We start from the raw sequence: 57,671 nt of genomic DNA, 5'->3' as shown, positions 1-57,671 counted from the left end.
TAGGCTCGGTCCGTGATCACTCAACGACCGCCGCTCCGCGGCGACATCCAGGCGCTCCGCGCGGTCGCGGTGCTCTTCGTGATCCTCAACCACCTGTGGCCGGAGCACGCTCCCGGAGGATACGTCGGGGTCGACGTCTTCTTCGTCGTCTCGGGCTTCCTCATCACGTCGCATCTCCTGCGCGAACAGGACCAGTCAGGACGTATCGCACTCGGACGCTTCTGGGCGAGACGTGCCAGGCGGCTCCTGCCGGCGGCGTTGCTCGTGCTGCTCGTCAGCGCGGCGTTGGCATTCTTCGTCCTCCCCTCAGCCGTGCGGCAGGACGACCTCGCTCAGATCGGCTGGGCTGCGCTGTATGTGCTCAACTGGGCGCTCGCGGGTCAGTCGCTCGACTATTTCGCGCAGGAGGCCGGGCAGACGCTCGTCGTGCACTACTGGTCGCTTTCCGTGGAGGAGCAGTTCTACCTGCTCTGGCCGGTGATCCTCGTCGCGGTGTTCTTTCTCTCCCGCAAGCTTGCAGCACGGACCCAACGGAGGGTGCTCGTCATAGCCCTCTCGCTCATCCTGCTCGCCTCGCTCCTGTGGGCGCAGCACGCGGTGGGCGCCGAACCTGAGGCGGCGTACTTCCAGACGACTGCTCGGGCATGGGAGTTCGCAGCGGGAGGACTCCTGGCTCTGATGCCGGCAGTAACCGACAGATGGCGTCTCCGGCTCCTGCCCCTCGTGTGGATCGGATGGGCGGCGCTCGCATCGAGCGCTTTCGTCCTCGACTCTGCCTCTGGCGTGCCGGGCTGGGCGGCCTTGCTCCCCGTCGTCGCCACGATGCTCGTGATCGGCATCGGCGAGGCGGATCATCCCTGGGCGCTCCGAGACGTGACGGGCTGGCGTCCGGTGCAGGCGCTCGGCGACATCAGCTATTCGGCGTATCTCTGGCACTTCCCGCTCATCGTCGTCGCTCCGTACCTCCTCGGACACGACCTCTTGGCGAGCGAGAAGGTGGTGATCCTCATCATCACGTTGGTGCTCGCCGCGCTCACCAAGCGCTTCGTCGAGGACCCGGTGCGCTTCGGGCCGCTGGCCGCTATGCGCCCTCGTAAGGTGCTGGCGGCCGCGCTCGTCGCGATGACAGTGGTCGGCGGAGGACTGCTCGGCGGAACCGCGATCGCGCAGATGCGCGCCGACGCCGTGCACGCGGAGCTGATGGCGCAAGCTGCCGAAGGAGGCGACTGCTTCGGTGCACAAGCCGTGCTCAGCGGAGCGGATTGTCCCGCCTCGCATCTCCTCGCGGACGCCACGTATCTCGAGGACGCTCCCACCGACACGTTCGCGGGCGAGGCAGGGGGAACAGAGTGGTTCGCCTGCTCGGACGACGGCATAGCCGGAGTGTCGTCGAGCGAATGCGTGGCGGGAGTGCCGGAGGGCGAGCAGTCGCTGAACGTCGCGCTCATTGGAGACTCCCATCTGTCGATGTGGCGAATGGCGGTCCGCAACCTATCCGACGACTACGGGATGCGCATCACGACGCACCTGCTCGGCGGCTGCGTCCCGAGTCTGGATCCCGACCTCCGCATATCCGGTGGTTCCGCGAGCCCGGCGGAATGCTGGACCTGGCGCGACACCCTGATCCGCGAGATCGCGAATGACCCTTCCATCGACGTCGTGGTGACCAGCGCGCGCGCGAATGCCTACCGCTACGAGGACGGCACCGCAGACCCCGGCACGGGATATATGGAGGCATGGACGCTCTGGCTGGAGGCAGGCAAGGACGTGATCGTCATCGACGACGTCCCGACGTTGTCTGAGCCGATCGTGGACTGCGTGCTTGCCGAAGGCGCCGAGACCATGGATCCTTGCTCACGCCCGCGCGACGAGGCCCGCAGAGAGACGGGACTCCAACGCGCGGCAGAGGCGATCGACGATCCGGCCTTGCATTTCGTGGACTACACCGATGTCCTGTGCGATGAGGACGTCTGTCATGCGATCGTGGGCAGCATCCCCGCGTACCAGGACTCGAACCATCTGTCGGTCGCGTTTACCATGTCGTTCCGGGATGCGCTGCTCGACCCCGAGCTCAGGACGATCGTCGAGTCGCGGCAGGGCCGATGATCTGACGATCCTCAGATCTGCCGATGGCCCCCTGGCACGTTCACCGCGGTGCGGAGATCGGTCGTATCTAGTCCGTAGTACATTCTCACGGCACCGTCGATCGTGATCTGCGCGACGCTGTCGTGGGCGGCGAGAACTCTGCGTCGACCAATGCAGTCGACCTCGACGACCTCCTCGGCTGTCGTCCTCAGTCTCATGGTCTTGTGTGTGGCCCAGGTATCGATCCAGGGCTCAGGTGTCGGGTAGAAGCTCTCATCGCGTTCCTCCTCGGTGTTGAGCCGGTGACCGTCGGCTCGATACCAGAGCAGCGCCAGAGGGCCTCGTGGGGTCGAGAAGAGCATGCCGCGAACGTTCTCGTCGTCGAACTCAATCCAGCGTCGGAAGTCCGCCCCGTCGAGGTTCTCCGCCGCCGCCGCGTAGGCCAGTAGAGACGGCTTGGGACTGAGGTCGCGCAGCAGCAATCCGAAGTGATGCTCGCGGTCATAGGGACGGGCACCGTAGGGGTTGGCCTTGATGTTGTCGTAGAGCTGGAACCACATCATGGACGTGACGCCGACGGAGAGAGCGAGAGCAGCGGAGAGGACGATGTTCTCGGCGGCGTGGCGGTATGAGTCGTCCCACCATGCGTTCGGGCGGGTGCACGCGTAGACTTCCGTGAGCCAGAGCTCCATGCCGCCCGGCGCGTACGCGTCGATCAGTGCACGGGCCTCCTTGAGGGCGCCGAAGTAGTTCCACGAACGATCCTCCCCGCTCTCGACCGCTTGCCAATCCGGTGCGTAGTCGGGTGTGACGTTGCCTCGACCGGGGTGGAGGTTGAACGCGTCGGCGTACTCCGCCAGGTCTGCCTCGAACATCGCCCGCGCGTAGGGCACATCCATCCCGGCGAGGCCAACGGCGATGAGCCCGATGTCGGACGCACGTCCGCGGATGCCCCGCCGGAACGCCCGCACCCACTTCTGGACGTACAGCGCGGCGCCGTCACCGGAGAAGGCGCCTTCGCCCCAGCGGTTCAACTCGTTGGCGAGCTCGTAGTGTGTCGCCCCCGCTTCTTCCGCACGATCGAGCTCCTCGGCCACATAGGTGTCAAGGCCTTCGGCGTCGCCGTCGAACGCATCGAGCGATTGCGGTGTGCGCATGCGATGCTGAGTGAAGCCGTACTTCTGCAGCTCCGCCTCGCTGAAGTAGGTGTGCCGGCTGCGCCGCACGCCGATGCGTCGGAGGAGCGCTCTTTCCTCGGGTGGGCCGAAGAGATAGGCGGCCGCGATCCCGAACATCGATGCCGCCGCGTCGTCGCCGTACTCGTGCGCGGGGAGGACGGCCACGTTGGTCCGTGTGTAGGTCTCGTCCTCCTGGGAGCGGGCGGAGAGCTCGACGAAGGCGATGCCCCGATCTCTGAGGGCGATCTGCACCTCGACATCGCTTACGGCACCGGTCTCCATCCGGAGGGTGCGGGAACCTTCGGAGACGACACCCCCGTCGAAGTCATGGGCGATCCACCTGAGCTCGACGTCCCGCACATCGCCGCCGTTGAAGACGCTGGCTGTGACGGGGAGGGAGTCGTCCGTGCCCTCCCAGATATTGTAGGGCGGCGAGGTCGCGAGCATACCGGCGAGGGGCGCGTCGCTCGCCACGGCATCGAGTATCGGCGGACGCGACTCATCCCCGAGAATCGCGATGAGGGTGGAACGATGATGACTGCTCGAGAGCTCCGTCGGGGGTAGATGGAGCGCCCGGTTGTCACGCCACTCGGTCGCCGAGCCCTTTGTCACGAGAGCGAGGTGCGCGCCGTCGCGCTCTTGCACGTACACGAAGCGCCCGCTTCTCTGGAACGGGACGCCGCCGCGCGGATCCCTTTCCCAGTCGAATACGCCGTGTGCCGTCTCGACGACGGGGTCACGGGAGTATGTCTCACGCAGGATCATCCCTTCCTTCGGAGTGAGGGACTCGAAATCGTGGAAGTCGAACGTGATCTCCAGCTTCCGGCCGCGGGGGATGAAATGAGCGCGTACGGTTCCGGCGACGTCGTCCACGGGCGCGTAGTCGACGCGGATCGCGGCGGCTCCGTCGTCTGCGTGGGCCAACACGGCGACGCCTGAGGTGAAGACGATCTCGCGGAAGCGGAACCCCCGGAATCGTTGGACGGGGGTGCCCTCCGCGGTGCAGAGGAGGATCGCAGGCCTCTTGCCCTCAGCGCGGACCAGGAAGCCATCACCCTGTAGCTGAGGCGTCGGCTCCGCGTCGTCCGCGAGAAGGGAACTCTCGCGCGGCGTGGGGTCGGCGAGGTCCCAGCCGCGCAGCACGAGCGAGGCCCCGAGCACACCGAAGAATCCTGCGTGGAGCATCTGCCGTCGGCTGATCAGCGAGTCGTGAGGACGGGCATCGTGTGAGCCGTTGTCGCTCAAAGGATGGTCTGCGATGCCGTTCCTCTTTCTCGGCACGTGATCGCGGGGCGTCATGTCGGTGAAGGCGCGGTTACGTTGTGAGTCCGATCGCCTTCGCGTCCGTTGCCCGCTGTGACCCGGTCGGTGTGCATGTGCCGAGGCCGATTCTGACACGGCGACCTGGTGGGCTCCTCGCTTCCCTGGCCGACGAGTCGCCGCTCGCGGTGCGGCCTCGTCGGGGAAGGACGAAGCAGGCTCGTTAGGATGAGAGCTCACCACGCGCTTCGGCGATGGACGCCAGAGGTGCTTGCATCCCGCTTCGAGAGCCGCGGGAAGTCGCAGACGAATCAGGAACGCCGGGGACCACATTGAGCACGAAGCCGCTTCGAGTACTCGAGTCCGTCGCAGCCCCGGGGCGCACGATCAAGTACATCGATCAGGTGGTGAGGTACGCGCCCGACGACATCGTGTTCACCTACTTCCGCTGGACGCACGCGCTTCTTGCCCGTTACGACGTCTTCCACGTGCATTGGCCGGAGTTCCTGATCCGATCACGCAAGACGTGGGCGCGTGCAGTTCAGCGCATCCTGTTCCGCATGCTTCTGCTGCGGTTGCGGCTCACGAAGACCCCGGTTGTGCGCACGCAGCACAACCTCGAGCCACACGAGCGTGGCGACTCCATGGAACGCCGCCTCCTCGGAGAGCTGGAACGCCTGACAACTGTGCGAGTACTGCTGAATTCCGCGACGGCGGTGCAGCCCGACGAAGTCGTGCGTGTGATTCCCCATGGGGACTATCAGGAAGAGCTGGGCTCGTTCACGGCCGCAGAGCCTCGGCAAGGACGCCTCCTATTCTTCGGGAGGATCGAGCCCTACAAGTCGGTACCCGCATTGCTTGACGCGTTTCGAGACGCTGCGGAGGAAGGCGATGAGCTCCGCATCGTCGGCAAGCCGTCAGCGACCGTGGGAGCGGAACTCGAGGCGAGGGTCTCGGCGTGGGACCGCGACGACGCTCACGTGGCTCTCCGTCTCGAGCACGTCAGCGACGCCGAGATGGTCCAAGAGATGACCTCCGCTGAGGCGATCGTGCTCCCGTACAGTGAGATGCACAATTCCGGTGTCGTGCTCGTCGCTCTGTCCCTCCGTCGCCCCGTGATCGTTCCTGCGTCGGAGGCGAACGAGGCCATCGCGCGCGAGGTCGGCGCGGGATGGGTCATCCAGTACGAAGGCCGATTCGATGCCGAGGCGTTGCGAAACGCGCTTCATCAGGTCCGTGAGTCGGAGCGGCGAGCACCGAATCTCTCTTCGAGAGACTGGCGTGCTGTCGCAGCCGCTTACGCTGACACCTTCCGCGAAGCTGCTCGGGTGGCCGCTGAGCGCAAGCAGGCGCCGGTCTTCGTGAATGCAGGGGGACAACGAGACAACATCGGGGACTCGTTGCTCCGCCGCGCCTATCTGGACGCTCTGCGACCGGTCGGGACCCTGCACGTCTATGCCGGCCCCGATGCCGGGTACACATCTGGGCTCGGACTGAGGGACGGGGACGTGGTCTACACGTCTCCGATGGCCTGGCTGCTGCACGCTGGACGGTATGCGCTGACGAGAAGAATCGTCCTGGGCATCAACACCGGCGAGGTCGTCGGAACGCCCGAGGAGGAGCGTAAGGGACGATGGCAGCCGATCCTCGCACGCTTGGTGTCCTTGCGCGGCGGGCGCGTCGTCATGGCAGGCATCAGTCTTCGCCCGGGGACGTCTGCGGAACACACCTCGCTCTCTGCGCTGGCGTCGCGCGCGGACGTGGTCACGTGGCGCGATCGCTGGACACGCGACGCCTTCGGGATCGGCGACGTCCAGCCCGATTGGGCCTTCAAACTGGGAAGCGAGCGCGATGACTGGCGCACCCATTCCGACCGTGCGATCGTGGCCGTCGCGATGAGGGGAGACAGACCCGCCCCAGCGGACGATTGGTATGACGCCGTGCAGCGGGTCTCAGAGACGACGGGCACCCGAATCGTCGTCGTCGTGCAGGTCAGGAGGGACGTCGATCGCGCGCGCCAATTGGCTTCTCGCCTCGATGCAGAGATCGTCGAGTGGAGTGCGGAGGATGATCACGCCGTGCATGAACGGAAGGTCCGCGCGGTGTATGGCGACGCGGTTGCCGTCGTCAGCGACCGTATCCATGCTCTGATCGTCGGTTACACCGAGGGCGCGGTGCCCCTGGGATTCAGCACCGGATCCCCCGAGAAGGTAATCCGCTCGCTCAAGACCGTCGCGTCCCTGCCCTTCTGCGCGGACGACGGCTCAGCATCTTCCGAAGAGGTCTGGCTCGCGGCGCTCGCGCAGAGAGAGACGTTCTTCTCCGACCTGACATCCGCACGCGCGACGCTGTCCGGGGTCTCCGCGAGCGTCGCCGCCTTGGCTCCAGGATGTTGACCCTCTGGCCGTCAGCCCGCCTTGTCCCAGAGGTCTTCTGGGAACGCCGCGAGCAGCGCGTCGCCGTCGAAGACGGCGGGCGGCTCTCCGCCGAGTCTGATCGCCTCGTCGACCGACGTGGCAGCAGAATGCACTTCGCGGCCGGTTCCCGCGTAGTAGTCGTCGTACTTGAATGACGGCTCCGCCCCCGGCTTCACCAGGCGCGCGGGGATGCCGAAGGACTCGGCGATCACGATCCCGTGGAGCGAGGATCCGCAGACGAAGTCGCTCAACGCGATCTCGCGGACGACTTCGAACGGGTCTTGGAGGGGATCCACGACGTGAGGTCCGACGGCCTTGTCCCGGTCGTGGAAGTTGGGGACGACAGTGACCTCGTGGCGGGTGTGGCCACCGTTGTCTCGCAAGTAGTCCTCGCGTGGCCAGAATCGAGACCAGAGAAGAGCGGGGTCGCCGTAGACTTCGGGGACATCCGTTCCCAGACCGAGAAGTGTTTCTCGCGTCCTTGGTCCTCTGACGGCGCGTACATCGATGTCGGGGGCGGCCCCCGCATCCATCGACTTCCCATTCACTCCAGTGCCCCAGACGGTGTCTCCGGGTCGGGAGAGCTTCATGATCGAGCCGACCGCGAGCAGCCGGTGCTCGCGGTCGGGCTGCCGGAGTGCTCGTTGTTCGATCAGATGGGAGACGATGATCGGGCCGATCAGGTCGCCGAAGTTGTTCAGCGGCCTCTTCGGCACGAAGCGGCCTCGCAGTCCCGGCCGACGGCGGAGGGGATTGAAATGGACGACTTCGACTGGCATGGGGCGTTGCTTTCTGACGATGGCGCCTTTTGCTCACGCCCTGGGTGCGTGGCCGACGTTCTCGACGCCCGGGATGAAGAAGTGCCCCTGTCACGGCACCCCTCCACCTTACCTCCGGCTCCAGATCGCAGAACGTCGGAGGGAGCGTCGCGGCCGTCGGGATAGAGTTGCATGGTTGTGCGTGGCTCGCCCCGTGAGACGGGTCGGCGGATCGCGGTATCAATGTGTGGAAGCCGGTTCGAGGACATCCTTCGAGCGTTGCGGAGACGGTTGTGAGGGGCATGGAAGACAAGCCGTTGCGTCGTGACTTCGCTCGGCAGCGTCCGCGCCGACTCAGGTACTCCTCTCGTCTCGACGAGTTGTTCTTCCAAGTGGCGATCATCCTCGGCTTCGCGCTCGGTCTTGCTGTGACACTGCTGCGCGAGGAGGTTCTGCCCGATCAGTTCAACCGCGACGCCAACCGCATCTACAACATCGCGAGTGGCCGAGTCCCGGATTTCACCGATCGTTCTTACACGCCGGTGGGCATCGTCTATCGATGGATCGGCCTCGGGGACGCTCCGACCGCGGCGGCGATCGTTGGATATCTCGCGGCCAGTGCCGTCATCCTCGTGGCGTTGTTCCGGACCGGCCGCCGCACCGCGAGCCTGCCGGTCGCGCTCTACATCGTCTCGGCGTTTCTGCTGTCGAGCATCTATCTCGGGCAGTACTCGAAGGACGTGTTCGTCCTGATTCCTGTCGTGTTGCTCATCTCGCTGCCTCGTCGCATCTTGTGGGACGTCGTCGGGGTAGGGGCGATGCTGTTGTATGCCTACTTCTTCCGCGATTACTGGGCGATCGTCGCGTTCGCCTATGCGGCATATCGACTGATCACGCTCTGGCAGGCCCGCATACGGTACCTGCTGGCCGGGGGAGCCTTTGCGTCCGTCGCCGTGGGCATGGCCTTCTTCGTCGCGCTCGGCGTCGATCCCAACCACTACAGGACAGTCGTCCAAGGGCATCTCAACGCGAACACCTTGATCGTCCCCTTGGAACCGGCCGCCCAGCCCCTGGGCGGGGCAGTCGATGTGTTCGTGAACTACTGGCTTCTCTACCTGCCCGTCCTGTTGCCCTTCACGGCGAGCATCGCGTACATCGTCGTGATGCTGGGGATCGGGTTCGCCAAACTCTTCCCGCTCATGGCTGCCCGCTCGGAGGTTCGCTGGCCTTCTCGCAGCGTCCTCGACGGATCGTTGGCAAGGCGGGCGCTTTCGCTCATCCTTGCGGTGGGTGTCGTCCAGGCAGTGTTCGAGCCGGACTACGGCTCTGCTCTCAGACACTTCACCCCGCTCATGCCGTTGGCTCTCGTGCTTATGCAGTCGCTGCGATCGGGGAGGCTCCGGGCGGGAAGAGCGCCGGCCTGGAACTGGTCGGGTGATTCCACCCGGGATGTCGAAGCTTCTACGATTGGACCTCGATGAGCACGGAGAACACCCCGCCCGTTGGCGTCACCATGTTGTGGATGGAGTCGACGCGCGTCGGCTCTGCGGCCCGCACCCATATGGACGGAACGCGCTCGCGGCTGGATTCCGCGGGGATCCCGGTGAGGTCGCAGATCTTCTCCGAGGCTGTGAACGAGAGTGCTCTGGGAAAGATCTCGCGCCTGATCGGGCTCGTGCGGGCGGCGCGTCGAGCCGCTCACCGGGGTGTTCTCGTCACACGGTGGCATCCGTTCGTCGCCTTCGTCGCGCCTCGATGGCGTCGTAAAGGCGGGAGAGTGCTCCTGCTGGTTCAAGGGAACGACGATTCCACGTACGAGACGAACCCGTGGCTCCGCCGTGTTCCCGGTATCCGCAAGCTCATGACGAGAAGCCTGGGGATGGGATCCTACGTGCTGTGCGTGAACCGCGGACTCGCCGATTGGGTCCGGTCTGAACGCTCCGCCAGAGCCGACGTGCCGATCGAGGTGATGCCCAGCGGTGTCTCAGACGTGTTCTTCGACGCCGATCCGGTCGATATCGGCGAGCCCTACGTGCTGTTCTTCGGAGGCCTGGCGCCGTGGCAGGGAATCGACTACATGCTGGAGGCGCACCGGTCTGCCTCGTGGCCTCGTGGCCTCAAACTGCTCGTGATCGGGGATGGTGCAAAGGCGGAGGCGGTCGAAGCCGCGCAGGGACCGACGCTCGAATGGTTGGGGCGTCGCAGACCGGAAGAACTTGCGGGATACGTTGCGGGTGCCCTCGTCACCCTGTGTCCGAAGTCGAACACAGGGTCGATGGCGAAGGTGACGACGCCGTTTAAGATGCTCGAGTCCGCTGCGGCGGGTGTGCCTGTGATCGCAACGGACATCCCTGCGCAGGTCGACATGCTCAGTGAGGGCTACGGGGCGCTCGTGAGTGCCGATGACCCGGAGGACCTCGCTCGAGCCGTCGCGGGCATCGCGTCGGATCCTGCACGCCGTTCTGAACTGGTCGAGAGGGCGAAGGCCTTTTCTCCTCAGTGCCGATGGTCGTACGCAGCGCCCCAGCTGGCGCGAGCGGTCAAGTCGCTGGAGGACGACATAGCCTCGTCGTAGTCCGGCTGAGATCGCGGCTCGTCACCTGACGTCCGCGAATGCTGCGCGCACGGCTGGGTCGTCGGCCAGCGCCTCGGCGAGCGCGACGGTGGCGTTGCGGGTCATGTGGGCGGTGTCGACCATGACGAGGTCGGTGATGTCGTCGCCCAGATATGCTCTGCAGCTCGACTCGTCACACATCCAAGGCCAGCGGTCGATGTAGTGCGCGCCTGCAGAGGCCACTGCATCCGCAAGGCGTTGATTGGCCCCTGCCGTGACGTCGAGATGAGCATGGAGCGCCTCTTCGACGCCATCAACAGAACCGTGCGCCGCGATCGTCTGCCAAGCCGCTTGGTCGTAGTGCGCGCCCTGTCCGAGGACGGCGACCTTCAGCCCGAGGGCGTCCAGCCATTCGAGGAGACCTGTGATCTCGCTCAGTCGCTCGGTGGTGAGCCGCATCGATACGACGACGAGATCGACGGACGGCGCGAGATCGGCGATGTCGGAGAGACGCCTCTCGTTGTAGCTCGCGCAGCCGGCGTCGACCCCGTCGATCGAACCGAGATCGGGAAGCGGCGGGCACCCGACACGTTCGCCTGTGAGGTAGTTCGCATTCGGTGCCAGCGTCGTCGCGAACGTGAAGCCCTCGGGCCCGATGGAGTCGCCGATGACGAGCACATTGGGCTGCTCATCCGACGGCGTGCCGCACAGAACGCCGGTCTTGGACGCGCACAGCGCGTTCGTCTCAGCGCGGCGGAACGCGTTCACGGCGTCCCTGTCCAGCTCGACGACCGGCCGCACGTCAGCTTCGTACGCCTCTGGGCGCGAAGCAGCCCATGCCACCCCGACGCTGCCGACGCATAGCGTCAAAGCGACGCCGAGAGCCGGTAACGCGCGTTTGGTGAAGCGAGCGGCGGACACGCGTCGTGGAACGGCAGCGGGCGCGTGGGGGCCTCTCACGCGCAGGGGCCTTTCGACGGCGCGGTATTGGAGCTCTGCGAGAGCGACGGTGAGGACGAGGCAGAGGGAGGCGGACCCAAACGTCAACTCGCCCGTGAACTCCCTTGCGAACACGAGAACGGGCCAGTGGGCGAGATAGATGCTGTATGACCGGAGACCGATGTACCGCATCACGCCATTGCTCAGGGCGGCGTCCAGGCCGCGGGGACGGCGCGCGACGATCACGAGCGCGGCGCCCACGGTGGGAACGAGCGCGATCCAACCAGGGAAAGTGGTTCCCTGTTCATCGAACGTCAGCACCGCGAAGACGATGAGCGCCACGCCGCACAGCCACGTCAGGGATTGCGTGGCGGATCCCCGGCGGCTCGGCGGCCAGGATCGACGCTCGATCCACACGCACAGCGCACCGATCGCGAACTCGTATGTGCGAAACGGGGTGAGATAGAAGGCCGCGTCGGGCGAAGCGATCGAGAAGTAAGAGGTGATCACCACAGAAAGGGCGGTGAGGATGGCGATGGCGAAGGGTGTGAAGCGCCTCGTCCACCGGAGAAGGAGGACGAGGAAGAGCGGCCAGACCAGGTAGAACTGCTCCTCGACGCTGAGCGACCAGGTATGGAGGAGAGGCTGGCTGGCGGACGCCTCAGCCCAGTATCCGGACTCGCGCCAGAAGTAGACATTGGACAGCGAGACGGCGGCTGAGGCAGCCGACTGGGCTATCTCCGCGATACGGAACGGCGGGAGAAAGAACAGCGCGACGATGACGGTTGCTGCCGCCGTCGTCAAGGCGGCGGGGAGCAACCGTCGTACGCGCCTGAGATAGAACTCGGAGAAGGAGAACGACGATCGTCCCACGCCCGACACGACCTGGCGCGTGATGAGATACCCCGATATGACGAAGAACACGTCCACGCCCACATAGCCGCCGGGCAGAGCGGTCAGACCGGCATGGAACAGCACGACGGCTGTGACGGCTATGGATCTGAGCCCGTCGATGTCCGGACGGTATGCGGATGCCTCGACGTGGGGGGTTGAAGCTCGTGTCGTCATGGAGTCTTCTGTTCGTCCGGGACTGCGGGCGCATGTGCGTGGTCAGCGTAGGGCTTTCGTGAGCGTCTCCTCGGCAGAGACACTCTTGCCGATGCGAATGCGGAGGGCGGGGATTTCCGCGCGTCAGGCACGTCGATGTCTGAACACTCGGGCGAGCACAGGGCGGAGGACATCCCGAGTCTCCGTGTCAGCGATGCCCCACACCGTTGCGGCATATCCGGCGAGCGCGATGATGCCGACAGGCAAGGCGAAGAGCAGGGGCGCCCATTCGCCTTGGGCCCATGCGGTGCCCTGGAGAAGGATGATGAGTGTCGCCCAGGGGAGCATCGCACCGAAGACCTTCGCGATCTGAAGCAGGTACTTTCCCACGTCCAGGTCGATCGCGCGCTTCACGACCCAGAGTCGGACCGGCCAGACGAACACCCTCGCCCAACGCGATATCACGATGCCCACCATGCCGAGGGGCAGAAGAGCGAACACGAGCACGACTCCGACGATGTTCTGGAGCACGGCCAACCAGAAAGCTGCCGACGCGCGTCCGCGCGACAGGAGGATCGGTCGGTCGAAGTACATGACCGCGGCCAGCCCCCATCCGGCTGCGAGACCCCACAGGATGGGAATCGACTGGTCCCAGCCCTCGCCGAACACGAACGGGATGATCTGGGGAGCGAGGGTCGCGGTGAGGGCGAAGACGGGGACGCCGACGAAGCCGGCCGCGAAGGTCATCTGCCGGAAGATCCGGTTGAGACGAGGCAGGTCGTCCTGCACGCGAGAGAAGGTCGTGAGCGAGACGCGCGATATCACCGTCGTCACGAGTTCCATGAGCAACGTGCCGACACGCTGCGCGAGGTAGTAGTAGCCGAGGATCTCCGCGTTGAAGAAGTAGCCGATGACGAGCTTGTCGATATTGCCTTGGACCGCATCGAGCAGTTCGGTCGCCATGATGCTGAGGCCGATCGGCCAGATCCGCCTGAGCGACTCCGCGGAATACTCGAAGCGAGGTCGCCATGGTGTCGTCGCCCAGAGGGCGATGCATGCAACGGCAGCGGTGACGAGCGTCTGCGTGACGAGCGCCCACACGCCTCCGCCGAGCAATGCCACCGGGATGGCGGCCAGCGCGCCGGCCGTGGCTGCGATCAGCTGACGGATGGAGAGAAGCTTGAACCCGAAGGAGCGTTCGAGAAGCGCGGCGGGCGTCTGTGACAGAGCCCAGATCGGCAACGACAGTCCCATCACACGGAGTACGTCCGTCAACAGCGGCTGCGACAGGACATCGGCGGCCAAGGGCGCTCCGAAGAAGAGAAGCGTGTAGATCGCGAGTGAGATGGAGAGCGACGTCCAGAAGGCTGTCGAAGCGTCCTTCTCCCGCAGCTCCTTGATCTGGATGAGCGCCTTGGCGAAGCCCGCGTCTACGGTGACTTGGAGAACGGCGATGATCGCCGTGGCCAGCGAGATGATGCCGAAGGTCTCGGGCCCCAGCAGACGTGTGAGGACGGCGATGACGAGGAGTTGAAGGAGCCGCGACCCCCAGCGCTCGAGGACGACCCAACCGATCGAGCGAGTGACCTTCCCTCTTAGGTCATCTGGGCCGTCGGGGAACTCAGCCGTCATGTCGAGCGGCCGTGCCGTGAGTTCCGCGTCTTACCGCACGGTAGGCAGGTCCGAGGAGGCGCTTGACGAGCATCCAGATCGACTCGCCGATCGACTTGGGGCCGAGGCATGCGAAGATCGTCGACGGACGGGGTCGATCCGACGTGATGGCGAAGTCCGTCGTCAGCTGCGCATCGAGCGGGCGAATGACTCCCGCGAGCGCCTTGCCGGAGTGGTTCTCGCCGGTATCGACGTGGTACACGGCGCCCCGGAACGGCAATGATCGCAAGGTGCGTCCGTGCGCGCGATGCCAGGTCTCGGCATTGCGGTGGGCTCCCATAATGTTCGGAAGCACGTCCCCGTATGCGGCGAGCAGCGCCTCTTGCGTCGAGTGGATCGAGAGATCCGGAGGAACGTTGTATGCGTCGAACGGAATGATGTATGACGTTCCGCAGGTTCGATTGAACGCCTCCTGGCGACGGTAGCCGTTCCGTGAACGTGAGTAGATCCAGCCCCGATCGATCACCCACCCGTCAGAGCCCGGACGTGTCTCGACGAAGGCGACGAGGTCCCTGTGGACGAAATCGTCGGCGTCGAAGATCATCACCCAGTCGGGCTCATGCTCTCGCGCCGCAAGGAGACCTGCTCCGATCTTGGTCCCCTTGTCCTTGACGAATCCTGACCTGTCCGCGTGCGGCCCGTTCACGCGTGCGGGCGGCTCGAAATCGACCTCCACGAATCGTGTTCTCTGCGGAAGCGGGAAGCTCGGGGCGCGGTTCCCGACGATGATGACGATGTAGTCGTCGCTCGTCTGTTGCTCGAGAGAGGCAAGCGTCGCGCTCAGCAGAGTCTCGTTGTACGCGTAGTCGTCGGCGTTGTCAGGGTGTCGCATGCTCGTGATGAAGGCCATCATCGTTGCTCGAGCACCTCCTGGGTCTGACGACGCGCGTCATCGAGATCGAGACTGTATCGCGCTGTGGTGAACTCGCCCGTGTAGTCGTCGAAGACAGCGCCGAGTTTCCGATAGTTGTTGTCGAGCATGACATGCGGGATTCCGAGAAGCACGGAAAGCACGTGCGCGTGCAGTCGATCGACGACCACAGCGCGTGCTTGCGCATACAGCCGGAGCGCAGAGTCCGCATTGCGGGCGTTGATGTACAGCACGACGCGTTGGAGCAGCCGCTGCGGGAGGCTCGGGAGGGGAACGTGAAGTCTGCGCCGGACAGCCACGATCTTGTGGTTGAAGCGGGCGACGAGACGCGCGGCCTTCCAGCCCAGCGGATCGCTTGCGTGCAGCCCCCAGTCGGTGACGTGCAACTCGTACGGCGCCGCCCAATCAGAATCGATCGAACGGAGTCCCGACGCGGACTCCTTGTCAGCCCGCGCGATGACCAGCACCTCTCGCGGCTCGCGAGCGACGCCATCGGGGAGCCGCGGTGAGTATCCCAATGCCATGTCGGGACAGAACGTGCAGTTCAGATCCGGCAGGAGGCGGCTGGCGCGCTGCAAAGACAGGGTGTCGCGAAGGAGCACACGGAAGTCCGGGTGCGCGCCCAGAACGCGATTCGCCGCGCGCGCGCGCTCGTCGTCGGAGAAGTACACGGATTGCGAGAGCTGAACGATCCGGTAGTCGTGCAAGTCGGCGACTGCTCTCTCCCTCAGCGCCTGATGGCCGGGCCAGAGGTCCCCGAAGTTCCCTCCTCCGTGCAACAGCACGGTTCCCCCCTTGGGGAGGCGGCGGCGGACATCCTTGGGATCGTAGCTGTTGAGGTCGCAGACGTACGAGATCTCATAGCCGAGTTGGGTGAGGTACGCCAGCTCCCCCTCCCAGATCAGCGAGTCTCCGACGTTCCTCTGATTGGGCGCGTCGATGATCGCCACGTGACGCGTGTCGCCGATCGTCTCCCGGAGCGTGTTCTTCGTCTCCGTGCGCAATTTGGCGAGATGGTCAGAGTCCTGTTGGTTCAGCACCGTGCTCGGCCTTCCTCCCGGTGCGCTCTTGCGCAACCACCACAGCCTAAATCACCCCTGACGTCCCTACAGGATCGCTCGGGACCCGGGCGCCAGACCATAGCGTCGGAGCGGCTCTCGTGCAAGGCCGTGCCCTCGTGGCGGGTGGGAATTCTGCGGGAGCTGTGATCGCGGATAGGGTGATTCGACTGCCGTGGCGCGGATCCGAGGTGCCTGGGGTGGCTGCAGCCCGTTCGTGCCCCCGCGTGAGAGTCTCGTGAGAGCGAATCTGTGGATTCGCTTGCCGTCCATGTGCATGACGTGATTCCAAGACGCCCGGGAGGTACGCGATGACCAGATGCCTGGTGATCGGCGGCAACGGCTTCATCGGCTCCTACGTCGTCGATGAGCTCGTGGCGGCAGGACATGAGGTGACAGTATTCGATCGGTTCTCGGGACTGCGAAGGTTCCGAGCCGACCCGGTGCGTGAGGTCGCCGGCGATTTCCTGAACGTCGGGGACGTCGAAGACATCGTTGCTGGACAGGACGTGATCTTCCACCTTTTGTCCATGACCAACCCTGCCTCGGCAGAGGCGGATCCGCTCCTCGATATCCGCACGAATGTGACGGCGAGCATTGAACTCTTCCGCGTGGCCGCCGAAGCAAGCGTCGGGCACCTGTACTTCGTATCGACTGGCGGCGCAATCTACGGAGAGCAGCCCACGAACGTCGTCGACGAGGATGCGACCCCGCTGCCGGTCTCCCCATACGCCATAGGCAAGCTGACGATCGAGCGGTACCTCGACTATTTTCGCAGGGTGCACGGTCTCCAATCGACGATCCTGCGGCTGTCCAACCCGTATGGCCCGAGGCAGAGCCCCACGCGTCGCCAGGGCGTCATTCCCATCTTCCTGCGCAATCTCGCATCGGGTAGACCGATCACTGTCTTCGGCGACGGGTCGATGGAGCGTGACTACATCTACGTTGAGGACGCCGCGAAGATGCTCGTCGCCCCCATGGCAGGTGGCGGGCGCCATGCCGTATACAACGTAGGCAGCGGGCGGTCGCACTCTCTCAATGAGATCATCGCCTCGATCCGCCGAGTGACGGGAATCGAGCCCGTCATCGAACGCAAGCCCACTCCTCCGACGTTCGTGCAGCACATCGCGTTGAGCACGGATCGGTACCGCTCGGACTTCGGCGAGCCGACGCGGCTTGTCGACTTGGATGAAGGTGTACGGCGTACCTGGACGACCATGACGGAGAAGGCATGACCGATAAGCGTGAGCCGGGCTCTCCCCTTCGGGTACTCCACGCGACGGAAGCGATGGGCGGCGGCATCGTTAGCATCGTCGACAGCATCTCGCGGCGCCAGGTCGAAGCAGGAGCGTCCGTCACGGTGCTCTACACGGTCCGGCCGGACACACCATCGCCGGAAGTGATGAGGGAGCGGTTTCACCCGGATGTGTCTCTCCGTGAGCCGCTGTCTGGTGGATCCACGCTACGAGACATCCCGCTCATGATGCGGGAGCTGCGCCGGCTTGCGCGCCGGCATGAGTACGACGTGATCCATCTTCACTCCTCGATCGCCGGGGTCGCCGGAAGGCTCGCTCTAGTGGGGGTGAGGGCATCACTCTTCTACTCACCCCATGGTTTCGCCTTCCTCCGTGAGAGTTCTCCCGCCCTGGTTCGCTCGTTCTACCGAACTCTGGAGCAGATCTTCGCCCGCAAGGGGACGCTGATCGTCACCTCGGCAGGCGAGGTGGAGCTCGCCCGTGAACGCCTCCGGGCGCCTCGTGTCGAATACCTGCAATCAGGTGTGCCGGAGTCCTCCCTGGTCGTGAGGAAAGAGCGTGCGAGCGGACCTGTGCTCGTGACGATGACCGGCAGGATCACCTACCAGAAGGCCCCGTGGAGATTCGCCGCGGTCGCCCGCGCGCTCGAGGGCCGCGCACGTTTTCTCTGGGTCGGGGGCGGTTCTGCCGAAGACGCGGCCAACTGGATCGGCGATGCTCCCGTCGAACTGCGCGAGTGGGCGACCCCCGATGAACTCGAGGACATCTTCGCGGACACAGACATCTTCCTCTTCCCGACATTGTGGGAGGGGATGGCGCTCTCGCTGATCCAAGCGCAGGGGAGAGGCATCCCCGCTGTGACGACTGATGTCGTCGGGAACCGTGACACCGTTCTGGATGGAGTGACGGGCTTCGTCCGGGACACTGACGAGCAACTCATCGAAGCTACGCGGCGTCTCATCGACGATCCCGATCTTCGCCGCAGCATGGGAGCGGCGGCTGTCGAGCGTGTTCGAGAGAGCTTCACGGATGATGGGATCGGCGAAGACTCCGTGGAGATCTACCGGCGACATCGCGCGTGATCCGCATCGTGGTCGGCATCCTCCCCGGATTGGCCGACGATCGCGAACTATGCTGGGCGGACGACCTCCTCAGTAAGGTCGCTGAGCCCGGCCGACCGCAGGAGCCCGCAGCAGCATGAGCGCACGCACGATGAACGAGCCGCCCGTCGACGGCGAGTCCGATCAGCCGACGAAGAAGTCTCGTCGGCGCAAGATCATCCGTCGCTGGCTCGGCTGGGGCATCCCCGTTCTTCTCCTCGCATACGCGGCTGTGCTCGGGGTCAGCGCCTTCTTGGCGTATAGTGCGCTCAAGGACGTCGTGCCCCTCGCAGGCGACGTTCAGGATGCGATCGCGGCCGGCGACACGGCGACAGCCGAAGCGGCCGTCGACGAAGTGGCAGAGAAGACGGGCGTTGCGCGCGCCGCGACGGGTCACATCCTCTGGCGGGGGGTCGAATGGATCCCGTTCGTGGGCGATGACCTTCAGTCGGTCCGACTCTCCGCAGCAGCGGGCGATGATCTCGTCCGCGATGCGCTCACTCCTTTCGCGACCGTCGACATCGCCGCGATCGGTCCGAAGGACGGCGCCATCGACCTGGGCGCTGTCCGGGAGCTCGCAGCGCCGATGTCGCAGGCGGCCGTCGCCACAGAGAAGGTGCAGATCGACCTTTCGGCGATCGACACGAGCACCCTGCTGTCGCCGGTCGGCTCGATCGTCGGTCAGCTGACGGAGGCTGTGGGGACGCTCTGGCCCACGCTCAACCGGCTCGACGACCTCATGCCGCATCTGCCGACGATGCTCGGAGCCGACGGGCCGCGGAACTACATCGTCATCGTTCAGAACACCGCGGAGGCGCGGACCACAGGTGGAAATCCTGCATCGCTCTTGATGCTGACGGCAGATCAGGGGCGCATCTCGATCACGCAGCAGGCGTCGTCGACGGACTTCATCAATGGCCGTGGCGAGACGATTCTCCCGGTGAGCGAATCCCTCACAGCGCTTTACACCGACCGTGTCGGACGTTGGATCCAGGACTCGACCATGATCCCGGACTTCGATCAGACGGCGGCGTTGGTCCGTGCCTACTGGCAGGAGACATACGGAGATCCGGGAACAGGTGTCCTCTCGCTCGACCCCACGACTCTCGGCTACATCCTCAAGGCGACAGGACCGGTCGACCTGGTGGACGGCGCTCAGCTGACCTCAGCGAACGCAGTCGATACGTTGCTCAACGGTGTGTACGTCAAATATCCCAGTGAGTCCTTCGCCGACAAAGCTGCGCAGGACGCATACTTCGCGGCTGCTGCCGGCGGCGTGTTCGAGAAGGTCACGAGCGGCTCGGCCGACATCGTCGAACTCGCGCAGGCCATCGGCAAGGCGTCGGGCGAAGGCCGCGTCCTCTACTCGTCGACCGACCCGACGGAGGCGGCAGCAGTCGAAGGGACGACGCTCACAGGCCCTCTCAACGACAGCAACGAGAAGGCCACCGACATCGGCGTCTTCGTCAACGACACGACGGAGGGCAAGCTCGACTACTACGCCGACATGAGCGTTGCCGCGACGAGCGATGTCTGCGAGGTCGCGGCGGACGAGGCCGCGACGTTCACGGTCGAGGCGACGTACAACTACACGCTGCAGCCGGGCGATGTCGCGGGTCTGCCTCTGTACGTCTCCACCGGCCGATACTTCGAGCGCGGAGTCAAGGCGACGGACATGGTGTTCTACGGCCCGGTCGGGGCAACGTGGGCGTCGGCGAAGGTCGACGGCGCGGAGATCATGCCGGACGCGGGCAGCTACGACGAGGGACGCCCGGCGGTTCGCATCCGCATCATCAACGAGCCGGCGACGTCGCACACGATCGAGGTGACGTTCGCGGGTGCCGAGGGCGAGGAGTACGGCGACCTCAACGTCGTGCACACCCCGCTCGTCGAGGACGTGCCCGTCGAGACGTCGACGCCGGGTTGCAGCTGACCTGTCGTGGAGGCGAGGTTGTTTCACGCTTCCGGCTAGGGAGCGGTAGGCGCTAGTCGGACGGACTGTGCGGCGGTGCCGCAGACCGGCCCGATCGTCTGCCGCTGTCCGAGGGACGGTCGGGAACGCTGCCTCTGTTACCGTTTGCGTCAATGTGCCACCGTGTGTTGGTACAAAGATTCCTAGCATTGCGGTCGTGCAGACGAACCACGACCGAGCCGCCTCGCGAAGGCGCGTGCATCTCGCGGCCTTCGTCGAGGGCGTGAACCACACCACGGTCTGGTCGCACCCCGACGCCGGCAGCCAGATCGCCGTCGAGTCGTTCGAGCACATCGCCCGCACGGCGGAGCGCGGCCTGTTCGACCTGCTCTTCCTCGGGCAGGGGCTGCGTGTGCGCGAGCACCGCGGTCGCTTCTTCGAGCTCGACGTGGCCGGCCGCCCCGACACGCTCACGCTCTACGGCGCGCTCTCGGCCGTCACCGAGCGCATCGGGCTCGCCGCGACGCTCAACACGACCTACACCGACCCCGTCGAGCTGGCGACGGGGCTCGCGACGGTCGACCACCTCTCGGACGGGCGCTCCGCCTGGAACATCGTCACGACGAACGACGCCTTCACGGGCGGCAACTTCCGCCGCGGGGGCTACCTCGACTACGTCGACCGCTACCGTCGGGCGACGGATGTCATCGCGTCGGCCGAAGCCATCTGGCGCGCTTCTGAGAACGGCGGGCGCTATCGCTACGACGGCGCCTTCGCCGCGGTCGACGGCGTGAGCGGCATCGATCCGCTCCCGCAGAGGCGTCCCCTGTACATCCAGGCCGGCGACTCGGCGGACGGGCGCGACTTCGCCGCGCGTTTCGCGGACGTCGTCTTCTCGCTCAACACGGCGTACGACGCCGCCGATCGGTTCGCGACCGACCTCGAGCAGAGGCTGATCGCGGCGGGGCGCAGCCGTTCCGAGGTGCGCATCCTCCCGATCGCGCGCCTTGTCTTAGGCGACAGCGCCGCAGACGCCGAGGAGCGTGCGCGAGAGAACGCCCTCGCCCAGGTCACGGGTCAGCGGGCCATCGCCTTCGCCGAGCAGGTGTGGGGTCGCTCGCTCGACGGCGTCGATCCCGACGGGCCGTTGCCGTCCTACGACCCCGTGCGCCCCGAGACGCACCTTACGCAGGGGCGTGTCCAATCCAAGCGCGACCCCCTCGAGACGGTGCGCGGATGGCGCGAGCGCGCTGAGCAGGAGGGGCTCTCGCTGCGCGGCCTCATGGCGGCCGTGTACGGCCGGCCTGCCTTCGTCGGCACGCCCTCCGCGGTCGCGGACGCGATGCTCCGCTACACCGACGCCGGCATCACGGACGGCTTCGCCCTCGGCGCCTATCTCACCCCCGGCGGATTCGACGAGGTCGTCGACCGACTCGTCCCTGAGCTGCAGACCCGGGGAGCATACCCGTCGGCCTACGAGGGGGTCACCGCTCGAGAGCATCTCGGCCTCGATCCGCTCCGCTTCCGCAGCCCCTGACCCGCCGCCCATCCCGTCGTGCACCATCCATCAAGGAGAGACATGGTCCTCACCCGCACCGCCCGCATCCGTGCGGGCGCCTTCGTCATGGCGCTCGCGGCGTCCACAACGCTCCTCGCCGCCTGTACCCCCGCCGAGGGCGACGCAGACCAGGCCGCGACGCAGCAGCCGCAGTCAGGCGGCGACGTCGTCGTCGGCATCTCCGCCGATCCGACGTGCCTCGACCCGCAGCAGAACGGCAACGCCGCGTCGATCAGCGCGAGCCGGCAGGTCGTCGACAGCCTGACCGACCTCGACCCCGAGACGGGCGAAGTGCTGCCCTGGCTCGCAGAGTCGTGGACGGTCGACGACGACGCGACGAGCTTCACGTTCACACTGCGCGACGACGTGACCTTCAGCGACGGTTCCGCGCTCGACGCGGACGTCGTGGTGCGCAACTTCGACACGATCGCTTCGCTCGGCGCCGCGACCTCGCTCGTCACCGGATACCTCGCCGGATACGAGGGAGCCACGGCCATCGACGAGCACACCGTGCAGATCGACTTCTCCACGCCGTCCGCCGGTTTCCTGGCGACGACATCGGTCGTCCAGCTCGGCATCGTCGCGGAGTCCACCCTGGAGAAGACGGCGGAGGAGCGCTGCGCGCCCGAGAGCATCGTCGGCACCGGCCCGTTCGTCTACGACTCGTACACGCAGAACGAATCGACCGTCCTCACACGGCGAGACGGGTACGGGTGGCCGTCCGCCCGCGCCGCGCACGAGGGCGACGCCTATCTCGACAGCGTGACGTTCCAGGTGGTCAGCGAGTCGAGCGTGCGCGTCGGCTCCCTCCAGTCGGGGCAGCTCGACGCCATCACCGATGTGCAGCCCACCGACGAGGAGACCCTCGCGGGCGCCGGCTTCGACGTCATCGACCGCGCGAACCCCGGTGTCGTGAACACGCTCTACCCGCGTGCCTCGAACAAGATCACGGCCGACGCCGCGGTGCGCCAGGCCATCCAGATCGGGATAGACCGCGACCAGCTCGCCAGCGTGCTGAGCGCGTCGTACGCATCCGCGACCTCCGTCCTCGCCACGAGCACGCCCGGCTACGCTGACGTCTCCGACGAGCTCGCGTACGCCCCCGACGCGGCTGCCGCGCTCCTCGACGACGCGGGATGGGAGACCGCCTCCGACGGCGTCCGGGAGAAGGACGGCGTTCGGCTCTCCCTCGACGTCGCCTACCTCAACAGCGTCGTCACGAATCAGAGCGTCCTCGAACTCGTCCAGCAGCAGCTGGGCGACATCGGGGTCGAGCTGACTCTGCGTCCGCTCGCGGTCGCCGACTACCTCGAGGCCGTACAGGAGCCGGATCTCGCCTTCAGCTTCGGCAACTTCACGCGCTCGGAGGCGGATGTGCTGCGCACGACCTTCGGGGGCGCCGACACGAACCCCGCCCGGTTCGCGGACGACGACCTGACCGGCCTGTTCACCGCGCTGCAGACGTCCTCCGACGAGACGGCGCGCGCCGAGACGTCCGCCGACATCCAGCAGTTCGTCGTCGAGGCCGGCTACGGCATCCCCGTGTACGAGCTCGCACAGGTCGCGGCCACGAGCACCTCATTGCATGACGTGTCGTTCGACTCCTCCTCCCGCATCTTCCTCTACGACGCATGGCTCGCGAACTGACCGCGCCCGCCCGGATGCACCTCGCCCTCTCGGCAGGGGTCGGCGGGGTGCACCAGGGCGCATGGCGTCGCGAGGGGAGCCGTGTCGAGGAGTGGGGCACGATCGAGCTCATGGTCGACCTCGCCCGGCAGGCGGAGGCCGCGCTGCTCGACGCGTTCTTCATCTCCGACCTGTCGTCCGTGAACCGAGAGGCGCTGCGCGTGCAGCAGCCGTACCTCTACTTCGAGCCCCTCACGATGCTCTCGGCCCTCGCGATGCGTACCGAGCGGATCGGCCTCGTCGCGACGGCGTCGACGACGTTCTCCGAGCCGTACACGCTGGCTCGTCAGGTCGCCGCCCTCGACCAGATCTCGAAGGGGCGCGCGGGATGGAACGCCGTCACCTCGAGCGTCGGGTCGCAGAACTTCGGGCATCGCGAGTGGCCAGACCACGACACGCGCTACGAGCGGGCGGAGGAGTTCGCCGCGGTCGTGACGGGACTCTGGGACAGCTGGGAGCCGGACGCCCTCGTGCGAGACCGCGCGGCGGGCCGGTTCGCGGACCCAGCGAAGGTCCATCCGCTCGATCACGACGGCCCGCGGTTCCGGGTCGCCGGGCCGCTCAACGTGCCGCGCTCGCCGCAGGGGCGACCCGTCATCGTGCAGGCCGGCTCGTCGGAGCCGGGACGAGACCTCGCGGCGAGACACGCCTCGATGGTGTTCACGGCTCAGCAGGACGCCGACGAGTCGCGGGCGTTCATCCACGACATCCGCTCCCGGGCCGAGGGCTTCGGCCGTCGCCGCAGCGACGTCGTCGTCCTCCCCGGTCTGAGCCCGGTCATCGGCGACACGGAAGAGGACGCCACACGCATCCGCGAGGAGCTCCTCGACCTCGTCGACGAGCCGACGGCGGTCGCCCGTCTCGCCGACCAGCTCGGCGGCGCGGACCTCTCGGGCCTCGGGTTCTCGGACGTGATCCCGCCGGGCCGCCTCCCCGATCCCGCGTCGGTGCAGGGGCGGCGCAGCCGCTACGAGCTGTTCCACCGTCTCGCCACGACGGAGCTCTGGACCGTTCGGCGGCTGGTCGGCCTCGAGGCGGCGTCGTACGGGCACTGGTCGATCGCGGGCACGGCCGAGCAGATCGCCGACGCCATGTCGGAGAGGTTCCGCACGGGGGCGGCGGACGGGTTCGTCCTCCTGCCGCCGTCGCAGGACATGCTCACCCGGTTCTTCGAGCGCGTCGTGCCGATCCTGCAGGAGCGGGGACTGTTCCGCACCGAGTACGAGGGAGTGACGCTTCGCGAGCACCTCGGCGTCTCCGCGCCGGACAGAGCGAGCGTATGACGGCGTCCGACTACCTCGTCGGCGACGGCGACTGGGACGACCCCGCGCTCATCGACCTCCTGCGCCGGAGTGCGGAGGAGGTGTTACCGCTGTACGCGGAGGACGACCTCAGCAAGCAGCGCGTGGCGCCGCTCGTCAGGGAGGACGTCGTGTCGGTGAGCGTCGTCCGCCGCGGCGAGGAGGTCGTCGCCGCGGGCGTGATCGCGCACGTGCACGACGCGTTCGAGGTGAAGCGTCTCACCGTCGCGAGTGCCCACCGTCGGCGAGGGCTCGCCCGCATCGTGCTCCGTGACCTCGAGCGTCGCGCCGCAGAACGGGGGATCGTGCGCCTGCGCCTGCAGACCGGGTTCCGCCAGGACGCGGCGATCGCCCTGTACGAGAGCGAGTCGTGGCATCCCATCGCGCCCTTCGGACCCTATTCCGATGACGACCTGATCAGCAGGTGCTTCGAGAAGGAGATCGCATGACCTCGGGAATCCTGCTGCCGCCAGCGTCGTCGGCGTCGACCGCGGGCGCGCTCGCTGATGTCGTCGAGACCGCTCGTCGTCTCGACGCGGGCACGGCCCCGTTCCTCGTCGTCACGGCTGCGGCGGTCGGCGGGCTCTCGCCCCTGCACGTCGCGGCGCACCTGGGCGCGCGGACGTCGCGGATCGGAATCGTCGTCGAGCACCGGGCGGATGGCGTCGAGCCGTCGCATATGTCGAGTGCGTTGGCGACGCTGGATCACACGACGCGCGGGCGCGCCGGATGGCTGATCCCCGATGCCGGTCGGGATGCCGAGGCGATGGCCGATGCGGCCGCCGTCGTGGACGCCGTGGCGCTCCTCTGGGACAGCTGGGAGGACGACGCCGTCATCCGCGATCGGGCGACGGGCCGGTATCTCGACCGTGCGAAGCTCCACGCCGTCGACGCGACGGGCCCCGACTTCACGATCGCGGGCCCGTCGATCACGCCCCGCCCGCCGCAGGGACGCCCCGTCGTGCTCCTCGCGGCCGAGGCCGCGGCGCTGGCCTCCGAGGGCCGGAGCGCACGGTGGGTGGACATCGTGCTCGACGGGGCGGATTCCCGCGGCGTCTCGATCGCCGGCCCGGACACAGCGGGATGCTTGGGCGGCGAAGGCGTCTCCGGCACGACGCTGCGCGAGGTCCTCGGCCTCGACAGGCCCGCGTCCGTGTTCTCCGGCCGAACGAACGCATGATCCGCTACCTCGCGTCACGCGCGATGCAGGCGGTGATCGTGCTCGTCGCCGCCTACACGCTGGGGTTCCTCATCCTCTACGCCCTCCCCAGCGATCCCGCGGCGATCATGGCGGCCGGGGGAGAGGGGGAGTCCATCGACCCCGCCGAGCTCGCTCGGTTCCGCGCCGAGCTCGGCCTCGACCGTCCCGTCATCGTGCAGTACGGCGAGTCGCTGTGGGCAGCGCTTCGCGGAGACCTCGGCACGTCGATCTCGACGGGGCGCCCGGTGACGGAGATGATCGCCGAGTCGATCGGGCCCACGGCGGTGCTCGCGGGCACGACCCTCGCGGTGAGCGTCGTCGCGGGCGTCGTGCTCGCCCTCCCCGCTCTGAGCCCCCGCCGCTCGCGCATCCGTGAGCTGCTGCTCTCGCTGCCCGGTCTCGGCCTGTCCGTCCCCACGTTCGTCACGGGTCTCGTGCTGCTGCAGATCTTCTCGTTCCGGCTCGGGTGGCTTCCGGCGTTCGGCGCGAGCGGCGCGACGTCGCTCGTGCTACCGGTCATCGCGCTGGCGATACCCGCCGCGGCGCTCATCGCCCAGCTCCTCGCGAAGGGCATCGTCGCCGAGGAGCGAAAGGACTACACGACCGTCCTCATCGCACGCGGCGCCTCCCGCCCGCGGATCTTCTTCGCCCACCTGCTGCGCAACGCGTGCCTTCCCGCTCTCACGGCCGCGGCGCTGCTCGTGGGAGACCTCCTCGCCGGTTCCATCGTCGTCGAGACCGTCTTCTCCCGCCCGGGCCTCGGCCGCATCGCGATCACGGCCGTCGTCGCACGCGACCTGCCCGTCGTCCTGGGGATCGTGGCGTGCGGCGCCGCCGTGTTCGTGGTCGTCAACGTCGTCGTCGATCTGTTCTACCCCGTCCTCGACCCGACGATCGTGAGGCACCGTGACCGCCGCCGCTGACCTCGCCCGGCGCGCTCTGCGGAGGCCCGGGCTTCTGCTCGCCATCGCCGTCGTCGTGATCGTGGCCGGATGGGCGATCGCCCCCGGGCTCTTCGCTCCGGGCGACCCGCTACGCGCCGTCCCCGAGGATCGGCTGGGGGCTCCCTCGGCCGCGCACCTGTTCGGCACCGACGAGCTCGGGCGCGACCTGTTCATCCGCGTCGTCCACGGCGCATCCCTCTCCATCCGGTCGACGCTGCTCGCCGTCGTCATCGCCCTCGTCGCCGGTTCGCTCGTCGGCATCCTGGCGGGATACCTCGGGGGAGTCGTCGACGGCGTCCTCATGCGGGCGATCGACGTCGTCCTCGCGATCCCCGGCCTCCTCCTCTCGCTCGCGGTCATCGCGGCGCTCGGCGCGGGGTCGCTCCAGATCTCGATCGCCGTCGGCGTCGGGTCGCTGCCGTCGTTCGCCAGGGTCGTCCGCTCGGAGACGATGCGCGTGCGTTCCAGCGACTTCGTGGAGACCTGCCGCGCGCTCGGCGTGCGCGGGCCCCGGATGCTCGTGCGCCACGTCCTGCCCAACGTCCTCGGCCCGGTGGTCGTCCTCGCCGTCGCCACCCTCGCCACGGCCGTCCTCGCCGTCTCGGCCCTGAGCTTCCTCGGGTTCGGGACGCCGCCGCCCGCTCCCGAATGGGGGAACCTCATCTCCGAAGGACGCGACTACCTCGCCTCCGCATGGTGGCTCACGATGCTGCCCGCCGCGGTCGTCGTGGCGGTCGTCCTCTCCGTCAACCACCTCTCCCGATCACTGTCCCGAGAGAGCGGGCGCAGCGCATGACCGCGCTCCTGACCGTCACATCCCTCAGCGTCGACTACGGCCCGGACATCCCTGCTCTCCGCGGGGTGTCCCTCACGATCGGGCGCGGTGAGACCGTCGCGATCGTCGGCGAATCCGGCTCGGGCAAGACGACTCTCGCCCGTGCCGTCCTGGGTCTGCTGCCGCCGGCGGCGCGCACGTCGGAGGGAGAGGCCACGCTCGGCGACACCGATCTGCTTGCGCTGGACGAGGCCGGATGGCGGAGCCTGCGCGGGACGCGCATCGGCTACGTGCCGCAGGACCCCGGCACGTCGCTCAACCCGACCCGTCGAGTGGGCGATCAGGTCACGGAGAGCCTGCGAGCCCACGGCGCCGTGCGGGATCCCGACGCGAAGCGACGGGCGGACGAGGCCCTGGAGGCGGCGGGCATCCCGGACGCGCCGCGCGTCGCCCGGGCGTGGCCGCACGAGCTGTCAGGGGGCATGCGGCAGCGCGCGCTCATTGCGGGCGCGTTCGTCGCCGGCCCCGAGCTGATCGTCGCCGACGAGCCGACGAGCGCACTCGACGCCACGGTGCAACGGCGTGTCCTCGACCACCTCGGGGCGCTCGCCCGAGATCGGGGGACGTCCCTGCTCCTCATCACGCACGACCTGGCCATCGCCCTCCAGCGCGCCGACCGCGTGATCGTCATGAAGGCGGGCGAGGTCGTCGACGCCTTCGCCCCGAGCGAGCGGTCGCGGGCGGGCCGTGCCCCGTACGTCGCCGAGCTGCTCGACGCCGTCCCCTCGCCGCGCCACGCGCTCACCCGCCCGCTGCCGGACCGGTCGGACGTCCTGTTGAGCGTGCGCGGTCTCTCGAAACGGTTCGGCCGGACCGTCGCCGTCGACGACGCCTCGTTCGACGTCGTCCGCGGCACGACGTTCGCACTCGTGGGCGAGTCGGGATCGGGGAAGACCACGCTCGCGCGCACCGTGCTCGGGCTCGCATCGCCCACGGCGGGGGAGGTCCGCTTCGACGGCGTCGAGACGACCGCCCAGCGCGGAGAGGGGCTGCGGGAACTGCGCCGGCGCATCCAGCTGGTGCCGCAGAACCCGTACTCCTCCTTCGACCCGCGCATTCCCATCCGCCGGGCCATCGCCGAGCCGCTCGAGGTCTTCCGCGTCGGCACCCGCCGGGAGCGGTCGGAGCGCGTCGACGAACTGCTCGAACAGGTGGCGCTGCCGCGTTCCTTCGGGGGCCGTCGGCCGGGCGAGCTGTCGGGCGGCCAACTGCAGCGCGCGGCGATCGCGCGGGCCATCGCGCTGCGGCCTGAGCTCCTCGTCTGCGACGAGCCCGTCTCTGCTCTCGACGTGTCGGTGCAGGCGCAGATCCTCGATCTGCTGCGCACCCTGCAGGGCGACACGGGCCTCGCCTACCTGTTCATCACGCACGATCTCGGCGTCGTCGCGGAGATCGCCGACGACGTCGCGGTGATGGGCGGAGGACGCATCGTCGAACAGGGCCCGATCCGCCGGGTCTTCGGTCAGCCGAACGATCCGCTCACACGAGACCTGCTCGCAGCCGCACCCGACCTTTCCCCGGAGAAGCGCTCATGACATCCCATCCGCCCCTGTCCGCCTTCGCGCAACGACTCGATGTGCCCCGCACGTTCACCGAGGTGCTCGGCGGGCGACCACCGGGCGCCGTGGACCTCCTCGGTGGGAATCCCGCGACCGAGGCGCTGCCTCGTGTCGCCATCGCGGAGGCCGTCGCACGCGCGGCGTCCGATCCGGGGGCGCCGGCCTTCCAGTACTCGTCGCCGCGTGGTCTGCCGCGGCTCGTCGACCTGATCGCCGCTCGCGAGGGCGTCTCGCCGGCACGCGTCGTCGTCGCCAACGGCGCCCTCCACGCGCTTTCGCTCATCGTCCTCGCGCTGCTCGGACCCGACGACGTCGTCGTCACCGACGACCCCGTCTATCCCGTGTTCCGGCGGGTGCTGCAACTCGCGGGGTCGCGGACGGTGGGCGTCGGCGTCGACAGCGACGGGCTCGACACGGATGCGCTCGAACGACTGCTGCAGGGCGGGCTGCGGCCCCGCCTCGTCTACACCGTCCCGGACTTCCAGAACCCCACGGGGGCGACCCTCTCCGCCGCGCGTCGCGAGAGACTCGCGGACCTCGCCCACCGCTACGGCTTCCTCGTGCTGTGGGACAACCCCTATCGCCGGACCCGCTGGAACGGGCGGGAGGTGGCCGACGCCGCGGTCGACGACGAGGCCTTCATCCGGATCGACACGTTCTCCAAATCGCTCGGGCCCGGCCTCCGGACAGGATGGGCCGTCGTTCCCGAGTGGCTCGTCCCCGCTCTCGTCGCCGTGCGATCCCGCACCGATCAGCATCCCGGAACGCTCGTGCAGGCGGCCGTCGCAGACCTCCTCGCGCAGCCGGGAGCCTTCGACGGCATCGTCCGCGCGCTCGCGGAGGAGCACGCCCGCCGGGCATCGGCGCTCACAGCGGCGATCCGTCGGGACATCGGCTCGGCCCTGACCTTCGGCGAGCCCGACGGCGGCTTCTTCCTCTGGACACGCCTCGCCGACGCCGAGCTCTCGGCGTCCCGGCTGCGCGAGCTGTCGCTGGCGCGCGGAACCGCTTTCAGCGCAGGCGAGGCGTTCGCCGTCCCGGGCGGCGCCTCGCACACGGACGCCCTTCGGCTGGGTTTCAGCGCGACCCCGGTCGCCGACATCCCCGTCGCCGTGGCCCGGATCGCCGACGCCCTCGATGCGCTCGATGCGGAGCGGAGCATCCGATGAGCGCCGTACGGCCGCTTCTCGGCGTCCTCGACCTCGCGGTCATCCCCGAAGGCCACACGGCGCCCGAGACCCTCCGCGGCAGCGTCGCGCTCGCGGAGCAGGCCGAGGGATGGGGATACCACCGGTACTGGCTCGCCGAGCACCACCTCACGGCGGGCATCGCATCCGTCAACCCCGTCCCGGTGCTCGCCGCTGCGGTGCAACGCACCTCGCGGATACGGATCGGCTCCGCGGCGACGCTCACGGGGCATCGCACGGCCGTGTCGATCGCCGAGGACTTCGCCACGCTCGCGGCCTTCGCCCCCGGGCGGGTCGATCTCGGTTTCGGCCGATCGGCCGCCCGGGGGAGAGAGGCCCCCGGGCCGCGCGGGCGCGCGCACGCCGTCCTCGCCTCGCCGCGTTTCGCGCGGAGGATCGAGCTGCTGCAGCAACGCGACGCGCTCGCCGAAGACCACGGCGCGCTCATCCGCGATGTGCGGGCGTTCCTCGCGGACGAGTTCGCGGACGACGACGCGACGCGCTGGTCGGCCCTCCCCGGAGGCGCGCAGGTCGAGCTGTGGTCGATGGGCAGCAGCGCAGGCGAGAGCGCGCGGATCGCAGGAGAGATCGGCCTGCCGTTCGCGGCGAACCACCACATGAGCCCCGAGACCGCCGGCTCGGCCGTCGAGCACTACCGTGCCGTGTCCGCCGAGCACGGGCACGTGCCGCGGGTCGCTGTATCGGTCGAGGCCTGCGTCGCCGAAGACGACCGGGAGGCGCAGCGGCTCGCCGACGCCCATCTCGAATGGGTTCGTCGGCAGCGCGCGGGCGAGGGGATCACGCCCTTCCCCTCCTCGGGGCCGGTGGGCGTCGGCGAGGACCCGTCCGTCGCCGACCGCGCGACGGCGCTGATCGCGGCCACGCCCGCGGAAGCCGCGGCCAGGATCCGTGCACTCGCGACGCGTTTGGACGCCGACGAGGTGGTCGTGAGCATCCTCGCCCACGACCTGGATCGCCGAGCGGCGTCGTACGCGGCGCTCGCCGAGGCCTGGGCACGCGGCTGACTCCTGCAGGCCGCATCGGGTGTCGCGTCTTCGAGCGCCGCTACCGCGCAGCGTGGGCGACGGCGGCGGCGAGCCGTGCGCTCTCGACCGGCCCCAGCTCGTGCGCGCCGACCGGCACACGGATGTGTCGCTGATCGGAGGCGTCGAGCCAGCACACGCTGCCGAGGCCGCTCGCGATGCCCGCGTCGTCGAGCACGTCGACGGCCTCGACCTCGTCCTTCACCGGCACCCACACGACCGTTCCCGTGCCCGCGTCCATCGTCACGCCGTGACCGCGGATCGCATCGACGAGAACGCTGCGGCGCTTCTGATACGTCTTCGCCGCGCGGTCGACGAGTGTCTGTGTGTCGGCGTCCTGGAGGAGCCAGGCGAGCGCGTTCTGAAGGATCCGGCTGTTCCAGACGGCGAGCGCGCCGCGCGCGGTGTTGAGCGCACGGATGTTGTCACGGCTGCCGCTGACGACGGCGGTGCGCAGGTCGAGGCCGTACGCGGCGTCGAAGGAGCGGATGCGCACGACGGAGTCGGGCAGGTGGGCCGCGAGGCTGCGCGGGGGCGCGACCGACGCGTCGCCGGCGAGATCGTCTTCGAGGACGACGACGTGCGGATGGGTCTCGAGGACCTCCGCGAGGGCGTCGAGACGCCGCTCGGAGACGGTGCGCCCGGTCGGGTAGTGGGTTCGCGGCTGCCAGGCGAAGAGAGAGGCGTTCTGCGCCTCGATCGCGTGCCGCAGTTCGTCCGGGCTCGGCCCCTCGTCGTCCCAGCGGACGCCGACGACACGACGGCGCGCGGTGCGGAGCAGCGAGATCGTGCGTTGCGACGCGGGCTGCTCGAGGGCGACGACATGCCCCTGTCGCGTGAGCGCGCGCAGCGCGAGCGATGCGGCGTCCATCCCGCCGTCCGTGGTCGTCCAGGCCTCCGGACGGTAGGGCCACGAGGGCTCGACCGCCGCGCGGAGCTCGTTCGTGATGTACGAGAAGTCGTGCGCGTGCAGATCGGGTGATCGCAGCGCGGCGTCGATCGCGGGACGCAGGTCGGGGAGCAGCGACGCGTCGACGGCCCCCTGCGCGACGTCCATGACGATCGAGCCGAGCGCGGTCTCGACGCTGCGTTTGCCGACGCGGGGCGACACGAAGGTGCCCCGTCGCCCCTCCGTCCGGATGAGACCGGCCGACAGGAGGCGGTTCCATGCCTCCGTGATGGTCGTCGGGGAGACCTCGAGCGTCTGCGCGAGTGAGCGGACCGTCGGCAGCCGGTCGCCCGGCGGCACGGTCCCCTGTTCGATGAGTGAGCGGATCTCCATCGCGATTGCCTGCGCCGTCCGCCCGGAGATCGACCGCCACGGATCGTCGTTGGTAGTCATCCCTACGTTTCTAGCGCATGCGGCCGTTCCGGCCCTGTCCTCCCCGTGGTGCGACCCGAGTCGCGCGTGAACTCGCGCTGCTGGTGGCTCGTGGTGAAGCGACGCTCGACGAGGAGGAAGAAGACGCGGCACACGGCGAGCACGACCGGCAGCACGAGGAAGACCATGACGAGCCAGTGGGCGAGCGTCGGGAGACCGAGCGGCAACAGCATCAGGTTCGCGAGGCCGAGCAGCGGCGAATGGATGAGATAGATGCTGTACGACCACAGCCCGACGTTCACGAGTGGGCGCCACTCGAAGACGCGGCGCCCGACGCTGCGCTTCTCGGCGGTCGCCGCACGCCCCATCGCGACGAGGCCCATCGCCACGGCGGCGCCGACGAGGGTCTCGGAGGCGATCTCGGCCAGGCGCCCGTCCGGCGCGTCCAGGATCGTCCAGAGCACGGCGACCGCGAACACCCCGGCGGCCGCCCATCCGAGCCAGCGGACGTCCCGGGTCCCGCGCACCGTGAGGAGCGCCGCGATCATCCCGAGCGCGAAGAGGCCGATGAACCAGTAGTTCCCGGAGCCGGCCGACGGGAACAGGGAGGTGATCGCCGGCCCCATCGCCAGGGCGACGACGAGCATGAGCCACGGATTGAGCAGACGGCAGAGGGGGAGGAGCACGAGCGGCATGAGGAAGTAGATGTGCCACTCCGTCGCGACCGACCACGCGGGGCCGTTGATCTGGTAGATCCAGCCGGGGCTCCAGTTGTGCACCAGGAGCAGGTGCGAGACGAGGCCGCCGGCCGTGACGGGGATCTTGTTGTCCCACGCCGTGTCGTGAGGGTTCTGAAGGACGGGGATCAGCGCGATGAGTACGAGGAACAGCGCGAGTGACGCGTAGTACGGGGGCAGGATGCGCCGTGCCCGCCGCCCGATGTACTTCCAGACGCCTCCGCGGAGCGCGTAGCCCTCGGTTCGGGCGACGGGCAGCATGAGCACGTACCCGGAGAGCACGATGAACACCGGGACGGCATAGTCGCCGATCTCCACGATGCGGGCGAGCGCCGGAAGGCTCTCGTCGACGTCGCCCGTGTGACCGGTGAAGGCCGTCGCGTGGAACACCGCCACCGAGAGCGCGGCCACCGCGCGGAGGCCGTCCGCGAACTCGAACTTCGGCCGTCTGGTCGTGTCGGGCATTCGAGCATGCTGGCAGAACCGCATCGAGCCTGCGCACGATCCCGCCCCGGGGTACCCGGTGTCCGTATGCGCCGGCGCGACGTCCGTCAGCCGGCTGCGGGCCAGTCGCTCGTGAGGAAGGCCTCGACTGCGCGGTGACGGAAGGTGTAGGGCTTGCCGCGCGTGATGATTCCGCGGACCCTGTCGAGCCGCTGCGCGGCGGGGCCCGCGTCGGTGGCCTTCGAGTGGCCGAGCGAGGCCGCGATCCGGGTGAGGGTGCGCTCCTGTGTGGGAAGCTCCGCCATGGCGAGCGCGAACTCGCGCTCGCGTTGCGGCAGCCGCTCCAGAACCCGCTCCACGTGGGCCGTCGCCTCGGGCACCGCCTCCTGCCAGCCCTTTATGACGTCCTCGCGAGAGATGACGTCGCCGGTTCCGGCGTACCAGGCCCTCTCGCCGGCGAGCTGGAAGAGGAAGGGCTCGCCCCGGCAGAGGTCGATGATCGTCTCGGCGGCGTCGGGATCCATGCGCACACGGCCGGCGCCGTTCGTGCCGGTGGACGTCTCCCATCCGGCGACGACGAACGGGCGCAGCGCGCTGCGCAGGTCGTCGTCGTCGATCGCGGCGAGGGTCGTCGTCTTGAAGCGACGTGCGAACGTGGCGCCCTTGCGGGTCCCCGCCTGATCGGCGAACTCGGGCAGCCCCGTCAGGTACACCGCGATCGGGAGCGATCGCGTGATCTGCCCGCCCCCGGGAACGGTCACGGGCTCCTCGTGGGTGATCGCATCGCCCAGCGCGATCAGGATCTGAGACAGCATCCGCTCGTCGTCGATGTTCTGGATCTCATCGAGGTGGATCAGCACGATCTGGTCTTGGCATATCGCCGCCCGACCCACCTCGACGAGCAAGTCGGTCAGTGCCGTGTACGACTCCTGGCCGCCCTCTTCGCTCAGGGCGAGTGAGAAGCCGCTGACGGCGACGGATTGCACGCGGCGTAGGAGCTCGGCGATCCGTCCCTCTCGCGCCGCGGGCAGCCCCGCCCTGTCTGCGAGCTTGAGGACCTCCGAGGCGATCCTCTTCAGCGCATCCGTGCCCAGCGCCACGCGGATCTGCGCGGTCGTCCAGTCTCCGGCCAGCTCCGCCTCATGGGCGATGCGGCGTACGAGGGCGGACTTGCCGAGGCCGGCTTCGCCGACGAGCGTCCGGCCGCGCTCGAACAGGCCGGCGACCAGGCGAGGCCTGAGGACGTCGCGCCAGTCGCTGAGCTGGGCGGTGCGCCCTGCCCAGATCTCGGGGACGGTGTCGGACCCTGGTTGGAAGGGATTCGTCAGAGCGTCGCGCATGCTGATAACTTTATCAACGATCCGTCAGCTTTGTTAAAGTTATCAGTGCTGAGGTGATCTCGCGGGCGGTCTTCCCGACCCGCGTCGTCGCACCGCATCGGCGCGGATCGCCCGAACTATGATCCGGCTATGGAGCTCGATCCCTGGGTCATCATCTACGGCGTCTACGTCGCGAGCGTCCTTGCGGGGCTGCTGATCCTGTGGTTCGTCATCTACACCGCCGTGCGCGCCGCGTTGAGCTCGCACCGCTCCGCCCTGGCGGAAGAGCGCGAGGAGCGCGAAGCGCGTGAGCGGCGCGGGCAGCGGACGCAGGTCGTGACGCGGCAGCGGTAGCCGGTGCGCGGCGGACATCCTCCGTGCGGCCTCTGCGACTCCTTCGAGTCTCCCGTGTCACCCTGTCGCTCACCAGCTCAACGATATATCGTTGACTATCGTCACGATGTGATCGGGAGGTCATCATGAGTGGATCGTTTGCAGGCGCAGGGTTCGGCGGATCGCGCGGGTTCGGGCATCCGGCCGACGGGATCTGGCAGGCATTGGACGGCGCACGCGCGGCTTTCGAGCAGCGCGTCGGCACGCGGGTGGGCCGGGGCGACGTGCGTGCGGCGGTGCTCGCCCTTCTCGCCGAGGAGCCGAAGCACGGTTACCAGATCATCCGAGAGGTCGAGGAGCGCAGCGGTGGAGCCTGGAAGCCCAGCGCGGGCTCGGTGTACCCGACCCTCCAGCAGCTCACCGACGAGGGGCTCATCTCGGCCGAGGAGTCGGGCGGTCGCAAGACCTACTCGCTCACCGAGGCCGGCCGTGCCGAGGCGGAGGCCTCTGCGGGCAAGTCCGCGCCGTGGGAGGCGCCGGGGTCGCGTGAGGGCGTCGGGTTCGCCGCGCTGCCGAAGGCCGGCGTCGATCTCGCCCAGGCCGCGGCGCAGGTCGGGCGCACCGGCACGCCGCAGCAGCAGGAGGAGGCCGTGAAGGTCCTCGACGACGCACGTCGCAAGCTGTACGCCATCCTCGCCCAGGACTGAGACGGATGTCGTCGGACGGCCGGCGGCGCGGCGAGCCCGCCGCCGGCTCCGCGGGCCTGCGCGGTCGCTACCGTCGCATCCTGCGGTTCGCCGCTCGGTACCTCGCCCAGGCGTGGTGGTTCGAGCTCTTCCTGCCCCGTATCGGCCTCGTTCGCGTCGCCGAACGCGGCAGGGAGGTCCGGCTGCGGAGCATCGCGCAGCGCTTCCACGTGCTCGCGCTCGACCTCGGCGGGCTCATGATCAAGGTCGGTCAGTTCATGTCGTCGCGGCTCGACGTGCTGCCGCCCGAGATCACGAGCGAGCTCGAGGGCCTGCAGGACGAGGTCACCCCCGTGCCGTTCCCCGCCATCCGAGAGGTCGCCGAGGCCGAGCTGGGGATGCCGCTCGAGCGCGCCTACGCCTCGTTCGACCCGACACCGGTCGCGGCGGCGTCGCTCGGGCAGGCGCATCGGGCGAGGCTCTCGGCCCTCGACGCAGCCGAGACGGGCCTCGAGCACGTGGTGGTGAAGGTGCAGCGCCCCGGAATCGACGACATCGTCGAGGTCGACCTGGCCGCGCTCCGACGGATCGCGCGCTGGCTCACGCGCGTGAAGGTCGTCGCCGACCGCGTGGACGTCCCCGCCCTCGTCGAGGAGTTCGCGACGACGAGCCTCGAGGAGATCGACTACCTCCGAGAGGCCGCCAGCGCCGAGCGGTTCGAGGAGGACTTCGCGGGAGACCACCGCGTCGCCACGCCCGCGATCGTGTGGGAGCGCACGACGCGGCGCCTCCTGACCCTCGCCGACGTCACCGCCATCAAGATCAACGACGTCGAGGCGCTCCGCGCGGCGGGGATCGACCCCGCGGAGGTCGCCGCCGCGTTCGCCTCCGTCATGTTCGACCAGTTCTTCACGCACGGGTTCTTCCACGCCGACCCGCACCCCGGCAACGTCTTCGTCACGCCGGTCGCGACAGGAGATCGCCGGTGGCGGCTGACGTTCATCGACTTCGGGATGATGGGCGAGATCCCCGACGGCACGCGCGCGGGCCTCCGGAGGCTGCTCGTCGCCGTCGCCTCACGCGACGGCAAGGGTCTCGTGGACGCGATCGGCGACATCGGCATGCTGCTGCCGTCGGCCGAGACCGCACAGCTCGAGCGCGCGATGACGCAGCTTTTCACCCGCTTCGGCGGAATGGGATTCGCCGAGCTGCGGGAGGTCGACCCCCACGAGTTCCGCGACTTCGCGGCAGAGTTCGGCGACGTGGTCCGCTCGCTGCCGTTCCAGCTGCCCGAGAACTTCCTGCTCGTCATCCGCGCCATGTCGCTCACCTCCGGAGTGTGCAGCGCCCTCGACCCGCGCTTCAACCTGTGGGACGCCGTGGAGCCGTATGCCGGGCAGTTCATGCGCGACGAGGCCGGCGGCCTCGGGCGCGGTCTCATGCAGGACGCCGTGTCGAACGCGAACGTGGTCTGGCGGCTTCCGCGCCGGATCGACGCCCTCGTCACGCGGATCGACGCGGGAGAGGTGTCCTTCGACACGTCGCACCTGAACCGTCGCATCGACCGCGTGGAACGCCTCGTGCGCCGAGCGGTCTCGGCCGTCCTCTTCGGCGCGCTGCTGATCGCGGGAGTCCTGACGCGCCCCGACGACCCCGTGTTCGGCGCCGTGCTGATCGTCGCGTCCGTGGCGCCGCTGCTCCACGCCCTGTTCGCCGGCCTGCGGCGTTAGCCCGACCGTTCGTGGGTGGAAAGTGCCGTTCACCCGTGCGGGAAAGCGGCGTTTTCCACCCACAAGCGGGTGCGTGCCTCCTTCCGCCCCGCATGCGTCGCTCAGCCGTCCCCGCATAGGATCGACGCACAGCTTCACCAGGGGAGACGGCGTTGAGTGGTCTGATCGTGCACGAGTGGCTCTCACCGGCCGGCGGGTCGGAGAACGTGTTCGAGGCGATCGCGGGAGTCTTCCCCGACGCCGAGCGCTGGTGTCTGTGGAACGAGGCGGGCGACCGGTTCCGGCCCGTCAACGAGACCGCTCTCGCGCGCACGCCGCTGAAGGGGCGCAAGGCCCTCGCGCTCCCGTTCATGCCCGCGGTCTGGCGCCACCTGCCCGAGCGCGACGCCGACTGGGTGCTCGCCAGCACGCACCTCTTCTCCCACCACGTGCGTTTCGCGGGCCCGGCGCGGGACGTGCCCAAGCTCGTCTACGCGCACACGCCCGCCCGCTACATCTGGGTTCCCGAGCTCGACGGACGCGGCAACGGCCTCCCGGCGCGCCTCCTGTCGTCGGCGCTCAAGCCGCTCGACCGCAAGCGTGCGCAGGAGCCCGTGGCGATCGCGGCCAACAGCCGCTTCATCGCCGACCGCATCGCCGACACGTGGGAGCGCGAGGCGGAGGTGATCTACCCGCCCGTCGCTGTCGCGGGCTTCGGCGCCGAGCCCGAGCTCGCGCCGGCCGAGCAGGATCGTCTCGACGCGCTGCCGGACGCGTTCATCCTCGGCTTCTCGCGCTTCGTCCCCTACAAGCGCCTCGATGCGGCGATCGCGGCGGGCCGCGCCTCGGAGATGCCCGTCGTGCTCGCCGGATCCGGCCCCGACGAGGAGCGTCTGCGCGCCATCGCCGATCGCACGTACCCCGGCGGCGTCACGTTCGTCCATCATCCGTCGACCCCGCTCCTCACGGCCATCCTCCAGCGTGCGTCGGCCCTCGTCTTCGCGCCGATCGAGGACTTCGGCATCATCCCCGTCGAGGCGATGGCGGCCGGCACCCCCGTGCTCGCGAACGCGACCGGGGGAGCGGTCGAGTCGGTGCTCGACGGCGTGACGGGCGCGCACGTGCACGACTGGGAGTCGGAGAGCGAGCTGCGCGCCGCCGTGGAGAAGGCACTCGCCTCGTCGCCGGATGCCTGCCGTGCGCGGGCGCAGGACTTCGGCGAGGACGTCTTCGCGCGCGAGATCCGGGGGTTCGTCGCGACGCACGCGTGACGGGCGGCGCCGTTGGTCCACGACGCTCGTTGATCGGCGCCGTTTGTTGGCCCTCGGTGGTGCCGACGTGCTCTTAGCGCCGCTCATAGCCGCACCTTGGCACCAACGAGCGTCGGCGGGGCGTCAGACGAGCGTCGGCGGGGCGTCAGACGAGCGTCGGCGAGGTGTCACAGACCGCGCGACGGATGCGGCGGTGCTGTCGAGGAGCGGACGACGAGCTGCGGCGCGACGTGACGCTCGTCGGGCAGGGGGCGCCCGTCGATCAGCGCGTGCAAGAGGCTGAAGGACAGCTGCCCGAGCGTCTCGAAGTCCTGATGGATGGTCGTGAGCGGCGGTGATGCGTAGGCGGCGAGGGGATGGTCGTCGAACCCGATGACGGAGACGTCCTCGGGGACGTGCAGGCCTCGATCGAGTACCGCGCGGACGGCTCCGAGCGCGACCTCGTCGTTCGCGCAGGAGATGGCCGTGACGCGATCGCCGTAGTCGTCCAGCAGCCGCTGCGCGCCGGCATACCCCGACGAGGGACGCCAGTCGGATGCGCGCACGGCGGGGTAGTGCGGCAGTCTCGCCTCGTTGAGCGCGTCGTGCACGCCGAGCGAACGCCGTTCGGCGGGCCGGGTGTCGGCGGGTGCGATCACGAAGATCGACCGGTGCCCGAGCTCGATGAGATGCCGCGCGGCGAGCAGCCCGCCGTCGTACTCGTCCATCGACACGAACGGACGGTCGACGCCGCTGCCCTCGGACGGCGATGTCGCTGAGACCGTCGGGATGTAGGCGGGCAGCGAGGGCAGCACGGCGTGCGCGCTCTGGTCGAAGTCCATCACCACGACGCCGCCGAGCGCGTGCGACGCGACGGTTCCGACAGCCTTGCGCACGCTCGCGGCATCGGAGCCCTCGATCACGGCGATGAGCACGGCCATGTCCTTCTCTCGGGCTCCCCGCTCGATGCCGTGGATGGTCGACGCGTAGCCGTAGTCGGCGGTGTTCGACGTGACGATGCCGATGCTCGTCGCTCTGCCGGAGACGAGCTGGCTCGCCGCGGCATTGCCGAAGTAGCCGATCCGATCCATCGCCTCGTGCACGCGCTGTCGTGTCTTCTCGGCGACCTTCGCCGAGCCCTCCACGACGCGCGAGACGGTGACCGTGGAGACCCCCGCGGCCTCGGCGACGTCGGCGAGGGTCGGGCGCTGCGGAAAGTTGCTCACGTGCGCATCATATGAAGGTCTGTCCTCACCCCTTGACCGCACCGCTCATGAGGCCCGAGATGAAGTACCGCTGCAGGAAGAGGAAGATGATCGCCACGGGAAGCACCGCGATGACGGATGCGGCCATGAGACCGCCCCAGTCGACGGTGTTCGCTCCCTTGAAGAGCATGATCGCCGGTGTGATGGTGCGCAGCGCGTCGGTCGACGTGAAGATGTACCCGAACATGAACTCGTTCCACGCCGTGATGAACGCGTACAGACCGACCGACACGATCGACGGCACCATGACCGGGATGACGACGCTCGTCAGGGTGCGCAGGCGGCTCGCGCCGTCGATTTCGGCGGCCTCTTCGAGGGAGGTCGGGATCGAGTCGTACGCGCTGGAGAGCATGAACGTCGACAACGGGATGACGAACGTCGTGTACGCGAGGATCAGCGCCCCGTACGAATCCAGCAGACCGAGGTTGCGCATCGTGATGTAGAGCGGGACGAGCAGCAGCACGCCGGGGATCATCTGAGAGACCAGCATGGCGAAGTTCGTCGTCTGCACCGCCTTCATCCGGTAGTTGCGGCTGAAGACGTAGCCCGCGAGGAGGGAGATGACGAGCGAGAGCGCACAGGCGGCGAGCGACACGACGAGGCTGTTGCGGATGTACACGAGGAAGTCGTGCTGCACGAGCACGCGGACGAAGTTGTCGAGGGTGGGGGCGGCGATGAGGAACGACGGTGTCCTGGCGCGGATCTCGTTCGCCGGCTTCAGGGCGGACATGACCATCCAGAGGAACGGAAAGAGCGTGTACACCGCGAGCAATGCCAGCAGCACGTAGGTGATGACGGTGCTGGTGCGGCGACGGGATGCGATCGACATGTCCTTGGTCCTTATCCGACGGTCTCTTCGCTCAGGCGGCGGCGGTACCGGTAGTAGACGACGAAGACGAGCGACGTCGCGATGAGCATGAGCGTGGAGAGGGCGGATGCCGCGCCGACGTCGTACTGCTGCAGCGAGTACCGGTAGATGAGGATGGGCAGCGTGATCGTTGCGTAATTCGGTCCGCCCTGGGTCATGACCCAGATGAAGTCGAAGTTGACCGCCGTCCAGATCAGGTGGATGAAGACGATGATCAGCGAGACGCTGCGCAGCTGCGGCATCGTGACGCTCCAGAAGCGGCGCCACGCCCCGGCGCCGTCGAGCGACGCCGCCTCATACAGCTCGTTCGGGATGGCCTGCATCGCCGCGAGGAACGAGATCGTGTAGTAGGGGAACGTCCTCCAGATGTTGACGAAGACGACCGTCGCCATGGCCCAGTTCTTGTCGCCCAGGAAGTTGATCGGGCTCTCGACGAGACCGGACTGCGTGAGCAGGCTGTTGAAGATGCCGAAGTCGGGATTGAGGATCCACTCCCAGGTCATCCCGGCCACGACGATCGGCACGAGCCACGGGATGAACGTCGCGACGCGGAAGAACCCTTGGCCGCGTACGCGGACGTTGAGCAGCACCGCTGCACCGAGCCCGATCACGAACTCGCCGACGACGGAACCGACGGTCCAGACGAGCGTGTTGCGCACGGCGGGGCCGAAATGCGGGTCGGAGACGACCTTCTCGAAGTTCTCCAGCCCCGCGAACCCGCCGACGTCGCCGTTGACGAGGTGCGCGTGGCTGAACGCGTCCGTGAGTACGCTCACGAGCGGATATCCGATGAGCGCGGCCAGGAACAGCCACGCCGGCGCGAGCGCCAGAATCGTGAAACGACGATTCGATCGGGTCCGCGAGACGTCTCCGACTCGCATGCTCTGCATCGATCTGCCCTTCAGCTGCCCGATGCGTCGCCCGAGGCCTCGAGAGCCTCGTTGATCGCATCGCTCAGCCACATTGCGGCTGCCTCAGGCGACTCGCCGTCCTGCAGCACCATCGCGAGCGCATCCTGCATGTCCTGCGTGATCTCGCCGAGCGAGACCGGCGGGTAGGCCACGCCCGTGTCGAGGAGCTCGGCGAAGCCCTTGCTCCACTTGCTGTCGGTCGTGACGCTGCTCAGTGCCGATCGATCCGCGAATGCGGCTGACTGCCACTCCTCGCTCGCGAACTGCTCGGCGAGCTCGGTCGACGCCTCGAGGCTCTCGGAGTTCGCCATGACGAACATCGGCTTGGACTCGAGATATGTGGCGGGTTCCCCGTCCTCGGGGTAGGGGATGGCGTGCACGCTGACGTCGCCCATGGTCTCGGGGTTCGACGCCTCGCGCTCGCCGAGCCAGTTGCCCGTGACGAAGGTCGCCGTGAGACCGGTGGCGAAGTTGTCATCGGTCTCCTCCCATCCGTAGGTGGCGGAGTTGGGGTTGACGGCACCACTGTCCATGAGGTCGGCGTAGAACTGGAACACCTCGGTCGCCTTGACGAGCTGCTCGGGGTCGTCGTTCCAGGTGTTCGCGTACCCGCCGTCCGGCTGTTCCTCTGCGATCGAGAGCCCCTTCTGCGCGAGGTATACGAACAACTCCTGCGGCTGGCGCACACCCGCGCCGGTGAGGCCGTAGAAGGAACTGCCCGTCGCGTCCTCGACGGTCGATCCGACGGCGAGCACGTCGTCCCAGGTCTCGGGAACGGAGACTCCTGACTCGGCAAGCAGGTCGTCGTGCACGAGGTACGCGCGCACGGTGGTCTCGTACGGGAAGCCCACGACGGCCCCGCCGGTGGTCATCGCGGCCTTGACGGAATCGCTCACGAGGCTGGCGTCCTCCCATGCCTCCCAGGCGTCGGAGACGTCGGCAAGGACGCCGATCTTCTGGAACTCGCCCACGTACTCCGGCAGACCCCATACGACATCGGGGAGGTTGCCTCCGGCGGCCGAGGCGATGAGCTTCTCGTGGATCTGGTCGTAGGTGAAGTTCGACTGGTTGACCGTGTAGCCGTTCTCCTCGGCCCATGCCTCGATGAGCGGTTCGAGGGCCACGGCGGTGCTCTCGCCCTCCGTCCACGACGTCCACAGCTCGATCGTGTCCGGATCCTCGCCGCCGGATGCCGAGCATCCGCCCAACGCGAGAGCAGTCGTGCCGATGGCAGCGACGATGATCAGCTTCTTCCTCATTGAAGCTCGCCTCCTGGGTTTCTTCGTCGAATCTCCCGCCGTCGTCGGCCGGGAGAGGTGCGCGAGAGCCTTGTCGCTCTCGCTGCGTCTGGTATGACTAACCTTTATCATTCTGTAGAGCATCGGTGCCCAGAGTCAAGAGCATCTTGACTCGATAAGGCAAGAAGCATGATGATGATCGTTAATCAGGACGCTCCCGGACGACGAGTCCGACGAGTGCGCCGCAGACGGAGCGTGAGAGGAAGCACATGATCGACGTCACCTGGGGTTCGAGCGACTTCCCGCTGCGGCTCATCGCCGCTGAATCGGGGCCGGTCATGCTCTCCATCGCCTCGGGCGTCGACGCGGCAGAGCCTCTGCGCTCGCAGCACCGGGGTCGCCCGGCCCTCGTCGAAGTGCTCGCCGTCGGCGAGGGACGGGGCCTGAACAACACCCGTGCGGTGCGCACAGCGGTCGGAGACCGTATGCGCTATCGCGCTCACCGCATCGAGGGCACGGCCTCGGGCGAGAGGCTCACGATCGAGCAGCGCGACGACGTCACGGGTCTCGTCGCCGAGACGACCATCGAGCGCTTCGCGGGCGTCGACGCCTATCGTGCGACGACGATCGTGCGCAATGAGGGCGAGCGAGCGGTCGTGCTCCAGCAGGTGACATCGGCGACCCTCATCGGGCTCACCGGGCGGCTCGGCCCCGTCGACGATCTCGATCTCTGGACGGCCCGCAGCGAATGGTGCGCCGAGAGCCGGTGGGCGCCGACCGCGCTCAGTGGGCCGGCTGGGCTCGCCGACATCAACACAGGAATCCATGGGCACTTCGCGCGAGGCCGCGTCGCGCTCGCCGGGCACTCGACCTGGTCGTCCGGAGAGTACCTGCCCACCGCGGGAATCGAGAACCGTGCCGACGGCAGCGCGCTGGTCTGGCAGATCGAGAACAGCGGTCCGTGGCAGTGGGAGCTCGACACGCTCTTCGACCCCGACGAGGCGCTCGCCCTCGCGCTGCTCGGGCCCACCGACATCGATCACGCGTGGACGACGCGTGTCGAACCCGGCGAGGCCTTCTCGACCGTCCCGGTGTCGTTCGCCCTCTCACGGGCGGGGCTGAGCGGAGCGGTGGGCCAGCTGACGACGCACCGGCGCGCATCCCACCTCTACGCCGATGCGACCCGCGTGCGGCCGCTCGTGTTCAACGACTACATGAACGCGCTCATGGGCGACCCGACGACCGAGAAGCTCTTGCCGCTCATCGACGCCGCGGCTACGGTCGGCGCCCGGATCTTCTGCATCGACGCAGGCTGGTATGACGACGGGGGCGACTGGTGGCCGAGTGTGGGGGCGTGGGAGGCCTCGACCGTGCGGTTCGCGCCCGAGGGCCTCGTCGGCGTGCTCGACCACATCCGCGAGGCAGGCATGACGCCGGGCCTCTGGGTCGAACCGGAGGTCGTCGGCGTGCGATCGCCCATCGCGCGGACCCTGCCGGAAGAGGCCTTCATGCATCGTCAGGGAGAGCGCATCGTCGAGCACGACCGCTACTTCCTCGACTTCCGCAGCGTTGCGGCCTGCGACTACCTCGACGGTGTCTTCGCCCGTCTCATCGAGGAGTACGGCGCCCGCTACTTCAAGTGGGACTACAACGTCACGCCCGGCTCCGGCCCGGACACCGAAGCATCCGGGCCGGGCGAGGGACTGCTCGACCATGCGCGCGCCCACCTGGCGTGGGTCGAGCGGTTGCGCGAACGGTACCCCGACGTCGTCCTCGAGGCGTGCTCGTCCGGAGCTCAGCGGATGGACGCGGCCATCCTCGCCCGCTACGACCTGCAGTCGACCACCGACCAGCAGGACTACCGCCTGTACCCGCCGATCGCGGCTGCGGCGCCGATGTCGATGCCGATCGAGATGGCGGGCAACTGGGCCTACCCGCAGCCGGGATGGTCGGACGAGCAGGTCGCGTTCACGCTCGTCACGGGACTCTCAGGTCGCCTGTATCTGTCGGGCCACCTCAACCGGCTCGAGAGCTCGCAACGGGCGATCGTCCACGAGGCCACGAGCATCTATCCCGACGTCATCTCGCACCACGCGCGTGCGCTGCCCAGCTGGCCGCTGGGGCTTCCCGCCTGGACCGACCCGCAGGTCGCTCTCGCGACGCATGCCGGCGACGAGAGCCTCGTGTTCGTCTGGAATCGCGAGGTCGACGCCACGAGCATCCGCCTGTCTCTGCCCGAGCACGTGGGCGCGGACGTCGAGGCCGACGTCGTGTTCCCGTCGGCCCTCCCGGCATGGCCGACGTCGTGGGATGCCGCCACGGGCACGCTCGACGTCGACCTGGCCGGAGCAGGCGAGTCGGCGAGGATCATCCGGATCCGTCGTCGCTGAGGGACGTCCGTTCGGCTCATTGGCGCCGAAGCGCTCCCATCGCCGCTCACCGGTGCACTTCGACGCCAACGAAGACGCGGCGCCGGGCTGCACGTCGACCGGGATGTGAGCGTCACCCATAGACCGTGCGGTCGCGTCACTCCCTGTGAACACGGAGATTCGGCGTGACGCGTATGGCATGCGCGCACGCGTTTCCACACCTCGTCGGAGCTGTCAACAGGCTGGAGAACCCGTCCATCGGGCTTTCCTCTTCGACGATCGTCGGGCACACTCGGTGACGGCCATGCCCCGGACGGGGCGGATCCGGGGAGGACGCCGTGACTGACAGCAGGACCGCCGTGCGCGTGAACTGGCCCGTGCTCATCGGATCGTCGACCCTGATCGTGGCCGTCGCCGTCTGGGCCATCGTCCTGCCGGGGCAGGCCGCCGAGGTCATCGGGGCCGCCGTCGCGTGGACCGGGCAGAACCTCGGCTGGTACTACATCCTCACCGCCGCGATCGTGCTGGCGTTCGTCGTCTTCCTCGCGCTCGCGCCGATGGGCCGCGTCAAGCTCGGTCCCGACCACTCCAGGCCCCAGTTCCGCCTCTTCACGTGGATGTCGATGCTCTTCGCCGCCGGCATCGGCATCGACCTCATGTTCTTCTCCGTGGCGGAGCCCGTGGCGCAGTACTACGGGCCGCCCGCCGGCGACGGCGAGACCGTCGAGGCCGCACGGCAGGCGGTCGTGTGGACGCTGTTCCACTACGGACCGGTTGGATGGGCGATGTACGCGCTCATGGGCGGCGCCTTCGCCTACTTCGCGTTCCGGCGGAACCTGCCCCTCAGCATCCGCTCCCTCCTCACGCCGCTCCTCGGCAATCGCCTGAGGGGATGGGCGGGGCACGTCGTCGACATCACCGCCGTGCTCGGGACCGTGTTCGGCATCGCCACCTCGCTCGGCATCGGCGTCGTGCAGCTCAACTACGGTCTCTTCCTGCTCTTCGGCATCCCCGAGGGCGTCGGCGCGCAGATCGCCCTCATCGTCCTCTCTGTCGTCATGGCGACGATCTCGACGGTGTCGGGCGTGGAGAAGGGCATCCGCCGTCTCTCCGAGGCCAACGTCATCCTCGCGATCGTCCTCCTCGTCCTCCTCATGGTCCTGGGCGACGCGCGCCGGCTCCTCGACGGCATCGTCATGAACGTCGGCGACTTCCTCGCCTCGTTCCCCGGCCTCGTCATGAACACCTTCGCGTGGGAGCGGCCCGACGACTGGATGAGCGCGTGGACGCTCTTCTTCTGGGCCTGGTGGATCGCGTGGGCCCCGTTCGTGGGCCTCTTCCTCGCCCGCATCTCGCGAGGCCGTTCGCTGCGCCAGTTCATCGTCGGCGTGCTCGTCGTGCCGTTCGTGTTCATCGCGATCTTCATCTCGGTGTTCGGCAACTCCGCGCTCGAGCTGATCCTCGGCGGCGACGACGCCTTCGGGCAGGCTGCGCTCAGCGCCCCCGAGCGCGGCTTCTACGACCTCCTCGCCGCCTACCCCGCGGCGCCGGTCATCATCGGCCTGGCCACCCTCACGGGACTGCTGTTCTACGTGACCTCGGCCGACTCCGGCGCGCTCGTCCTCGCGAACTTCACGTCGATCATCCAGGACCCCCGGCAGGACGGCGGCAACGTCCTGCGCATCTTCTGGTCGGTCGTCACGGGCCTGCTGACGATGTCGATGCTGCTCGTGGGAGGCATCGCGACGCTGCAGAACGCGACCCTCATCGTCGGCGTGCCGTTCTCCGTCGTCATGTACCTCGTCATGATCTCGCTGTTCCGCGCCCTGCGCACCGAGCAGCAGCACGCGGAGGGCTACCGGGCCACGGCGACGGCGCGCGTGGCCACGACGGACTCCGGCTGGCAGCGCCGCCTGCGCCGCGTGTCGGCGTACCCGCAGCGGGCGCAGGCGGCGCGCTTCCTCGAAGAGATCGCCGAGCCGGCGTTGCGCGACGTGGCCTCGGAGCTCGCCTCCGCCGACGCCGACGTGTCGTGCGAGAGGGCCGACGTCGAGGGACTCGACCTCCCCGCGCTCGTCCTCTCGGCGCGGTTCCCTGGGCACGAGGACTTCACCTACCAGGTGTATCCCGTCGAGCACGAGCTGCCGACGTTCGCCGCCCGTGCTCCCCGCAACGCCGACGTCTACTATCGTCTGGAGATCTTCACGGCGACGGGCTCCCGCGGCTACGACGTCTACGGCTACACGACCGAGCAGCTCATCGCCGACGTCGTCGCGCACTACGAGTCGCACATGGAGTACCTCCGCATCTCGGCCGATGCGGCCGACGCCTCGATCGGCGGGGAGCCGGCCGTGACCGACTGGAGCGAGGACTTCCCCCAGCCGCAGCGGGAGAGATGACGCGCACGCGCGCAGGAAGGGAGGGCGCATGCCTTCGACACTGTTCATCGACGGAACGTGGGGCCCGGCGGAGGCCGGCGGCACACGCGAGATCCGCTGTCCTGCGGACGGCTCGCTCGTCGGCGTGGTCGACGAGGCCGGCGAGGCCGACGCCGTCCGCGCGATCCGGGCCGCTCGGGCGTCCTTCGACTCCGGCGTGTGGACGAGCGTTCCCGCACCCGAGCGCGGCGACCTCCTGCTGCGCGTGGCCGGCGCCCTGCGCGACCGCGCCGAGGAGTTCGCCGAGGTCGAGTCGCGCGACACGGGAAAGCGGATCGTCGAGTCCCGCATCGACATGGACGACATCGCCGCGTGCTTCGCCTACTTCGGGAAGCTCGCGGGGCAGGACGCGGGGCGCATCGTCGACGCGGGGTCGGCCGACGTCGTCAGCCAGATCGTCTACGAGCCCGTCGGCGTGTGCACGCTCATCACCCCGTGGAACTACCCGCTGCTGCAGGCCGCGTGGAAGATCGCGCCCGCGCTCGCCGCGGGGAACTCGTTCGTGCTGAAGCCGGCGGAGCTCACCCCGCACACGGCCATCCTCATGATGCGGGTGCTCGAGGAGGCGGGCCTTCCCGCGGGCGTGGCGAACCTCGTGCTCGGCGCCGGCGCGACGGCGGGGGCACCGCTGTCGACGCACGAGGACGTCGACATGGTGTCGTTCACGGGCGGTCTCGTGACGGGCCGTCTCATCGCCGCGAACGCCGCGGCGACCGTCAAGAAGGTCGCGCTCGAGCTCGGCGGGAAGAACCCGAACGTCGTCTTCGCCGACGCCGACTTCGACGCCGCGGTCGACAACGCCCTCAACGCGGCCTTCGTGCACTCCGGCCAGGTGTGCTCGGCGGGTGCGCGCCTCGTCGTCGAGGAGTCGATCGCCGAGCGCTTCGTCGACGAGCTCGTGCGGCGCGCCGAGCGGATCCGCCTCGGCGGGCCGTTCGACGACGACGCCGAGACCGGCCCCCTCATCTCCGCGGCCCACCGCGACAAGGTCACCGCCTACGTGCAGGCCGGCATCGACGAGGGCGCGCGCCTGCGGACGGGCGGACGCTGGGGCGAGGGCGACCTCGCCGACGGGTACTACTACCTGCCGACCGTGCTCGACCGGGTCGAGCGGGGGATGTCGGTCGTGCGCGACGAGGCGTTCGGCCCGGTCGTCACGGTGGAGACGTTCCGCACGGAGGACGAGGCCGTCGCGACCGCGAACGACACGGTCTACGGGCTCGCGGGGGCCGTGTGGTCGCAGGACGCCGGGCGCGTGCAGCGCGTCGCACGACGGCTGCGCCACGGCACGATCTGGATCAACGACTTCCACCCGTACCTGCCGCAGGCGGAGTGGGGCGGCTTCAAGCAGTCGGGCTTCGGGCGCGAGCTCGGCCCGACCGGCCTCGCCGAGTACCAGGAGGCGAAGCACATCTACCAGAACCTGTCGCCTGCGGTCACCGGATGGTTCCCGCAGCACTGAGCCCCCCGCACCGAGCACGAGGAAGACACCGAGATGAAGACAGCGCACACGTTCGACTACGTCGTCGTCGGCGGCGGATCCGCGGGGGCCGCGGTCGCCGCCCGGCTGAGCGAGGACCCCGCGGTCACCGTCGGACTGCTCGAGGCCGGGCCCAGCGACACCGATCAGGACGTCGTCCTGCGGCTGTCGCGGTGGATGGAGCTGCTCGAGTCGGGCTTCGACTGGGACTACCCGGTCGAGCCGCAGGAGAACGGCAACTCGTTCATGCGCCACGCCCGCGCGAAGGTGCTGGGCGGATGCTCGTCCCACAACTCCTGCATCGCGTTCTGGGCTCCGCGCGAGGACCTCGACGAGTGGGCCGAGCGCTTCGGGGCGGCCGGATGGGATGCGGAGAGCACGTTCCCGCTCTACCGCAGGCTCGAGACGAACGAGGACGCCGACCCGCATCACGGCCACGACGGCCCCGTGCACCTCATGAACGTCCCGCCGGCCGACCCGTCGGGCGTGGCGCTCCTCGACGCCTGCGAGCAGGCGGGCATCCCGCGCACGCGCTTCAACACGGGGGAGACCGTCGCGAACGGCGCCGGGTTCTTCCAGGTCAACCGACGCGCGGACGGCACGCGCGCCTCGTCGTCCGTCTCGTACCTGCATCCGGTCCTCGAGCGCGAGAACCTCACGATCCTGACCGGGAACCACGTGCGCGAGATCGAGTTCGACGACGCCGGCCGCTGCACGGGCGTCCTCGTCGTCGACAACGCCTTCGGGCGTCCCTCCCGCATCGCCGCGACCCGCGAGGTGATCCTCTCCGCCGGCGCGATCAACACCCCGCAGCTGCTCATGCTGTCGGGGATCGGGCCGCGCGAGCACCTCGAGGAGCACGGCATCCCCGTGCGCGTCGACGCTCCGGGCGTGGGCGAGAACCTGCAGGACCACCCCGAGGGCGTCGTGCAGTGGGAGTCGAAGAAGCCCATGGTCCGCGAGTCGACGCAGTGGTGGGAGATCGGCGTCTTCGCCACGACGGAGGAGGGGCTCGACCGCCCCGACCTCATGATGCACTACGGCTCGGTGCCGTTCGACATGCACACCTACCGGGCGGGATACCCCACCGCCGAGGAGGTGTTCTGCCTCACGCCGAACGTCACGCACGCCCGGTCGCGCGGCACGGTCCGCCTCCGCTCGCGCGACCACCGCGACAAGCCGCGCGTCGATCCGCGCTACTTCACCGACGCCGACGGTCACGACATGCGCGTCATGATCGCCGGCATCCGCAAGGCCCGCGAGATCGTCGCGCAGCCCGCCATGCAGGAGTGGGCGGGACGCGAGCTCTCGCCCGGCGCCGACGCGACGACCGACGATCAGCTGGCCGACTACATCCGCCGCACCCACAACACCGTCTACCACCCCGTCGGCACCGTGCGGATGGGCCCGGACGACGACGGGCTCTCGCCCCTCGACGCCGAGCTGCGGGTCAAGGGCGTGACCTGCCTGCGCGTGGCCGACGCGTCCGTGATGCCGGAGATCACGACGGTCAACCCCAACATCACCGTCATGATGATCGGCGAGAAGTGCGCCGACCTCATCCGGGGCGCCTGACGCGCGGGAGCGCGACGCCGCGTATGCGGAAGGGCCGGATCCCCGTGGGGGTCCGGCCCTTTGTGGTGTGTGTCGTTTAGTGCGTGTCCTCGGCTTCGATCTCGGTGCGGTCGCCGCTCCACTGGGTGTGGAAGGTGCCCTCTTTGTCGGTGCGCTTGTAGGTGTGCGCGCCGAAGAAGTCGCGCTGGCCCTGGATGAGGGCGGCGGGGAGGCGCTCGGCGCGGATGCCGTCGTAGTACGCCAGTGATGAGGAGAACGCCGGGGAGGGGATGCCGGCCTGGGCGGCGGCGATGACGACGCGGCGCCAGGCGTCCTGGCCGCGTGTGAGGGCGTCGGCGAAGTAGGGGGCGGTGGCGAGGACGGGGAGGTCGGGCTGGTCGGCGTAGGCGTCGGCGATGCGGTTGAGGAACTGGGCGCGGATGATGCATCCGCCGCGCCAGATTTTGCTGATGGCGCCGAGGTCGATGTTCCAGTCGTACTCGGCGGCGCCGGCGCGGATCTCGTCGAAGCCCTGGGAGTAGGCGATGATCTTCGAGGCGAACAGTGCTTGGCGGACGTCTTCGATGAACTGCTCGGTGTCGTCGGCGTGGAAGTCCTCCGCCGGGCCCGGGAGCCCGGCGGCGGCGGCGCGCTGCTCGGGGTGCGACGACAGCGAGCGCGCGAAGGTCGCCTCGGCGATGCCCGACACGGGCACGCCCAGCGACAGGGCGGTCTGCACGGTCCAGGCGCCCGTGCCCTTGGCGCCGGCCTGGTCGAGGATGACGTCGACGAGCGGCTCTCCCGTCTCGGCGTCGACCTGGCGCAGCACCTCGGCGGTGATCTCGATGAGGTAGGACTCGAGCTCGCCGGTGTTCCACTCCGAGAACACGTCCGCGATCTCGGCGGGCGTCTTGCCCGTCCCGCGGCGGATGAGGTCGTAGGCCTCGGCGATGAGCTGCATGTCGGCGTACTCGATGCCGTTGTGCACCATCTTCACGAAGTGGCCGGCGCCGTCGTGGCCGACGTGCGTGACGCAGGGCTCGCCCTCGGCGACCGCGGCGATGGACCTCAGGATCGGGCCGAGCGTGACCCACGACTCGTCCGACCCCCCGGGCATGATCGAGGGGCCCGTGAGAGCGCCCTCCTCGCCGCCCGAGATGCCGGCGCCGACGAAGTTGATTCCGTGCTCGCGCAGTGCCCGCTCACGGCGGATCGTGTCGGCGTACTCCGAATTGCCGCCGTCGACGATGATGTCGCCCGGCTCGAAGACCTCGGTCAGCGATGAGATCACGTCGTCGACGGGTGCTCCTGCGCGGATCATCACCAGCGCGGTGCGGGGAGTTGTCAACGAGGCGGCGAAGTCCTCATACGAGAACGTCGGGACGAAGTCCGCGTCAGGGTAGGCGGCGGCGAAATCGCGTGTGCGATCGTGCTCGCGGTTGTACACGGCGACCGTGTTGCCGTTTCGGCTGGCGAGGTTTCGAGCCAGGCCGGATCCCATCACGGCAAGCCCGATCACCCCGATGTCCGCTCGTCTCCGGTCGGTCGCTCCGAGCGGTGTGCGATCGGAGCCGGCCGGGTCTGCGGGGGCGGCGTCGTGGGCGGGTACGGAGCGCAGAGTGTCAGACATCGTCATCTTCCGGAGGGGTGGGCAGGGAAACGGCGGCGCCCGGACGCGCCGCCTGGAAGGCGCCGAGGGCGGAGCCGAAGACATCGTCGGGATCCAGCTGACGCAGCTCCTCGGAGAGCTTGTCGCGCAGCGAGGCCGACGGCAGGAGCAGACGCTGCGTGCGTCGGCCCGGCCAGGACAGATCGGCGAAGCGATCCGAGGTCCGGGCCAGGACGATGTCGCCGTCGGCGTGCCGCAGCCGTACCGAGTGCACCCCGTCGTCGTCGATGCGCTCGTGCTGCGCATCGTGCTCGACGAGGTGGGCGGGCGCCGCCAGCGCCGCGCCGAGCCAGGCGGTCAGGAGATTCGAGGACGAGCCCTCGGGGTCGCCCGTCACCTCGACGGCCGTGACGGCGTGGCCCGGCCTCTGGTCGAGTATCGCGGCGAGCTGGTCCCGCCACCGTGTGAGTCTCGCCCAGGCCAGGTCGGTGTCGCCCGGGGTGTAGGCATAGCGCTCGATCGGCGCGGAGGTGAGCGAATGGGTGATGCGCCGTTGAGCGATGCGACCCAGCGGTGCCTGCGCCGGGGCGCTGGGCGCGTCGTGGGGCCACCACGTCACGACCGGGGCGTCCGGCAGCAGCAGCCCGGTGACGAGGCTGATCTCGTTTTCCGTGGCGTCGCCGTATGCGCGCAGGATGACGACCTCGCTGGCCCCGGCGTCGCCTCCGACGCGGATCTCGGCGTCGAGGCGTGCGTCTCCGTCGGGGTCCGTGACGACAACGATGACGCGCATCGGGTGCTCATAGGACACGACGTTGGCCGTGTCGACGATGTCCTCGTCCACTCGGGATGGAAGGGAGACGATCAGGGTGAGCACGTGCGCGAGGCCCGGCGCGCCCCCTTCTTCGCGGGTCCGGACGAGCCGACGGGCGACCTCTCCGGTCGTGGTGTGGTCGAGGGTGATGATCATGGGCGTCTCCAGACACGGCCGTCGCGGGCGAGAAGGGCGTCAGCGGATGGCGGTCCCCACGAACCGGGTTCGTACTGTTCGAGGGGAGCGCCCGCGGCGGCCCAGTACTGTTCGATCGGGTCGAGGATCCGCCACGACAGCTCCACTTCCTCGTGGCGCGGGAACAGCGGCGGGTCTCCGAGAAGGACGTCGAGGATGAGGCGCTCGTAGGCCTCTGGACTGGCCTCGGTGAAGGCGTGTCCGTAGCCGAAGTCCATGGTCACGTCGCGCACCCGGGTGCCGTTGCCCGGCACCTTGGAGCCGAACCGGAGAGTCACGCCCTCGTCCGGCTGGATTCGGATGACCAGCGCGTTCTGTCCCCGCCGAGAGGACTGCGAGCGCGCGAAGAGGTGCTCTGGACCGTGCCTGAACACCACCGCGATCTCGGTGACGCGGCGTCCGAGCCGTTTCCCGGTGCGCAGATAGAACGGCACCCCCGCCCAGCGCCGTGTGCCGATGTTCAGCTTGACGGCCGCGTACGTCTCGGTGGCGGACGACGGGTCCATCCCGTCCTCGTCCAGGAACGCCGTGACCTGCTCCCCGCCCTGCCATCCGCCGCCGTACTGTCCGCGTGCGGTCGCAGTGGCGAGGTCGTCGGGCAAGGACACCGCGGCGAGGGTCTTCTCCTTCTCCGCGCGGAGGTGCTCGGCGGACATGCTGATGGGCTCCTCCATGGCGGTCAACGCCAGGAGCTGCAGCAGATGGTTCTGGATGACGTCACGGGCGGCGCCGACGCCGTCGTAATAGCCGGCTCGCCCGGCCACGCCGATGTCCTCCGCCATCGTGATCTGCACGTGGTCGATGTGATCGCGGTTCCAGATCGGCTCGTACAGCTCGTTCGCGAAGCGCAGCGCGAGGATGTTCTGCACCGTCTCCTTGCCGAGGTAGTGATCGATGCGGAAGATCGAATCCGCGGGGAAGGCCTCCTCGAGGGAGCCGTTGAGCTCTCGTGCCGACGCCAGGTCGTTTCCGAACGGCTTCTCGATCACGACACGGCTCCACCGGTCGCCGTCGCTCTGCGAGGACACCAGCCCCGACTCGGTCAGCTGCGTCGCCACCACCGGGAATGCGCGGGGAGGGATGGAGAGGTAGAAGGCGTGGTTCCCCATCGTGCCGCGTTCGTCGTCCAAGGCCTCGACCGTCTCGCGCAGCCGCACATACGCCTCGGGGTCGTCGAAGTCGCCTTCCACGAACCGGATGCCCCGCTGAAGCTGCTCCCAGGTCTCCTCCCGGAACTCCGTGCGGGCATGCGCCTGCACCGCCTCGCGCACGACCTCGCTGAACGGGACGTCGCCGGCCCAGTCCCGCCTCGACATCCCGACCAGGGCGAAGCCGGGCGACAGCAGCCCGCGATTGGCCAGGTCGTACACCGCGGGCATCAGCTTCTTCCGCGCGAGGTCGCCCGTCGCGCCGAAGATCACCAGCGCGCTGGGGCCGGCGATCCGGTGGAGGCGGCTGTCGTTCGGTGGTCGCAGCGGGTTCTCGGGGAGAGAGGCATCGAAGATCATGATGCGGAGACAACTCCTTCTCGCCCAGGCGCGGGCGTTCGTCGTTCGCTCCAAGTTAGATAGCGGATCCGGCGGGGCAAACCGCCCAGTCGTACCCGTTCGGCCACCTGTTCGGGTAGTCAGGGTGACCTTCAGCCGCCATGAATGTGCCCGATCGAGTGGTTCCCGCATCCGCATGAGGGCGACGAGCGAGGTGCCCGAGCATGCGCCCGAGAGGGGTGCGCATAGGATCGGACGCATGGCCACGACCGATCGCATCGTGTGGATCGACGCGGCCCGTGGGGTCTGCGTGCTGGCGGTCGTGCTCATGCACACGACGCTGTCGGCGTATCTGGGCCATCTCGCGCCCGGATCCTCGACCGGCTTCTGGACCTGGTTCATCGACGCGATGACGCCGTTCCGCATCCCCGGCCTCGCGATGCTCAGCGGGCTCCTCCTCGCCCGCCGCATCCGGGCCGGATGGACGGACCGGTCCGTGCGCGCCTCTGTCGCGTCGTCGTACTGGCTCTATGCGGTGTGGCTCCTGGCGTTCGCGCTCTTCGCCGGCCTCGTCGGGTCGTACGTCTGGACGGGCCCCATCGGAACGGGCGACGGCGTCCGCTGGGATGCGTACCTCAACCAGCTCGTCGTCCCGCGCACGCTGCTCTGGTACGTCTTCGCGCTCGCCGTCTGGACGGCCCTGCTGACGACCCTGCGCCGCGTCGACCCGGCGCTCGTGCTCGTCGTGCTCGCCGTCGTCTCGGTCTGCAGCCACTACGTCCCCGTGCTCGACGACAACGATCAGTACCGCAACGTGCTGCGCTACGCGCTGTTCTTCGCGATCGGCGTCTACGGCTCGTCCTGGCTGCGCGACCGCGTCGGCGCCCGGCACTTGCCGCTCATCGTCGGGGCCCTCGCGATCTCCCTCACAACCGGCCTCGTCATCCTCGGCGGAGGCGGCGACCCCCACGTCGAGGCCGTCCTGTCGGTTCCGCGGGACGCCGCATCCGCCGTCCTCCTGCTCTGCGTGACCGCCGTCGTGTGCCAGGCGCGTCCCGTGGGCGCGGCCCTCGCCTGGGTCGGACGACGCACCCTTCCCGTCTACGTGCTGCACGGCATCCTGCTCGAGGCGCTGTCGTACATCCCGCACTGGAGCCTCGTCATCGACCGCACGGTCGTCCGGAGCCTCGCGCCCCTGCTCGTCACGATCGCGATCGCCGTCGTCAGCATCGCCCTGCACGAGCTCGTGATGCGCACGCCGGCACGGGTGGTCTTCGAGCTGCCTCGTCCCCTCCGCCGGGCGTTGCTGCGCGAGCGTGCCTGAGCATTCACGAGAGAATAGACGGCATGGATCAGGTCGCGGTCGACACACGATGGGACGGCGTGGCCGGCATCCAGCGCTACTCGCGCGAGGTGCTGCCGCGGCTGCGCACGCCGTGGACGTCCCTCGGCCTCGACGGCGACCATCTCGCGCCCCTCGACGCGCTGCGCGCCCTGCCGACGAGGGGCCTCGTCTACAGCCCCGGGTACAACGCGTTCGTCCGCGCGCGACGGCAGCTGCTGACGCTGCACGATCTCATCCAGCTGCAGGCGCCGTGGCCGGGGCGCGCGAAATACCTCGCGTACTACGCGCTCGCCGTGCGGCCGGTCGTGCGACGCACGGGCGTGGTCCTCACGGTGTCGCAGACGTCGAAGGCGATCGTCGAGGAGTGGCTCGGAGACGACGCCGTGCGCGTCGTGAACGCCGGAATCGGATGCTCGGACGCCTTCCGCGCGGATGCGGAGCCGGCGTCGTCGGCGGATCCGTACCTCCTGTACGTCGGCAACCTGCGCGCGCACAAGAACGTCCCCGTCGTGCTCGACGCGCTCGCCCTCGTGCCGGATGCGCGCCTGCGGATGCTCCTGCCCGCCCGCGAGCGCGACGAGGCGCGGGGGATGGCCGCGGCGCGCGGTCTCGGCGACCGCGTCGAGCTGCTCGCCGGGCTCGACGACGACGCGCTCGCACGCCAGTACCGCGGAGCGAGCGCGACGCTCATGCCCTCGATGCTCGAGGGCTTCGGGCTGCCGGCGCTCGAGAGCATCATGACCGGGACGCCCGTGCTGTATTGGCGCGGCTGCGCGGCCGTGGCCGAGACGGCGGACGGCCGCGGCACGGCGGTCGCCGACGCGCGGGACGCGGATGCGTGGGCGGAGGCCATCCGGTCGGCCCTGTCGCGGCCGCGGC

Annotated in this window: 43 protein-coding genes (1 of these 43 running past the window's edge); 27 read left to right on the top strand and 16 right to left on the bottom strand. The window is 68.6% G+C overall.

Annotated elements, in window-relative coordinates; all coding sequences use genetic code 11:
- Positions 1–12: 12 nt before the first annotated feature.
- A complete protein-coding gene (locus tag N8K70_RS13365; RefSeq protein WP_317138840.1) occupies positions 13–2,106 on the top strand; it encodes an acyltransferase family protein in 2,094 nt (697 codons plus the stop codon).
- 11 nt (positions 2,107–2,117) lie between these two features.
- Here N8K70_RS13365 and N8K70_RS13360 read toward each other — a convergent pair whose 3' ends face one another.
- On the bottom strand, positions 2,118–4,562 hold the full coding sequence (locus tag N8K70_RS13360; protein WP_317138839.1) for a hypothetical protein: 2,445 nt from the start codon (positions 4,560–4,562) through the stop codon (positions 2,118–2,120).
- A 293-nt stretch (positions 4,563–4,855) separates the two neighbouring features.
- On the opposite strand from N8K70_RS13360, the gene N8K70_RS13355 reads away from it, so the two are divergent.
- Positions 4,856–6,919: a glycosyltransferase gene (locus tag N8K70_RS13355; RefSeq protein WP_317138838.1), complete on the top strand. Its 2,064-nt coding sequence runs from the start codon at positions 4,856–4,858 to the stop codon at positions 6,917–6,919.
- An 11-nt stretch (positions 6,920–6,930) separates the two neighbouring features.
- Here N8K70_RS13355 and N8K70_RS13350 read toward each other — a convergent pair whose 3' ends face one another.
- Positions 6,931–7,719, bottom strand: coding sequence for a polysaccharide pyruvyl transferase family protein (locus N8K70_RS13350; RefSeq protein WP_317138837.1), 789 nt, complete (start codon positions 7,717–7,719; stop codon positions 6,931–6,933).
- A 281-nt stretch (positions 7,720–8,000) separates the two neighbouring features.
- Between N8K70_RS13350 and N8K70_RS13345 the strand changes: the two genes are divergently transcribed.
- Together N8K70_RS13345 and N8K70_RS13340 are read left to right on the top strand one after the other, a co-directional pair.
- Entirely contained in the window at positions 8,001–9,179 is a 1,179-nt protein-coding gene (locus tag N8K70_RS13345) for a hypothetical protein (protein WP_317138836.1), read from the top strand.
- Complete coding sequence (locus N8K70_RS13340; RefSeq protein ID WP_317138835.1) at positions 9,176–10,273, top strand: glycosyltransferase family 4 protein; 1,098 nt, start codon at positions 9,176–9,178, stop codon at positions 10,271–10,273. Before N8K70_RS13345 ends, N8K70_RS13340 begins: the two co-directional genes overlap by 4 nt.
- A 21-nt stretch (positions 10,274–10,294) precedes the next feature.
- On the opposite strand, the gene N8K70_RS13335 is transcribed toward N8K70_RS13340, so the two are convergent.
- The 4 genes from N8K70_RS13335 to N8K70_RS13320 all read right to left on the bottom strand — a co-directional run bounded on the left by N8K70_RS13335 (position 10,295) and on the right by N8K70_RS13320 (position 15,820).
- A complete protein-coding gene (locus N8K70_RS13335; protein WP_317138834.1) occupies positions 10,295–12,259 on the bottom strand; it encodes an acyltransferase family protein in 1,965 nt (654 codons plus the stop codon).
- A 123-nt stretch (positions 12,260–12,382) separates the two neighbouring features.
- Entirely contained in the window at positions 12,383–13,870 is a 1,488-nt protein-coding gene (locus N8K70_RS13330) for a lipopolysaccharide biosynthesis protein (protein ID WP_317138833.1), read from the bottom strand.
- The gene (locus N8K70_RS13325; RefSeq protein ID WP_317138832.1) at positions 13,860–14,762 is read right to left on the bottom strand and encodes a glycosyltransferase family protein; all 903 of its coding nucleotides are present in this window, start codon (positions 14,760–14,762) and stop codon (positions 13,860–13,862) included. The genes N8K70_RS13330 and N8K70_RS13325 overlap by 11 nt, the downstream gene beginning before the upstream one ends.
- On the bottom strand, positions 14,759–15,820 hold the full coding sequence (locus N8K70_RS13320) for a polysaccharide pyruvyl transferase family protein (protein WP_317138831.1): 1,062 nt from the start codon (positions 15,818–15,820) through the stop codon (positions 14,759–14,761). The genes N8K70_RS13325 and N8K70_RS13320 overlap by 4 nt, the downstream gene beginning before the upstream one ends.
- Positions 15,821–16,149: 329 nt before the next feature.
- On the opposite strand from N8K70_RS13320, the gene N8K70_RS13315 reads away from it, so the two are divergent.
- From N8K70_RS13315 to N8K70_RS13255, 13 genes are all read left to right on the top strand, one after another.
- Positions 16,150–17,073 (top strand): NAD-dependent epimerase/dehydratase family protein, encoded by a 924-nt coding sequence (locus tag N8K70_RS13315; protein ID WP_317138830.1) that lies wholly within the window; start codon positions 16,150–16,152, stop codon positions 17,071–17,073.
- Positions 17,070–18,176: a glycosyltransferase gene (locus N8K70_RS13310; protein ID WP_317138829.1), complete on the top strand. Its 1,107-nt coding sequence runs from the start codon at positions 17,070–17,072 to the stop codon at positions 18,174–18,176. Before N8K70_RS13315 ends, N8K70_RS13310 begins: the two co-directional genes overlap by 4 nt.
- A 115-nt stretch (positions 18,177–18,291) precedes the next feature.
- Positions 18,292–20,127, top strand: coding sequence for a DUF4012 domain-containing protein (locus N8K70_RS13305; protein WP_317138828.1), 1,836 nt, complete (start codon positions 18,292–18,294; stop codon positions 20,125–20,127).
- Positions 20,128–20,323: 196 nt separating this feature from the next.
- Positions 20,324–21,643 (top strand): LLM class flavin-dependent oxidoreductase, encoded by a 1,320-nt coding sequence (locus tag N8K70_RS13300; protein ID WP_317138827.1) that lies wholly within the window; start codon positions 20,324–20,326, stop codon positions 21,641–21,643.
- A gap of 42 nt (positions 21,644–21,685) precedes the next feature.
- Positions 21,686–23,311, top strand: coding sequence for an ABC transporter substrate-binding protein (locus tag N8K70_RS13295; RefSeq protein ID WP_317138826.1), 1,626 nt, complete (start codon positions 21,686–21,688; stop codon positions 23,309–23,311).
- Positions 23,296–24,633 carry an LLM class flavin-dependent oxidoreductase gene (locus N8K70_RS13290; protein ID WP_317138825.1) on the top strand — a complete coding sequence of 446 codons (1,338 nt, stop codon included), beginning with the start codon at positions 23,296–23,298 and terminating at the stop codon, positions 24,631–24,633. Before N8K70_RS13295 ends, N8K70_RS13290 begins: the two co-directional genes overlap by 16 nt.
- Positions 24,630–25,100: a GNAT family N-acetyltransferase gene (locus tag N8K70_RS13285; protein ID WP_317138824.1), complete on the top strand. Its 471-nt coding sequence runs from the start codon at positions 24,630–24,632 to the stop codon at positions 25,098–25,100. The genes N8K70_RS13290 and N8K70_RS13285 overlap by 4 nt, the downstream gene beginning before the upstream one ends.
- Positions 25,097–25,831 carry an LLM class flavin-dependent oxidoreductase gene (locus tag N8K70_RS13280; RefSeq protein WP_317138823.1) on the top strand — a complete coding sequence of 245 codons (735 nt, stop codon included), beginning with the start codon at positions 25,097–25,099 and terminating at the stop codon, positions 25,829–25,831. The genes N8K70_RS13285 and N8K70_RS13280 overlap by 4 nt, the downstream gene beginning before the upstream one ends.
- On the top strand, positions 25,828–26,775 hold the full coding sequence (locus N8K70_RS13275; RefSeq protein WP_317138822.1) for an ABC transporter permease: 948 nt from the start codon (positions 25,828–25,830) through the stop codon (positions 26,773–26,775). The genes N8K70_RS13280 and N8K70_RS13275 overlap by 4 nt, the downstream gene beginning before the upstream one ends.
- Positions 26,759–27,592, top strand: coding sequence for an ABC transporter permease (locus tag N8K70_RS13270; protein ID WP_317138821.1), 834 nt, complete (start codon positions 26,759–26,761; stop codon positions 27,590–27,592). Before N8K70_RS13275 ends, N8K70_RS13270 begins: the two co-directional genes overlap by 17 nt.
- Positions 27,589–29,166 (top strand): ABC transporter ATP-binding protein, encoded by a 1,578-nt coding sequence (locus tag N8K70_RS13265; RefSeq protein WP_317138820.1) that lies wholly within the window; start codon positions 27,589–27,591, stop codon positions 29,164–29,166. Before N8K70_RS13270 ends, N8K70_RS13265 begins: the two co-directional genes overlap by 4 nt.
- A complete protein-coding gene (locus N8K70_RS13260; RefSeq protein ID WP_317138819.1) occupies positions 29,163–30,359 on the top strand; it encodes an aminotransferase-like domain-containing protein in 1,197 nt (398 codons plus the stop codon). The genes N8K70_RS13265 and N8K70_RS13260 overlap by 4 nt, the downstream gene beginning before the upstream one ends.
- Entirely contained in the window at positions 30,356–31,402 is a 1,047-nt protein-coding gene (locus tag N8K70_RS13255) for an MsnO8 family LLM class oxidoreductase (protein WP_317138818.1), read from the top strand. Before N8K70_RS13260 ends, N8K70_RS13255 begins: the two co-directional genes overlap by 4 nt.
- 40 nt (positions 31,403–31,442) lie before the next feature.
- Here the strand turns inward: N8K70_RS13255 and N8K70_RS13250 are convergent, their stop codons facing one another.
- The 3 genes from N8K70_RS13250 to N8K70_RS13240 form a co-directional block, all read right to left on the bottom strand.
- Positions 31,443–32,762: an aminotransferase-like domain-containing protein gene (locus N8K70_RS13250; RefSeq protein WP_317138817.1), complete on the bottom strand. Its 1,320-nt coding sequence runs from the start codon at positions 32,760–32,762 to the stop codon at positions 31,443–31,445.
- Positions 32,763–32,764: 2 nt separating this feature from the next.
- Positions 32,765–33,943, bottom strand: a complete 1,179-nt coding sequence (locus N8K70_RS13245) for an acyltransferase family protein (protein ID WP_317138816.1) — start codon at positions 33,941–33,943, stop codon at positions 32,765–32,767.
- Positions 33,944–34,029: 86 nt separating this feature from the next.
- Positions 34,030–35,262, bottom strand: a complete 1,233-nt coding sequence (locus tag N8K70_RS13240) for an ATP-binding protein (RefSeq protein ID WP_317138815.1) — start codon at positions 35,260–35,262, stop codon at positions 34,030–34,032.
- Positions 35,263–35,391: 129 nt separating this feature from the next.
- Here N8K70_RS13240 and N8K70_RS13235 point away from each other — a divergent pair, with 129 nt between their 5' ends.
- The 4 genes from N8K70_RS13235 (at position 35,392) to N8K70_RS13220 (ending at position 39,240) form a co-directional block, all read left to right on the top strand.
- Positions 35,392–35,595: a hypothetical protein gene (locus tag N8K70_RS13235; protein WP_317138814.1), complete on the top strand. Its 204-nt coding sequence runs from the start codon at positions 35,392–35,394 to the stop codon at positions 35,593–35,595.
- 125 nt (positions 35,596–35,720) lie between these two features.
- The gene (locus tag N8K70_RS13230) at positions 35,721–36,281 is read left to right on the top strand and encodes a PadR family transcriptional regulator (protein WP_317138813.1); all 561 of its coding nucleotides are present in this window, start codon (positions 35,721–35,723) and stop codon (positions 36,279–36,281) included.
- 5 nt (positions 36,282–36,286) lie between these two features.
- Positions 36,287–37,990, top strand: coding sequence for an ABC1 kinase family protein (locus N8K70_RS13225; protein ID WP_317138812.1), 1,704 nt, complete (start codon positions 36,287–36,289; stop codon positions 37,988–37,990).
- A 152-nt stretch (positions 37,991–38,142) separates the two neighbouring features.
- The gene (locus N8K70_RS13220; RefSeq protein ID WP_317138811.1) at positions 38,143–39,240 is read left to right on the top strand and encodes a glycosyltransferase; all 1,098 of its coding nucleotides are present in this window, start codon (positions 38,143–38,145) and stop codon (positions 39,238–39,240) included.
- Positions 39,241–39,407: 167 nt separating this feature from the next.
- On the opposite strand, the gene N8K70_RS13215 is transcribed toward N8K70_RS13220, so the two are convergent.
- The 4 genes from N8K70_RS13215 to N8K70_RS13200 are packed head-to-tail and all read right to left on the bottom strand — an operon-like array spanning position 39,408 to position 43,522.
- Entirely contained in the window at positions 39,408–40,445 is a 1,038-nt protein-coding gene (locus N8K70_RS13215) for a LacI family DNA-binding transcriptional regulator (protein WP_317138810.1), read from the bottom strand.
- Positions 40,446–40,470: 25 nt separating this feature from the next.
- The gene (locus tag N8K70_RS13210; protein ID WP_317138809.1) at positions 40,471–41,313 is read right to left on the bottom strand and encodes a carbohydrate ABC transporter permease; all 843 of its coding nucleotides are present in this window, start codon (positions 41,311–41,313) and stop codon (positions 40,471–40,473) included.
- An 11-nt stretch (positions 41,314–41,324) separates the two neighbouring features.
- On the bottom strand, positions 41,325–42,242 hold the full coding sequence (locus N8K70_RS13205; RefSeq protein ID WP_317138808.1) for a carbohydrate ABC transporter permease: 918 nt from the start codon (positions 42,240–42,242) through the stop codon (positions 41,325–41,327).
- An 11-nt stretch (positions 42,243–42,253) separates the two neighbouring features.
- On the bottom strand, positions 42,254–43,522 hold the full coding sequence (locus N8K70_RS13200; protein ID WP_317138807.1) for an ABC transporter substrate-binding protein: 1,269 nt from the start codon (positions 43,520–43,522) through the stop codon (positions 42,254–42,256).
- A gap of 248 nt (positions 43,523–43,770) precedes the next feature.
- Between N8K70_RS13200 and N8K70_RS13195 the strand changes: the two genes are divergently transcribed.
- The 4 genes from N8K70_RS13195 (at position 43,771) to N8K70_RS13180 (ending at position 51,363) form a co-directional block, all read left to right on the top strand.
- Positions 43,771–45,891: an alpha-galactosidase gene (locus N8K70_RS13195; RefSeq protein WP_317138806.1), complete on the top strand. Its 2,121-nt coding sequence runs from the start codon at positions 43,771–43,773 to the stop codon at positions 45,889–45,891.
- A 317-nt stretch (positions 45,892–46,208) separates the two neighbouring features.
- Positions 46,209–48,269, top strand: coding sequence for a choline BCCT transporter BetT (gene betT / locus N8K70_RS13190; RefSeq protein WP_317138805.1), 2,061 nt, complete (start codon positions 46,209–46,211; stop codon positions 48,267–48,269).
- Between the two features lie 28 nt (positions 48,270–48,297).
- Entirely contained in the window at positions 48,298–49,770 is a 1,473-nt protein-coding gene (locus N8K70_RS13185) for an aldehyde dehydrogenase family protein (RefSeq protein WP_317138804.1), read from the top strand.
- Between the two features lie 33 nt (positions 49,771–49,803).
- A complete protein-coding gene (locus N8K70_RS13180; protein WP_317138803.1) occupies positions 49,804–51,363 on the top strand; it encodes a GMC family oxidoreductase in 1,560 nt (519 codons plus the stop codon).
- Positions 51,364–51,439: 76 nt separating this feature from the next.
- On the opposite strand, the gene gndA is transcribed toward N8K70_RS13180, so the two are convergent.
- The 3 genes from gndA to zwf are packed head-to-tail and all read right to left on the bottom strand — an operon-like array spanning position 51,440 to position 55,468.
- On the bottom strand, positions 51,440–52,972 hold the full coding sequence (gndA, locus tag N8K70_RS13175) for an NADP-dependent phosphogluconate dehydrogenase (RefSeq protein WP_317138802.1): 1,533 nt from the start codon (positions 52,970–52,972) through the stop codon (positions 51,440–51,442).
- The gene (locus N8K70_RS13170) at positions 52,965–53,921 is read right to left on the bottom strand and encodes a glucose-6-phosphate dehydrogenase assembly protein OpcA (protein ID WP_317138801.1); all 957 of its coding nucleotides are present in this window, start codon (positions 53,919–53,921) and stop codon (positions 52,965–52,967) included. Before N8K70_RS13170 ends, gndA begins: the two co-directional genes overlap by 8 nt.
- Complete coding sequence (zwf, locus tag N8K70_RS13165; protein WP_317138800.1) at positions 53,918–55,468, bottom strand: glucose-6-phosphate dehydrogenase; 1,551 nt, start codon at positions 55,466–55,468, stop codon at positions 53,918–53,920. The genes N8K70_RS13170 and zwf overlap by 4 nt, the downstream gene beginning before the upstream one ends.
- Positions 55,469–55,706: 238 nt before the next feature.
- Here zwf and N8K70_RS13160 point away from each other — a divergent pair, with 238 nt between their 5' ends.
- Positions 55,707–56,771, top strand: a complete 1,065-nt coding sequence (locus N8K70_RS13160) for an acyltransferase family protein (RefSeq protein WP_317138799.1) — start codon at positions 55,707–55,709, stop codon at positions 56,769–56,771.
- 23 nt (positions 56,772–56,794) lie between these two features.
- A protein-coding gene (locus N8K70_RS13155; RefSeq protein WP_317138798.1) for a glycosyltransferase crosses the window boundary here: on the top strand, positions 56,795–57,671 show its 5' portion. Its footprint extends 80 nt past the window's final position; the window shows 877 of its 957 coding nt (coding positions 1–877); it begins with the start codon at positions 56,795–56,797; the stop codon falls past the right edge of the window.

It is taken from the genome of Microbacterium sp. AB (assembly GCF_032878875.1).
Lineage (GTDB): Bacteria > Actinomycetota > Actinomycetes > Actinomycetales > Microbacteriaceae > Microbacterium > Microbacterium betulae.
Note: the sequence above shows the minus strand (reverse complement) of the source record. Positions and strands in the feature narration are given on the sequence as shown.

What these genes read in the sequence shown, in the direction of transcription:
- N8K70_RS13360 (WP_317138839.1), bottom strand. Translation starts at nt 4,562, where the DNA reads ATGACGCCCCGCGATCACGTGCCGAGAAAGAGGAACGGCATCGCAGAC.
- N8K70_RS13350 (WP_317138837.1), bottom strand. Translation starts at nt 7,719, where the DNA reads ATGCCAGTCGAAGTCGTCCATTTCAATCCCCTCCGCCGTCGGCCGGGA.
- N8K70_RS13345 (WP_317138836.1), top strand. Translation starts at nt 8,001, where the DNA reads ATGGAAGACAAGCCGTTGCGTCGTGACTTCGCTCGGCAGCGTCCGCGC.
- N8K70_RS13340 (WP_317138835.1), top strand. Translation starts at nt 9,176, where the DNA reads ATGAGCACGGAGAACACCCCGCCCGTTGGCGTCACCATGTTGTGGATG.
- N8K70_RS13335 (WP_317138834.1), bottom strand. Translation starts at nt 12,259, where the DNA reads ATGACGACACGAGCTTCAACCCCCCACGTCGAGGCATCCGCATACCGT.
- N8K70_RS13330 (WP_317138833.1), bottom strand. Translation starts at nt 13,870, where the DNA reads ATGACGGCTGAGTTCCCCGACGGCCCAGATGACCTAAGAGGGAAGGTC.
- N8K70_RS13325 (WP_317138832.1), bottom strand. Translation starts at nt 14,762, where the DNA reads ATGATGGCCTTCATCACGAGCATGCGACACCCTGACAACGCCGACGAC.
- N8K70_RS13315 (WP_317138830.1), top strand. Translation starts at nt 16,150, where the DNA reads ATGACCAGATGCCTGGTGATCGGCGGCAACGGCTTCATCGGCTCCTAC.
- N8K70_RS13310 (WP_317138829.1), top strand. Translation starts at nt 17,070, where the DNA reads ATGACCGATAAGCGTGAGCCGGGCTCTCCCCTTCGGGTACTCCACGCG.
- N8K70_RS13305 (WP_317138828.1), top strand. Translation starts at nt 18,292, where the DNA reads ATGAGCGCACGCACGATGAACGAGCCGCCCGTCGACGGCGAGTCCGAT.
- N8K70_RS13295 (WP_317138826.1), top strand. Translation starts at nt 21,686, where the DNA reads ATGGTCCTCACCCGCACCGCCCGCATCCGTGCGGGCGCCTTCGTCATG.
- N8K70_RS13290 (WP_317138825.1), top strand. Translation starts at nt 23,296, where the DNA reads ATGGCTCGCGAACTGACCGCGCCCGCCCGGATGCACCTCGCCCTCTCG.
- N8K70_RS13285 (WP_317138824.1), top strand. Translation starts at nt 24,630, where the DNA reads ATGACGGCGTCCGACTACCTCGTCGGCGACGGCGACTGGGACGACCCC.
- N8K70_RS13280 (WP_317138823.1), top strand. Translation starts at nt 25,097, where the DNA reads ATGACCTCGGGAATCCTGCTGCCGCCAGCGTCGTCGGCGTCGACCGCG.
- N8K70_RS13275 (WP_317138822.1), top strand. Translation starts at nt 25,828, where the DNA reads ATGATCCGCTACCTCGCGTCACGCGCGATGCAGGCGGTGATCGTGCTC.
- N8K70_RS13265 (WP_317138820.1), top strand. Translation starts at nt 27,589, where the DNA reads ATGACCGCGCTCCTGACCGTCACATCCCTCAGCGTCGACTACGGCCCG.
- N8K70_RS13260 (WP_317138819.1), top strand. Translation starts at nt 29,163, where the DNA reads ATGACATCCCATCCGCCCCTGTCCGCCTTCGCGCAACGACTCGATGTG.
- N8K70_RS13255 (WP_317138818.1), top strand. Translation starts at nt 30,356, where the DNA reads ATGAGCGCCGTACGGCCGCTTCTCGGCGTCCTCGACCTCGCGGTCATC.
- N8K70_RS13250 (WP_317138817.1), bottom strand. Translation starts at nt 32,762, where the DNA reads ATGACTACCAACGACGATCCGTGGCGGTCGATCTCCGGGCGGACGGCG.
- N8K70_RS13245 (WP_317138816.1), bottom strand. Translation starts at nt 33,943, where the DNA reads ATGCCCGACACGACCAGACGGCCGAAGTTCGAGTTCGCGGACGGCCTC.
- N8K70_RS13240 (WP_317138815.1), bottom strand. Translation starts at nt 35,262, where the DNA reads ATGCGCGACGCTCTGACGAATCCCTTCCAACCAGGGTCCGACACCGTC.
- N8K70_RS13235 (WP_317138814.1), top strand. Translation starts at nt 35,392, where the DNA reads ATGGAGCTCGATCCCTGGGTCATCATCTACGGCGTCTACGTCGCGAGC.
- N8K70_RS13230 (WP_317138813.1), top strand. Translation starts at nt 35,721, where the DNA reads ATGAGTGGATCGTTTGCAGGCGCAGGGTTCGGCGGATCGCGCGGGTTC.
- N8K70_RS13225 (WP_317138812.1), top strand. Translation starts at nt 36,287, where the DNA reads ATGTCGTCGGACGGCCGGCGGCGCGGCGAGCCCGCCGCCGGCTCCGCG.
- N8K70_RS13210 (WP_317138809.1), bottom strand. Translation starts at nt 41,313, where the DNA reads ATGTCGATCGCATCCCGTCGCCGCACCAGCACCGTCATCACCTACGTG.
- N8K70_RS13205 (WP_317138808.1), bottom strand. Translation starts at nt 42,242, where the DNA reads ATGCAGAGCATGCGAGTCGGAGACGTCTCGCGGACCCGATCGAATCGT.
- N8K70_RS13200 (WP_317138807.1), bottom strand. Translation starts at nt 43,522, where the DNA reads ATGAGGAAGAAGCTGATCATCGTCGCTGCCATCGGCACGACTGCTCTC.
- N8K70_RS13195 (WP_317138806.1), top strand. Translation starts at nt 43,771, where the DNA reads ATGATCGACGTCACCTGGGGTTCGAGCGACTTCCCGCTGCGGCTCATC.
- N8K70_RS13185 (WP_317138804.1), top strand. Translation starts at nt 48,298, where the DNA reads ATGCCTTCGACACTGTTCATCGACGGAACGTGGGGCCCGGCGGAGGCC.
- N8K70_RS13180 (WP_317138803.1), top strand. Translation starts at nt 49,804, where the DNA reads ATGAAGACAGCGCACACGTTCGACTACGTCGTCGTCGGCGGCGGATCC.
- gndA (WP_317138802.1), bottom strand. Translation starts at nt 52,972, where the DNA reads ATGTCTGACACTCTGCGCTCCGTACCCGCCCACGACGCCGCCCCCGCA.
- N8K70_RS13170 (WP_317138801.1), bottom strand. Translation starts at nt 53,921, where the DNA reads ATGATCATCACCCTCGACCACACCACGACCGGAGAGGTCGCCCGTCGG.
- zwf (WP_317138800.1), bottom strand. Translation starts at nt 55,468, where the DNA reads ATGATCTTCGATGCCTCTCTCCCCGAGAACCCGCTGCGACCACCGAAC.
- N8K70_RS13160 (WP_317138799.1), top strand. Translation starts at nt 55,707, where the DNA reads ATGGCCACGACCGATCGCATCGTGTGGATCGACGCGGCCCGTGGGGTC.